The organism is Flavobacterium sp. PL002, from assembly GCF_054165825.1.
Window position 1 is genome coordinate 1,879,385 of sequence record NZ_CM135110.1, and the last position, 57,671, is coordinate 1,937,055.

Here is a 57,671-nt window from a genome sequence, read left to right on the forward strand (position 1 = left end):
AAACTATTTTCATTATAAAATGGATCAAAAAATGCTGAACTTCTACGCGTATAATTCAGCTAAGTATAAGGTCAAAAAAGACAAGTGGAACGATGTTGCTATCGAAATCTACTATCAGGAAGGGCATGAATATAATTTAGATCGAATGATTGCTGGAGTTAAAAAATCATTGGCATATTATACCGCAAATTTTAGTCCGTATCAGCACAAACAGGTTCGAATAATCGAATATCCTAAAACTGGTGGAGAATTTGCGCAATCTTTTGCAAACACGATTCCGTTTTCAGAAGCGATAGGTTTCATAGCATCTGTAGATGACGAAGATCAAGAAGCGGTAGATTATCCTTTTGCGATAACATCACATGAAGTTGCTCATCAATGGTGGGCACATCAAGTAATAGGGGCAAATGTACAGGGAGCCACAATGTTATCTGAAAGCTTATCAGAATATAGTTCGCTTAAAGTTTTAGAGCATCAATACGGTAAATCTCAAATGCGTAAATTCCTTAAGGTCGCCCTTGATAAGTACTTACAAGGAAGAACAAGAGAACGCAAAAAAGAGCAACCACTTATGTATAATGAAAACCAGCAATACATACATTATAACAAAGGTTCGCTAGTTTTTTATGCGCTAAGCGACTTTATTGGAGAGAAAAACTTAAACAATGTTTTAAAGGATTACATAAAGAAAGTTGGTTTTCAGGACGCTCCCTATACCAATAGTATCGAGCTAGTGACTATGTTAAAAGCAGCTACTCCAGATTCTTTACAATATACGATCAAGGATATGTTTGAAACTATCACTTTGTATGATAACAATATTACTAATGTTACGAGTAAAAAATTGAAAAATGGGAAGTACCAAGTAGATATTCAGTTTAATGTGGCTAAATACCGTTCAAATGATCAAGGAACTCGAATCTATAAAGATGCTAATGGTAAGACTATATCGTACAAGAAAAAAGGTGACGAGATAGGTCTTAGTTCATTGCCTCTAAATGATTTTATCGAAATAGGAATCTTTAAACAAGAGGAGGTTAAAGATAAAAAGGTGGAAAAACAGCTGCACCTCAAAAAATATAGAATCAATAAAATTGACAACAAACTTTCTATTATTGTTGATGAAAAACCTACAGAGGTTGGAGTGGATCCCTTTAATAAATTGATTGACACCAATTCTGATGATAATCGTAGAAAACTTTAATTTGTTTTAATTTTAAAAGGCGAAGGGATATTCTCTTCGCCTTTTTTATTTTTAAAAGCCTTTTATTAATTTTGAAAATAGGTGGCGTAACATTAAATTTATAACATGAAACATTATAAAATTACAACTGTAACAGTAAATCCGGCTTTAGATAAAAGCACGCATTTGCGCGGCTTAGTGCCAGAACAAAAGATAAGATGCGATGCCCCACGTTATGATGCAGGTGGCGGAGGAATAAATGTTTCTAAAGCGATTGCGCGTTTAAACGGGGAGTCTCTTGCATTGTTTACAGCAGGAGGACCTACGGGCGAAATGATGAAAGAATTGCTTATTAAAGAAGCCATAAACATCGACCCAATCCCTGTGCAAAACTGGACACGTGAGAGTTTTGTAGCGGTAGATGATAATACGAATTCCCAATATCGTTTTGGTTTTCCGGGTGCTGCCTTAAGCGAAAGTGAAAAGGTAACGATACTCGAAAAAATAGCAGCCTTGTCTACAGATTTTTTAGTACTAAGTGGTAGTTTGAATGATGGGCTATCGACAGATTTTTACAAAGAAATTGCCGAGCACGCTAAGAATTCAAATATAAAAGTGATTGTAGATACCTCAGGGGAATCTTTGCAAAAGGTCTTGGAAACGAGCGTTTATTTAATAAAACCAAACGTAGGAGAACTAGCTAAATTAGTAGGTGTAGACCGCCTAGAAATGGAAGAGGTAAACCAAGCAGCCAAAAAGATTATTGCGCAAGGAAGCGCAGAAATTATAGTTGTTTCTCTTGGTCCACAAGGTGCTGCGCTAGTAACAAAAGATTCGTGTGATTATGTTCCAGCTCCTCATGTAGCTAAAAAAAGTACTGTGGGTGCAGGAGATAGTATGGTAGGCGGAATGGTGTGGGCGCTTTCGCAAAATAAAAGCTTGCAGGAAGTATTGCGTTGGGGAGTAGCCTGCGGATCAGCAGCAACAATGAATGAGGGAACGCAGTTATTTAAAATAGAAGATGCAAACCGATTGTTTGAATGGTTATCCCCCTAGCCGCCAAAGAGGGAAGTGTTACTTACTCTGCGATAGTATAAGTAGTAAATTTGTCATGCTTTGAATAATGTAAAAGATAGAACGATTTTGCATGTACTAAAAGCAAAGAACATTTCTTTAAAATTAAAAGGAAACCAACTTTCTATGTTTGTCAAATAATTTTTTCCTTTTTGAATGAACTGTAAAAATCCACTGCAGTCATCTTATTGAGCTTTCAAAAAAATAAACAAAAAAACCCTGACAAAATTCACATTGTCAGGGTTTTCAATATTGTAGTTCCCCCTTCGGGGGTTAGGGGGATTAGTCGTTCAGTTTTAGAACAGCCATAAACGCTTCTTGAGGAATCTCTACGTTACCTACAAGTCTCATACGCTTTTTACCTTTCTTTTGTTTTTCTAGTAACTTACGTTTTCTAGAAATATCTCCACCGTAACATTTGGCGGTAACATCTTTACGTAAGGCTTTGATTGTTTCACGCGAAATCACTTTCACACCAATCGCTGCCTGTACTGGAATATCAAACTGTTGACGCGGAATTAATTCCTTCAACTTCTCACACATTTTTTTACCTATAGAATACGCATTATCAACGTGCATCAAAGAAGATAAAGCATCTACGATGGTTGCATTCAATAAGATATCAACTTTTACCAAGTTTGAAGTACGCATTCCAATTGGCGTATAATCAAAAGAGGCATATCCTTTAGAAACTGTTTTCAAACGATCGTAAAAGTCAAATACAATTTCTGCAAGAGGCATGTCAAAAGTCAATTCTACTCTTTCAGTTGTCAAGTACGTTTGGTTGGTAATCAAACCACGTTTTTCAATACACAAACTCATTACGTTACCTACGTAATCTGCTTTTGTAATGATAGTCGCTTTGATAAACGGCTCTTCCACGTGGTCTAAACGTGAAGGCTCTGGTAAGTCAGATGGGTTGTTTACCACAAGAACTGTGTCAGGATCCTTCTTAGTAAATGCGTGATAAGAAACGTTAGGAACCGTAGTAATTACGGTCATGTTGAATTCGCGTTCTAAGCGCTCTTGGATAATTTCCATGTGTAACATTCCTAAGAATCCACATCGGAAACCAAATCCTAAAGCAGCCGAACTTTCTGGTAAAAACACCAGTGACGCATCGTTCAACTGTAGTTTTTCCATCGAGTTTCTTAACTCTTCATAATCCTCAGTGTCTACTGGATAGATTCCTGCAAAAACCATTGGTTTTACATCCTCAAAACCAGTAATTATATTAGTTGTAGGCGTTTTAGCATCAGTCAGTGTATCTCCAACTTTTACTTCTTTCGCTTCTTTGATCCCAGATATTAAATACCCAACATCTCCAGCTGAAATCACTTGTTTAGGAACTTGGTTTAATTTTAAGGTACCAATCTCGTCAGCAAAATATTCATTACCAGTAGCCATGAATTTGATTTTTTGCCCTTTCTTGATCTCTCCATTTACCACTCTAAAGATCACTTCAATACCTCTAAAAGGGTTGTAGTGAGAATCGAAAATTAAAGCCTGTAATGGTTCGTCTTTATTTCCTGATGGTGGTGGAATTTTTTCGATAATGGCAGCCAAAATATTTTCGACACCAAAACCTGTTTTTCCTGAAGCATGAATAATATCCTCTAGTTTACATCCTAGTAAATCAATTATATCATCACTAACTTCTTCAGGATTAGCTGATGGTAAATCTACTTTATTTAAAACCGGAATAATTTCCAGGTCATTTTCTAAAGCAAGATATAAATTTGAAATTGTTTGTGCTTGAATACTTTGAGCAGCATCTACAATCAATAACGCTCCTTCGCAGGCTGCAATTGATCTCGAAACCTCATACGAAAAATCCACGTGTCCCGGAGTATCAATCAAGTTCAGGATATATTCCTCTCCTTTATAAGTATATTCCATCTGGATCGCATGACTCTTAATCGTGATTCCACGTTCCCTTTCAAGGTCCATGTTATCTAGCAATTGCGCTTTTTCTTGACGTGCCGTTACGGTTTGTGTAGCACCAAGTAAACGGTCAGCAAGTGTGCTTTTACCGTGATCAATATGTGCAATAATGCAAAAATTACGTATTTTTTTCATTTTGTTTAAGTATCATTTTTTTTTGGCTTGCCTTGAATTTATTTCAGGGCGTGACCACAAGGGTCGGGCTATTCGTTACAAGTCCTCGTGAAGTTCCGCTACCGCTGCACTTTACTGTGGGCTTTCCTCTTCTATCCCTCACGCACTTTAGCAAATAGCGCATATTAATCTGCAAATATAATTCAAAGATAATCAGTGTCAAAGTAGTTATAAGATATAATCAATAATACCTCTTTTTTTAAACATAAATTATATACTTTTGGACTGTAAGTTTTTTTACACAAAACAATAAAAAACATATCTAAATGAAAAAATCACTATTACTATTACTACTCGTTTCAACGGTAATTACAGCTCAAAAAATGAAAGTTGTTAAAGGAGATTATGCTGCTTTAAAAGATCAAAAAGAATTCAATGTTGAGTTTACTTATGAAAACTTAAAATTGATGAAGGATAATTTAACAAATGATCAATACGTGTCAGAAAGAGTTGCGGATCTAAATGGAAAAAATAACGGAGTAGGTGATGCTTGGAAAACAAAATGGTATTCTAGTAGAGAATTATCATTTGAGCCTAAGTTTCTAGAATTAGTTAATATAGTTCTTTCTAAAAAAGGTAAAGAAATTGTTTTCAAGAAGGATTTAAACCAAGCTAAATACACATTAATTGTTGATGCAAAATGGATTTATCCAGGTTATAATGTTGTCATGGTAAAGAAAGGTGCTAAAGTTTCTACAATACTTAGATTTGTTGAAACAGCAAATAAAAGCAATGTTGTATTAGAAATTAGTAGTGATGAAGCTCCAGGAGATATTTTTGGTGGATCATTCAGTAACGAAGATCGTATAAGCGAAGGATATGCTAAAACAGGAAAATCACTAGCTGGTTTATTGTTAAAAAAAGCTTTTAAATAAGAGGCGCTTTTAAATAAAAAAGAGGCTGACCGTTAAGTCAGCCTCTTTTTTTATGCTTTTTTATTGTTATTAATTACATAAGCCATGTTTTTAATAACATTATCATGTTTTTTTACAAAAGGATTGGTCTCATCCCAAACATAACCCGCTAATACTGCGCATATTTTACTTTTTACATCGTGATTTTCAGCTGTATGAAAAAATAATGTTTGTAAGTTTCCAGTGTACCATTCTTTTACATAAGTGGTAAAAACACCAATTCCCCTTTTCATATACCCAGCATATTCTTCTTCCCAATCTACAGCAATACCTTGCGATTCTTTTATATAAAGTTTTGCAGCTAGTATTCCTGACTCGGTTGCAAATGCAACTCCAGATGAGAAAACAGGATCTAAAAACTCAGAGCTATTTCCAGTTAAAGCAAATCCATCTCCATACATTTTCTTTACAGAGCGAGAATAGTTCTCTAACTTTATAGGATTGAATAGGAAATCAACGCCACTAAATCGTTTCACATAATGGTCAGATAAAGCAATAGCGTTTTTTAAAGCTTCAGCATTGTCTTTGTTTTCCGAAAGAGAATTGATGAAATCAGTAGGTCCAACTACTCCAAGACTTGTATTTCCATTCGAAAAAGGAATTACCCATAACCAAACTTGAGTTTCTAAAATATCAAATGAAATTAAAGTTCCCTCTTCGCCTTCAGGTCTGTTTACATCTTTTACATGTGTAAATATCGATGAGTGAGGATCTAATTTTGACGGAGTGTCTAAGTCTAATAAACGAGGTAATACACGTCCATATCCACTAGAATCTATAATGAAATTAGCATGAATTTCTTTTAAAGTCCCCGTTTTGTCTTTTACAACAGTAATGGATTTTTTACCAATAAAGGATACAGAAACAACTTCGGATTCAAACTCTAAATCAATTCCTTTTTTTATTATTGCCTGAGCCATAGTATTGTCAAAATCAGCTCTAGGCACTTGCCAAGTCCAATCCCAACCTTTGGTAAATTTTTTACTAAAGTCAAACACACACACTTCTTCACCTCTTATGAATCGTGCTCCAGTTTTCTTCTCAAAACCCATTTTGTCAAGATCCTCTAGTAACCCAGCTTCTTCAAAATGATCCATTACCCTTGGAATAAGACTTTCGCCAACAACTATTCGAGGGAATACTGTTTTTTCAACAACTTTTATTTTTACTCCATTTTTATGAAGATAAGAAGCCGAGACACATCCTGATGGTCCAGCTCCTATTATTAAAACATCTACGAACTCTTGTAGCATTTATATTTAGTTTTGCTTAATTTTAAACAAACTTAAAAAATTTATTTAAACTTAAAATGATTTATATTGTAGTAATTTTAATTAATATAATTGAGGAATTATTTTTTCTTACACTTAATCAAAGTATGGCTCATACCTATGATTTCATGAATCTCATCTACCACAAATCCTGCTTTTTCAATTACATTTAAGATGTCTTGAGAGTGAAACATCTGACTGTTTCCATTTGCTACAGCTGTAAAATATAAAGAGGTAGCATGCAAACTATAAGTAGAAGCTTGAAATTTTTGTAAATCCCAGAAAGTTTCTAAAATATAAAAACTAGCATCATCAGTCATTGCGTCATAAGCTCTTCTAAAAAGACCGTAGATTTCTTCAAGAGAAAAACAATCAATAAATTGACTCATCCATATAATGTCATTCCCTTTTGGAAAAGGAATTGAATTGTCTAGTAAGTTAGTGTCAATTGCTTTAATTCTTTTTTCGAATCCTGCTTCAGTAATATTTTTACGTGCTACATTGGCTTGACCAGGTAAATCTAAAATAGTAATTTCTACATTAGTGTTATATTGAGCACATTGCATGGAGAATTTACCTGTATTTCCACCTACATCTAAAAATTTCTTTGGATTATTACCAAATAAAATAGGCATAATTTCTGGAAATGTATAATCTGAATAAAAGTGATCAAAGTCAAACCAGCTTTTTTTAATTTTTTCTGGAAGCTCAGATAATCCTATGTAAACAGTATCCCAATCTCCTAATTCTTTTAAGCCTTCTGGTTTTCCGTTTACGATAGACTCTTCAAGGTGGTTAATGGCTAAGTAATTTACATCTTGAGTGAAATCCATGTTTATATTGGTCATTTTGTCTCTCAATATAAAATATCCTGTTTTTGTCAAGATGAATTCGTTGTCTTTTAAATAAACCATCTCTAAGCTTAAACCTGCTTCTAAAAGTACTTTTACACCATAAATAGATAATTTTAATGCATTTGCAATTGTCTCAATATTCGCTTTGTTGTTGTCAAATAGATATTCTAATATTCCTAAATTTCTAAGAGACTTTGCTGCTTGAAACATAATTGGTGCAAAAGCAATTTTTTGTGCGTCTAGATTTGCTTGAACAACATTTTTTTTGTCAGATCCAAAATCCTTCATTTGTAGTTTTATATTTATAAATTGGTAATAATATTGTAGTTATTTTCGCAGGTTATGCTTGTAGGTAAATTACAGAGTAAAATATTTTTAAGTTTTTTTTTCTTAACTATATTATACTACATTTGCTGCGGTCAAATTAACCACATTAAATTCTAATTAAAAATTAATTTTTAATTTATTTAGTTAAAAAAGTAACAAAGAAGTTGAATGAATACAATAAATGAATATTTAAGTTTAAAAGAGTTTGAAGCTGTAATCTTTAATAACGATAAGATTGCTATAAGCGAACTAGTTTTAAAAAGAGTAAACGAAAGTTTTGACTTTTTGAAAGAATTTTCAGGAAATAAAATTATTTACGGGGTAAATACAGGTTTTGGACCCATGGCTCAATACCGTATTAAAGATGAAGATCGTATCCAGTTGCAATATAACTTGATTAGAAGTCATGCTTCTGGTACAGGGAAACCATTAAGCCCTGTTTTTGTAAAATCGGCTATTTTAGCAAGGTTAAATACGCTTTCTTTAGGTAATTCAGGTGTTCATCCTTCTTTAGTTAAATTAATGGTTGAGTTAATTAACAAAGACATTACACCACTTATTTTTGAGCACGGAGGTGTTGGAGCAAGTGGAGATTTAGTGCAATTAGCTCATTTAGCGTTGGTATTAATTGGCGAAGGAGAAGTGTTCTATAAAGGAGAAAGAAGAGCTACTAAAGAAGTTTTTGAGATAGAAAAATTAGTTCCTATTCAAGTTGAAATTAGAGAAGGTTTGGCGTTAATGAACGGGACTTCTGTAATGACAGGAATAGGTGTTGTAAATGTGCACCATGCTAATAAATTATTAGACTGGTCATTAAAGTTTTCCTGCGCTATTAATGAAATAGTTCAGACATACGATGATCATTTTTCGGCGGAATTAAACAATACTAAACGTCATAAAGGACAGCAAGAAGTGGCGTCTAGAATGAGACAAAACCTTGCTGATAGTTCACTTATTAGAAAAAGGGAAGATCATTTATACTCTGGTGAAAACACCGAAGATATTTTTAAAGAAAAAGTACAAGAGTACTATTCATTACGTTGTGTTCCTCAAATATTAGGGCCAATCTTAGAAACAATTGATAATGTAGCTTCAATTCTTGAAGATGAATTTAATTCAGCAAATGATAATCCTATTATTGATGTAAAAAACAAGCATGTTTATCATGGAGGTAATTTTCATGGTGATTACATTTCATTAGAAATGGATAAGCTTAAAATTGTAATTACTAAATTAACAATGCTAGCTGAAAGACAGTTGAATTATTTATTGAATTCTAAAATTAACGAAATCCTTCCTCCTTTTGTAAATTTAGGAACTTTAGGATTTAATTTTGGAATGCAAGGAGTGCAGTTTACGGCAACTTCTACTACTGCCGAAAGTCAAATGTTATCTAACCCAATGTATGTTCATAGTATTCCTAATAACAATGACAATCAAGACATTGTAAGTATGGGGACAAATGCAGCTGTAATAACTGCAAAAGTTATCGAGAATGCTTTTGAAGTTTTAGCAATCGAATTGATTACCATTGTTCAAGCAATAGATTATTTAGAGCAAAATGATAAAATTTCATCTGTAACTAGAAAAATTTACGATGATGTTCGCAAAATCATTCCTAAGTTTAAAGAGGATCAAGTGATGTATCCTTTTGTGCAAAAAGTAAAAGATTATCTTATTAATAATTAGTGTTTCAAAGTTAGTTTTAATTAAAATTATAGTGTTATGAAAAAAGTTATAGTGTTGTTATTGTTAGTGATGCAATTTTCGTATGCTCAAGAGCTAGCATTGGTTAGAAAGGATGGTGTTTTTAGTTATATTTCTAAAGACGGTGCATTTGCAATTCAGCCAAAATTTAAAACTGCTAAGAATTTTTCAGAAGGTTTAGCTGCTGCTGAAAATAATAAAAAATGGGGTTTCATTAATAAAAAAGGAGAGTGGGCTATTCCTGCAGATTATGATAATGTAAAATATTTTTCGAGCGGTGTATGTGTCGTTTTAAAAGATAAAAAATGGTTTTACATTAATAAAAAAGGAGAGGCTTTAGTGGCGCCAGCATCAGACAAGGTTTATGATTTTGAAAATGGTGTGGCTTTTATTAAACAAGGAAAAAAAGTAGGTTTAATCAATAATAAAATGGAGATTGTTCTACCAGCAAAATACGATGTTATCAAATCATTTGAAAACGGATATGCTAGGGTAAGAAATAATGACCGTTGGGGAATTATTGATAATGCAGGAAAAGTTGTTGTTGAAATAATTTATGATGAAGTAGGTAACTATTATAAAAATACTACTTGGGTTAAAAATGGTAGCGTTTTTGGATTAGTTACAAATAATAAATTTACCGTAATTGATGGTGTAGATAAAATTTGGGATTTTTTGGTTCAAGATGTTACCTATGCTAGGAAAAATGATAAAATAGGTTTTATTGATCTAAAAGGAAACTGGATTATTGAACCTAAATTTGATAAAGCGAAAGCATTTTCTAAAAACTTAGCTCCTGTTCTAATAGGTAAAAAATGGGGATACATCAATATGAAGGGAAGTCTTGTAATTGAATCTGTTTATAATGATGCCGAAGTCTTTGGCGCAGATGGATTAGCTCCAGTAAAAGAAGATAATTGGGGATTTATCAATGAAAAAGGAAAGTTAGTAATACCAACACAATATGGTATTTCTGCAGGCGGTATTTTTTCTTTGTTTAAAGATGATGAAAAAGGATTCATAAATGGTTTAGCAAGGGTTAAAAATGAAGATAAATGGGGTTTTTTAAAACTAGATGGTTCCGTTTTAGGAGGTCAATGGTTTGAAAATGCAGAGCCTTTTAATAATTAATTAAAGAATTCTTTTTTTTAAGACTGTACTGTATTAAGTAGCTGCGAGTCAATAAATTTTAGAACTGAAAATATAAAAGTTTAAGTATGAAATGTGTATTAGTAACTGGAGGATCAAGAGGGATAGGAAGTGCTATTTGTAAAAAATTAGCAATGGATTCTAACTATCACATCCTAATCAATTATCAATCAAATAAAGAAGCTGCCGAAAAAACACTTGATGAAGTGGTTCAAAACGGCGGTACTGGAGAAATTATCTCTTTTAATGTTGCTGATTTTGAAGAGGTAAAAACGGCTTTAACACAGTGGCAGGAAGCAAATCCAGAAGCAATTGTTGAGGCAATTGTTAATAATGCTGGAATTACAAAAGACGGCTTGTTTATGTGGATGAGTCCTGAGGATTGGTCTAACGTAGTAAATACAAGTTTGAACGGGTTTTTTAATGTGACTAATTTTTTTATACAAAAAATGTTGCGTAATAAATACGGACGTATTGTAAATATCGTTTCTTTATCAGGAGTAAAAGGTACAGCAGGCCAAACAAATTATTCTGCTGCAAAAGGAGCAGTTGTTGCCGCTACAAAAGCATTAGCTCAAGAAGTTGCAAAAAGAAACATTACTGTAAATGCTGTGGCTCCAGGTTTTATTAGAACTGATATGACGAGTCAACTAGATGAAAAAGAATTAGTGAAATTAATCCCAGTGAACCGTTTTGGAGAAGCAGAAGAAGTAGCTGATTTAGTAAGCTTCTTAGTTTCTAAAAAATCAAGTTATATTACAGGAGAGATTATTAATATAAACGGTGGTATCTATTCATAAACAATTACTTTAAAGAAGATGAATAAAAGAGTGGTAATAACAGGTATGGGAATTTATTCTTGTATAGGTACATCGTTAGATGAAGTTAAAGATTCTTTATATAATGGAAAGTCAGGTATTACAATTGATCCTGAAAGAAAGGAGTTTGGCTTTAGATCCGCTCTAACAGGAATGGTTCCTAAACCAGACTTGAAAAATTTACTTTCTAGAAGACAAAGAATAAGTCTTGGTGAAGAAACAGAGTATGCTTACATGGCAACAATTGAAGCATTGAAAAATGCGAATATTGACGATGCTTTTTTTGATACAAATGAAGTGGGTATCATGTATGGTAATGACAGTGTTTCTAAAGCAATTATTGAAGCTACAGATATTATTCGTGAAAAAAAAGATACCGCGTTAATTGGTTCAGGTGCTATTTTTAAATCTATGAATTCAACGGTAACGATGAATCTTTCTACGATTTTTAAATTACGAGGAATCAACCTTACCATTAGTGCCGCTTGTGCTAGTGGATCTCATTCTATTGGACTTGCTTATTTTCTTATTAAAAGTGGTTTTCAAGAAATGATTATTTGTGGAGGTGCTCAAGAAATCAACAAATACGCCATGAGCAGTTTTGACGGTTTAGGTGTTTTTTCTCCTAGAGAGAATGAGCCTACAAAAGCGTCAAGGCCTTTTGATGTTAATCGTGATGGATTAATTCCTAGTGGTGGTGGTGCAACGCTAATATTAGAATCGTATGAATCTGCTATTAAAAGAGGAGCTACAATTATTGCTGAGGTTACGGGTTATGGTTTTTCGTCTAATGGAGGACATATTTCTACGCCAAATGTTGAAGGGCCAACAATTGCAATGCAAAGAGCCTTAGATGAAGCGGGTATAAAACCTTCAGATATTGATTATATAAATGCACATGCTACTTCAACTCCAGTAGGAGATACGAATGAGGCTAAAGCTATTTTTGAAGTTTTTGGAAAAAGCAATCCTTATGTAAGTTCCACAAAATCAATGACTGGGCATGAATGTTGGATGGCTGGAGCTAGCGAGGTAATATATTCTATTTTAATGATGCAGAATGATTTTATCGCTCCAAATATTAATCTAGAAAACCCAGATGAGGATGCTGCAAAATTAAATTTAGTTAAATCGACAATAAACGAAAAAATTGATATATTTTTGTCGAATTCCTTCGGTTTTGGAGGTACGAATTCAGCATTAGTAGTAAAAAAGTATAAAAAAGAAGATGAATAAAGAAGAGATAATCGAAAAGATAAACGGATTTTTAGTTGATGAATTCGAAGTTGATGCAGATGCAATTGAACCTGAAGCTAATTTGAAAGATACTTTAGGATTAGACAGTTTAGATTATGTTGATTTAGTTGTTTCAATCGAATCAAATTTTGGAGTAAAATTAGTCGAAATTGACTTTGTAGGAATCGCTTCTTTTCAAAGTTTTTATGACTTAATTGAGAACAAGTTAAATGTTAAAGCATAATATATAATGAGTCAATGGGATGGCAAATCTAAGGGAACGGTTATAGGATATAAAATTTTCGTTTTCTTAATCAAGAAAGTGGGAATCAAGTCGGCCTATTTTATTCTTTATTTTGTGGCGTCCTATTACTTTCTTTTTCTTAAAAAAAGTAATGCTTCCATTTTTTATTATTTCCATAAAAGACTGGGTTATTCCTATTTTAAATCTAAAAAAATGGTTTTCAAAAGTTATTATACTTTTGGTCAAACCATTATTGACAAGATAGCCATTTCAGCTGGCATGAAAGATAAGTTTACCTACGAGCATGATGGAGGCGAAAAAATAATAAAACTGCTAAAAGAAAAAAAAGGGGGTGTTCTTATAAGTGCACATATTGGTAATTTTGAAATTGCTGAACACTTTTTTGGAGAAATTGATGTTGATCTTCAAATCAACCTCGTTACCACAGACTTAGAGCATTCCGAAATTAAAAATTACCTTGAAAGTATTGCTCAAAAACCTAAGATAAAATTCATTATAATAGGAGAAGACATGTCTCATGTTTTTGAGATAAATGCAGCTTTAGCCCGTAATGAATTAGTTTGTTTTACTGGTGATAGGTATTTTGAAGGAGTAAAATCTATGTCAGAAGAACTATTAGGAGAAAATGCTAATTTTCCTGCTGGGCCATTTCTTATTGCGTCCAGATTAAAAGTCCCTGTCGTTTTTGTATATGTAATGAAAGAGCCTAATTTGCACTATCATCTTTATACGCGAGAAGCAATAGTAAAACACCGCGATGAAAAAGGACTACTAAAAGCGTATACCGAAAGTGTAGAGTCTATGGTGAAAAAATATCCTTTGCAATGGTTTAATTATTTCGATTTTTGGAAACAAACTCACAATCAAAAATAAAAACAATACAATAATTCAATAGATAATTCCATTGATTTTGTATTTACAAAAAAAAACGTCAAAGTAAAGATGGAAGAATTTGATACTATAATTATTGGATCTGGTGTAGCTGGTTTAGCTACGGCTATTTGTTTAGCGCGTGCAGGTCAAAAGGTGTTGGTTTTAGAACAACATTATGTACCTGGAGGTTGGAGTCATAGTTTTACTTTAAATGGACAACGTTTTAGTCCAGGAGTTCATTATGTAGGATTGATTGATGAAAACCAATCGACTAATGAATTGTATCGAGGTTTAGGAATTGCTAATGACATGGTCTTTTTTAGGATGAATAAAAAAGGATATGAGCACGGTATTATAGGAGAAGAAACTTTTAGTTTTCCTGCCGGAATTGATAACCTAACTAAGGTGCTTGTTGACCGTTTTCCAAAAGAAGAAAAAAATATTATAGAATACCTAACTCTTGTTCAAAGAGTGAATAGAGAACTTCAATTAATACCAAAATTAAAAGGCTTTTGGCAAAATATTACGGTTCCTTTTAGGACCAAGCATTTTGGTAAGTTCTCCTTGTTTCCATTAAAAAGAGTTATAGGTTGGCATATAAAAGACCCTTTATTAAAGGCAGTCTTAAATGTGCAGTGTGGTGATCATGGGCTTTCGCCAAAAAGAGCTTGTTTTCCTGTACATTGTTCTGTTATGAACCATTATTTTGACGGTGGTTTTTATCCAATGGGTGGCGGTGGTGGTATTGTGAAAGCAATGACCAATGGCGTTAAAAAATTTGGAGGAGAGGTTCGCGTAAAGCAAAATGTGGAGAAAATCATTGTAGAAAATAATAAAGCAATTGGAATTCAGCTGGAAGGCGGGAAAACGATCTATGCTAAAAATATCGTTTCTAATGCTGATCCTTCAATTACATATTTAAAATTAATTGGAGAGAATCATTTAAGCAAAGGCTTGATCAAGAAACTTCAAAAAACAAAATACTCTGTTACCTCATTGATTTTATTTTTAACATTAGATATGGATGTCACTCAATTCGGAATTGATTCGGGTAATATCTGGATGATGAAAGACGAGAATGATGATGCTAATTTTGAGGATTTAATGAACAATGATATTACTGAGGGAGAGCTGTTTCCTGCAGTATTTATTAGCTGTACTACCATTAAGGATCCAGTAAGTTTCAATGGGAGATATCATAATTTTGAAGTGGTAACCTATGTTAATTATGATAATTTAAAAGATTTTAACGGTTTAGATGATTATCATAATGCTGAATATACGGCTTTTAAAGAAAAAGTGGTCAAGAAGCTCATGAACAATATAGAGAAAATTATTCCTGGAGCAAAACAAAATATTGTTCAGGCAGAATTAGGTACGCCAAAAACCAATGAATTTTATATTAATTCTACAAAAGGAAATGTTTATGGTACTGAAAAAACATTGAATCAAGTAGGACCTTTTTCATATAAAAATAAATCAGAGATAGACAATCTATTTCTTTGCGGTGCTAGTACACTTTCTCATGGAGTGGGAGGAGCAACGCATTCAGGACTAGCGGCTGCAGCCAAAATTTTAGGTTGTACATCCGAAGATTTGATTATTGAAGATGCAAACCAAAAATTACGTATTTATGATGCTGAAGATCAGGCTACATGGCCAGATTGGGTTCATGTAAAAAGATCAGATAAAAAGAGAACTTTTAAGGAAGTGAAAATCAATTAGTATAAATTGTAATTTTATGTTAAATTCGCATTTTATAAAGCAACCCCAAAAATGAAAAACGTCCTCATTATATATTATTCTCAATCGGGACAATTGAAATCTATAGCAAAAAATATTGCCAAACCGCTTTTGAACACGGAGGATATAAACGTTACATTTTACGAAATTGAATTAGAAAAACCCTTTCCTTTTCCTTGGAATAATGAGGCCTTTTTTGATGTTTTTCCAGAATCTTTTTTGCAAATGCCAGCTCAATTAAAACCAGTTCCATCTGAAATTTTGAAGCAAAAATTTGATTTAATTTTGTTACATTATCAAGTGTGGTATTTGTCACCATCTATTCCTATAAATTCATTTTTAAAAAGTGAACATGCTAAAATAATTTTGAAAGATACTCCAGTAGTAACCATCAGTGGCTCTAGGAATATGTGGATTATGGCTCAAGAAAAAATTAAAGTTTTATTAAAAAATAATAATGCACAATTAAAAGGGAATATTGCTCTAGTAGATAGAGTAGGAAATCTAATTAGTGTGATTACAATTGTAGAATGGATGTTTTCGGGAGTAAAAAAGAAATATTTAGGCTTTTTACCTTTACCAGGTGTTTCTGAAAAAGACATTGAGGAGTCATCAAAATTTGGAGATATACTACTTTCAAGTTTACAAGAAGATAAGTTGGAATTTTTACAAGATAAGTTAGTTGCTAATGATGCGGTGAGGATTAGTTCTTATTTAGTGACTGTGGATAAAACTGCTAATAAAATTTTTGATAAATGGTCTAATTTTATCTTTAAGAAAGAAAGAGAATCAAGAAAATTTTGGTTAAAATTATTTAAAGTTTATTTGTTGCTAGCAATTTGGTTAATCTCTCCAATAGTGTATATATTACATGTTCTTAGCTACCCATTTAAAATAAAAAAAATAAAAAAAGAAATCCAGTATTACCAAGGGATTAAATAAAATAAGATCATCATGTTTGAAGTATATATTACAAAGGCGGGAAAATATTTACCTAATAAAGCGGTTCTCAATGATGAGATGGAAGGCTTTTTAGGACTTATTAATCAAGCTACCTCAAAAGCAAGACGCATTATCTTGCGTAACAATAAAATCTCAAGTAGATATTACGCTGTGGATAGCGAAGGAAAAAGTACACATACTAATGCCGAGCTAACTAAGAATGCTATTCAAGAATTATTTGACGAAAACTTTACAGCAAATGATGTTGAAGTAATTTCTTGTGGTACTTCTACTCCAGACATATTTTTACCTTCTCATGCAGCAATGGTTCACGGATTATTAAGAAACAAAAGTGTTGAGCTTAATTCATCAACTGGTGTTTGTTGTGCAGGAATGAATTCGTTAAAGTTTGGTTTTCTTTCGATAAAATCTGGAAGTACTAAAAACGCAGTTTGTACAGGGTCCGAAAGAGTTTCTACCTGGATGATGGCAGAGAAATTTGAACAAGAAGCGGTGAATTTGAAAAACTTAGAAGAGCAACCTATAATTGCATTTAAGAAAGATTTTCTACGTTGGATGTTATCTGATGGAGCAGGAGCTTTTTTATTAGAAGACAAACCTAGAGGAGACATTTCTTTAAAGATTGAATGGATGGAAGCTTACTCCTACGCACACGAATTAGAAACGTGTATGTATGCAGGTGGTGAAAAGCAAGAAGATGGTTCAATTAAAGCATGGAGTGATTATAATCCTGATGAATGGTTGAAGCAATCGATATTTTCTATTAAGCAAGATGTGAAATTATTAGATGCACATATATTAGAGAAAGGTGCACAAAGTATGGCAGAAGCTTTAGCAAAAAATAATATTTTAGCAGATCAAATTGACTATTTTTTACCACATGTTTCTTCTCATTATTTTGTAGAGGGATTGCATAAATCCTTAGCAGAAAGAGGGATGGATATTCCTATGGATAAATGGTTTATGAATTTAGCACGTGTTGGAAATGTAGGTTCAGCGTCAATTTATTTAGCTGTTGAAGAACTGATGAATTCAGGGAAATTAAAAAAAGGAGATAAAGTACTTTTATCTGTTCCTGAGAGCGGTCGTTTTTCTTATGCTTATGCCTATTTAACTGTTTGTTAAAAAAAAGATATGGATACAAATAAAGCACTATTCGACAAAGATTTTGTAGAGAATTTACTTCCACAAAAATTTCCATTTGTAATGGTTGATAAAATGTTTTCTTTCACAGAAACATCGATAGTTTCTGGTTTTAAAATTCAAGAAAACGCTGTTTTTTTTAATAACGGATACTTTGTAGAATCAGGTTTGATAGAACACATGGCGCAATCGGTAGCTTTGCATACAGGTTACCAGTTTTTTTTGAAACAAGAACCAGCCCCAACAGGTTATATTGGGTCTATTAAAGATGTTGTGATAAAACAACTCCCAAAATTAAATGATGAAATTAAAACTACAGTTACTATTCTTCAAGAATTTGGAGGAATAACGTTAGTTGATGTCGTTACAGAATTGAATGGTGTTGAGATCGCAAAAGGACAAATGAAAACAGTTTTAGCAAAGTAATTCTAAATATTTTGACAGAGAAAAAAGTTAATTTAGTAGATATAAAAAGGTTTTTACCTCACCGTGCTCCAATGTTAATGGTTGATTTAATTATCGAAATGGATCATGAAAAAGTAGAGACTATTTTTGAAATTAAAGAAGATAATATTTTTATCAGTAATAATCTTTTTATAGAATCGGGTTTAATTGAAAACATGGCGCAAACTTGTTCTTCAATTATTGCTAAAGATTTTTTTATAGACGAAAATAATCAAGCTAAAGATGATGTTGATGTGGTAGGATTTATTAGTGCTATAAAAACATTAAAAATATACGCGCTTCCACAAGCAGGAAGCACAATCAATACAAAAGCGGTTTTGGTTTCAAAATTTATTACAGAGGCATATAGCTTATGTACCATGAGTTGCCAGACTTTTAACAATGGAGAATTACTTTTAGAAGGAGAAATTAATCTTTTTATTCAAGATAAAAATCCAAAGCATTAAGTGCATGAAAAAAGACGAAGTACCACAAGATAAAGGCAATCTTTCAAATATTAACATGAAAGAATTGGTTTATGCAACAGATGAAAAAGGCAATTACACGACTGCTTTGAGTACGGGTTGGGAACCTAAAACAATTGCGCTTTCTAATTCTATTGAAGAAATAAGTGAGCGTATTGCTATTGCAAAAGAGCTAGTAGATAAAAATGAAGCTAGTCCTATTTACTATTTAATGGAGGTAAATAGAATGGACATTGCCATTTTAGCTAGTTATGTAGGAATGTGGCAATGGCGTGTAAAAAGACATTTTAAACCCAGTAATTTTAATAAATTAAACGATAAAATTTTGCAAAAATATGCAGCTACTTTTAATGTAACTGTAAATGAATTAAAAAATTTTAAAACTCAGTAATGGAAACTAACTTTACACACCATCAATCTGCTCATTGTGAAAACGGAGTGGCTTCTAATTTATTAAAACATAACGGATTAAATATTAGTGAACCAATGGTTTTCGGAATTGGTTCTGGTTTGTTTTTTGTCTATCTACCTTTTATAAAAGTAAATTACGCACCTGCTATAAGCTATAGGCCTTTGCCGGGCTTAATATTTAATAGACTAGCAAAACGTTTAGGTATAAAAATTAAAAGACAAAAATTTTCAAACGAAGCCAGTGCTACTAAAGCATTGGATGAAAAACTAAAAAACAATATACCTTCAGGATTACAAGTTGGAGTTTATAATCTAACTTATTTTCCTGACGAATATAGATTTCATTTTAATGCACACAATTTAGTTGTGTATGGTAAAACAGACACTGATTATCTAATTAGTGACCCAGTAATGGAACATGTCACTACTTTAACACATCAAGAATTAAATAAAGTACGTTTTGCCAAGGGCGCTTTTGCTCCTAAAGGACAAATGTATTATCCTATTGAAATTCCTAAGAATGTCGATTTTAAAAGTGCTATTATCAAAGGGATTAAAACGACCTGTCGAGATATGCTTGCTCCAGTGCCTATTGTTGGTGTGAAGGGTATTCGTTTTGTTGCAAAGCAAATAAGAAAATGGCCTATAAAGAATGGTACTAAAAAAGCCAATCATTATTTAGCACAAATGGTGCGAATGCAAGAAGAAATAGGAACAGGCGGAGGTGGTTTTAGATTCATCTACGCTGCTTTTTTAGAAGAAGCTTCAGGGATTTTAGAAAATAACGAATTGAAAATCCTTTCGAAAGAAATGACCGTAATAGGTGATTTATGGCGCGATTTTGCTGTAGAAGCATCAAGAGTCTATAAAAACAGAAGTACAAAGGCGGATGTTTACAACACCATTGCTGACCAACTGTTGTATATTGCCGATCAAGAAGAAGCCTTTTTTAAGAAATTAAAAAAAGCAATAAGCTAAAGAATTATTTTGCAAGAAATTATACAAATATCACAACTTTCAAAAAAGTACAAAAATGCAGAAATGTATTCTTTGAACGATTTTACGCTTTCTATAAAGGAAGGCCAAATTTTTGGGTTACTAGGGCCAAATGGCGCTGGTAAAACCACTCTTATTTCTATGCTTTGCGGTTTAGTAAAACCTACTTCAGGAAGTTTTACAATTGCTAAAATGACCTATGCTGAAAACGCAAATGAAATTAAAAAAATTATAGGAGTTGTTCCACAAGAATACGCACTTTATCCTACTTTGACCGCTCGAGAAAATTTGATTTATTTTGGGAGTATGTATGGTTTAAAAGGGGATGACTTAAAAGAGAAAGTAATAGAAAGTCTTGATTTTCTAGGATTATTGAAGTTTGCTGATAAACGAATTGAAACCTTTTCGGGAGGAATGAAACGCCGAATAAATCTTATTGCAGGTATTTTACACAGTCCAAAAGTATTGTTCTTAGATGAGCCAACAGTAGGGGTTGATGTTCAATCAAAAAATGCCATTATTGACTATTTAAAAAAATTAAATCAAAACGGTACCACTATAATTTATACTTCGCATCACTTAGCCGAAGCACAAGATTTGTGTACAGACATTGCAATTTTAGATCAAGGAAAAATTTATGCTCAAGGCACACCTACTGATTTGATACATGCTACTGCAAATGCCAAAAACCTAGAGGATGTTTTTATTGCATTAACCGGAAATGAATTGAGAGATGATATATAAATTATACCAATCGGTTTGCAAAGAGTTTTTGCTTTTAAAACGAGATTTAGGTGGAGTAGTGATACTCTTCTTGATGCCACTTGTTTTAATTGTTATGGTAACATTAATTCAAGACAGTACCCTCAAAAAATTTAGCAATACAAAAATTCCTATCCTATTAGTCGATAATGATAAAGGAAATGTATCGCATACCGTATTTGAGAATTTACAAAAAAGTGATGTTTTTACTGTTGTTACGCAAATTGATTCTAAACCATTAACCGAAGCAGTAGCCAAAGAAGCTGTTTTTAAAGGAGATTATCAGTTGGCCATTATTATTCCGTCTCGTTTAAGTTTAGATTTACAAGCGAAGATTGATCAAAATGTTGAAAACATAGTAAGCAGTTTAGGCTTTGCAGATAGTACAGCAGTTGCAAAACCAAAAGCTATTGTAAATGAAAAAGAAGTAAAACTATATTTTGATCCCGCTACGCAGCTTAGTTTCAAGAACGCGGTCATGAGCTCGATCGATAAAATGATTTCTCAAATTGAGACCCATTCTATATACACTGCTTTTCAGGAGCAGTTAGGAGAGGGTAGCGCTAGTTTTGAACAGAAGAGTTTTATTACCTTCAAAGAAATTGTTCCAAGAGTCAATGACAAAGAGATTGTTCCAAATTCAGTACAACACAACGTTCCGGCTTGGACACTTTTTGCTATATTTTTCATCGTAATTCCGTTATCCATAAATATCGTTAAAGAAAAAACACAAGGTACTTTTATCCGTTTGCGAACCAATCCAGTTTCTAATGGTATTGTTTTGGCAGGAAAAACAATAACGTATCTGATTATTTGTATGATTCAATTTTACATGATGTTAGCCGTTGCTGTATTCTTGTTTCCTCATATTGGATTACCTTCACTTAATATTGAAGGGAATTTGTTTATGATGACCATCGTAGCTTTATTTTCTGGATTTGCGGCTATTGGTTTCGGAATTTTATTAGGAACTGTAGCCAAAACCCAAGAACAATCGGCTCCCTTTGGTGCTACAGCAACTATTATTTTAGCAGCAATTGGTGGGGTTTGGGTTCCTGTTTTTGCCATGCCAAAAGTGATGCAAATAGTAGCAAAATCCTCCCCTATGAATTGGGGATTGAATGCTTTTTATGATGTATTGTTGCGCAACGCAGATTTCATCGATATTTTACCAGAAATAAGTTTATTATTTTTGTTTTTCATAATAACTATAACCATAGCATTATTGTATGATAAAAAGAAAAGATCCGTATAACGAAGCCACAGCTTTAACGGTAAGTCACGATATTAGAGTCCGTTTTAACGAAACCGATCCACTCGGAATTGTTTGGCATGGCTATTATATCACTTATTTTGAAGATGGGCGTGAGGCATTTGGTCGCAAACATGGGATTTCATATCTCGATGTGTTTGATAGTGGGTACACTACACCTATAGTAAAATCAACTTGTGAGCACAAATTGTCGCTGCGTTATGGTGATGTAGGCCGAATAGAAACAACTATTGTAGACACTCCAGCAGCAAAAATGATTTACAGATACACTATTTTTGATGCCGAAAATAAAATTTCATGCGTAGGAGAAACGGTTCAGGTTTTTCTGGACAGTAAAGGAGAATTAATGTTGACTAATCCGCCATTTTATGAAGAATGGAAGCGAAAAGTAGGACTATTAAAATAAAAAAATGTTGAAAGAAGTATACATTACCGAAACGAATTGCATCACACCTATTGGGTTTGATGTGGCTACTAATATAAAAAATATTAGTGAAGGGATTTCTGGTATTCAGTTGCAGCAAGATTCTGAAATGATGAAAGCACCTTTTTATGCTTCAAAAATTAATGAGGATAAATTAAGTTTGGCTTTCGCCGAAATTTCAAAAGAGACGCATTTTTCGAGATTAGAAAAAATGATGATTTTAGCATTGGATCCCATTGTTAAAAACGCAAAAATAGATTTGAATAAAAAGCATGCTTTTATACTGTCTACGACAAAAGGGAATGTTACTGCTTTAAAAGATGCAAAAGAAGCAGGAATAAAAAACGCCTATTTACATCAGCTAGCTAAAAATATTGCAAATAATTTTGGATTTGTAACAGAGCCTATAGTGGTTTCAAATGCTTGTGTTTCAGGAATTTTAGCAGTTTCTATTGCGAAAAGATTGATTCAGAGTGAGCTATATGATGCTATATTTGTAGTTGCAGGTGATGAAATATCCGAATTTATTTTATCAGGATTCAATTCATTTCAAGCCATGAGTGATTTACCCTGTAAACCGTATTCTAATAATAGAACGGGAGTAACACTTGGCGAAGCTACAGCAGCAGTTTTAGTTACATCAGACAGTAAAAATGCAAAAGTAAAAATTATTGGTGACGGTTCTATCAATGATGCAAACCACATATCTGGACCTTCTAGAACAGGCGAAGGGCTTTTTAGAAGTATAGAAAGTGCTTTATTAGAAGCGAATATAAAAACCGAACAAATAGATTATATTTCGGCTCATGGTACCGCAACGCCGTTTAATGATGAAATGGAAGCCATTGCGTTGAATAGGTTAGGTTTAGAAAACACTCCTGTAAATAGTTTAAAGGGCTATTATGGACATACCTTGGGTGCTTCTGGATTATTGGAAACAGTGATCGGAATCCAATCTGTTTTAGAAAATAAATTATTTGCCACATTAGGATTTGATGCATTAGGAGTGAGTCAAGCAATTAATGTTATTACAGAAAATGAAACTAAAAATAGTCGTTATTTCTTAAAAACAGCTTCGGGTTTTGGAGGTTGTAATACGGCAGTTTTATTCGAAAAAGTGAACTAATGACAGAAAATAATACTTATATACAGTCTTTTTGTACTATTGAAAATAACCAAATCACTTTGAACGGTGAAGTTATTTTTCAAAAAGAGAAAAGCTCTTTTTCAGAATTTTCAAAAAGTGCTTACCAAAACTTAGAGATTGATTATTCAAAGTTTTTCAAAATGGATAGCTTGAGTAAACTTGCTTTTTTGGGGGCTGAATTGTTGTTGAAAAACCAAGAAAATAGTGAAGAGGAGAACGATACTGCTTTAGTTTTTGCTAATAAATCCTCGAGTTTAGATACGGATACAAAATATCAGAATTCAATTTCAGACAAGGATAGTTATTATCCAAGTCCAGCAGTTTTTGTTTATACGTTGCCTAATATTTGTTTAGGTGAAATTAGTATCAGACATCAATTAAAAAGCGAAAATTCTTTCTTTATATTTGCTGACTTTAATAGTGAATTCATGATGAATTATGCAAAAATTCTATTGGATACAAAAAAAGCAAAAAACGTACTTTGTGGCTGGGTCGAATGTTTTAACGAAGAGTACAAAGCGTTCCTATATTTAGTAGGAACAGAAGGAGATTACGAACATAATGAACAAACAATAAAAAAACTATATAATTAAATTACATGGAAGCATTAAAACAAGAATTAAAAAGTAAAATCATTGAAGTTTTAAATTTAGAAGATATTAACCTAGAGGACATTAATGATAACGATCCTTTATTTGGAGACGGATTAGGATTGGATTCTATTGATGCATTAGAGCTTATCGTAATGTTGGACAAAGATTATGGTATTAAATTAGTTGATCCAAAAGAAGGAAAAAACATTTTTCAATCTATTGAAACAATGGGAGCTTATATTACAGTTAATAGAACAAAGTAATTTTTTGCTGAATTAAAGTTTTAAAAACGGTGAATTTCGATTTTTAAAATTTTAGTAATTAAAAATCAATGAATAAAGGAGTTGCCATAACAGGAATGGGTATTGTTTCTTCAATCGGGAATTCGGTTGAGGATAACTTTGTTTCGTTATTGAATAACAAAGTAGCCATTACAACTATCGAAAATATTTCGACGGTGCATGCTGCAGTGATTAAAGTTGGAGAAATAAAAAAAACGAATCAGCAATTAGTAGAACAGCTTCAGTTGTCTGCTGATAATAATTTTTCGAGAACAGCTATGTTGGGTGCCATTGCGGCCAAACAAGCGGTTCAAGATGCTGGAATTACTTTAATTAATGAATACAAAACAGGTTTAATTTCGGCAACAAGCGTTGGCGGAATGGACATGACCGAAAGACATTATTATGATTATTTTGACAATGAAGAACTTGTAAAATACATCAAATGTCATGATGGTGGTGATGTATCTCAAAAAATCGCAGACGAACTAGGTTTGAAAGGAACAGTAACTACCATAAGTACGGCTTGTTCATCTGCAGCTAATGCAATTATGCTTGGTGCTCGAATGATAAAATCAGGAAAACTAGATCGTGTAATTGTAGGCGGGACTGATGCTTTGGCTAAATTTACTATTAATGGATTCAAAACTTTAATGATTTTGTCAGATGGTTATAATATGCCATTTGATAATGATCGAAAAGGGCTGAATCTAGGTGAAGCAGCAGCTTTTTTGGTTCTTGAGTCAGATGAAGTGGTGAAAAAGCAAAATAAAAAAGTATTAGCAAGAGTTTCTGGTTACGGCAATGCAAATGATGCCTTTCATCAAACCGCCTCTTCAGAGAACGGTGATGGTGCACTATTAGCAATGGAAAAAGCGTTTCAAGTAGCAGGTTTAAAACCCCAAGATATTGATTATATCAATGTACATGGAACTGCAACTCCCAATAATGATTTGTCTGAAGGCAGAGCAATCGTAAGGTTGTTTGGTGAGGATAAGGTGCCTGATTTTAGTTCAACAAAACCATTTACAGGGCATACTTTGGCAGCCGCCGCGGCAATTGAAGCGGTTTATAGTGTATTAGCAATTCAGAATAATGTAGTTTTTGCCAATTTGAATTTTAAAACTCCTATGAGTGAATTCAATTTGATTCCGCAAACTACATTGAAATATAAAAATGTGAATCATGTATTGTCTAATTCCTTTGGATTTGGAGGAAATTGCTCAACCCTTATATTTTCTAAAAACGAATGAAAAAAACATATATAAATGGAATAGGTTGTATCTCGGCTCAAAAAACGTTTGATACTGTTTTTTTAGAAGAAGCTGTATTAGAGGAGAACAGTATTGTATTACCTTTAAAAAAACCAGTTTACAAAGATTTTATTCCTCCAGTCGCTATTAGAAGGATGGCGAAAGGAGTTAAAAACAGCATGGTAGCCTCTGCACTAGCCTTAAGAGAAGCACAAGTAGAAAATATTGATGCCATCATTACCGGAACCGGTATGGGATGTATCGAAGATTCTGAGAAGTTTTTAACCGCAATTTTAAATAACAAAGAAGAATTTTTAACACCTACCTCTTTCATCCAATCTACCCACAATACTGTTGGAGGACAAGTGGCTTTAGGCTTACAATGCAAAGCTTACAATGTTACTTATGTAAATGGATCAGTTTCATTTGAGTCGGCTTTATTAGACGCAAAAATGAAAATTGATGAGGAAGAAGCAGTTGCAGTTTTGTTAGGAGGGATTGATGAAATTTCAGACTATACTACTTCATTATTCAAATTAGCAGGTTTTATAAAAAAAGAAAACGAAGGTCCTTATCCAGTGCTGAATTCAACTTCTAAAGGAGTTGTGTATGGTGAAGGAGCTACCTTTTTTGTGTTAGAAGATAAAAAAAGAGCGCAAACCTATGCTGAAGTCCTAGATGTTGAACTGTTTAATAAATTAGACATTGATGAAGTAGAGGATAAAATAATAGCTTTTTTGAAATCGAATGCATTAGAAATAGGGGATGTTGACGCAATAATTTTAGGGTATAACGGAGATGTTGAATATGATACATTTTATAAAAATCTATCTGAAAACACATTTGTAAATACACCACAAGTATATTATAAACAGCTAAGTGGCGAATACAATACAGCATCTGCCTTTGGATTATTTGTGGGGGCGAAGATTATCAAAAATCAAAACATTCCTAGTATTATTTCGGTAAATAAAATGGAGAAGTCAGCGTACAAAAACATTTTATTGTACAATCAATACAGAGGAATTGATCATAGTTTTACGTTAATTTCAAGATGTTAAAACACCAACTAACAGCTATTGTCTTTATATCGATTTTACTTTTACTAAAAATTATAAGTTTTTTTATAGTAATTGAAATTTCGTATTTTATACTTGTAGCTGCTCTTTGGTTAGCGGTAGTTTTGTGGGGATCCTCATTTATTTCGTCTAATTATCATGTCAAAAGTTATTGCAGTAACCCATTGGAAACAGAGAAAAAAATTGCAATTACATTTGATGATGGTCCTAATCCAAACACTTTATTAATTCTTGAAGTTTTAAAAAAGCACAATGTAAAAGCGGCTTTTTTTTGTATTGGAAAAAATATAGAAAAATACCCTGAAATTTTTGAACAAGTTATTTCCGAAAATCATATTGTTGCCAATCATTCTTATGGACACAGCTCTTTGTTTGATTTTTTTAGAAAAAGCCAAGTTATTGATGAGTTAAATAAAACGGATTCGATAATAGCAAAAGTATTGGGCAAGAAACCTTTGTTTTTTAGACCACCTTACGGAGTGACTACTCCATCGATACGTAGAGCACTTGAGGTAACGAAACATAAATTAATCGGTTGGAATGTGCGTTCTTTGGATGGAATTATAAAAAACGAGAAAATTATTTTTAATCGAATTATAAAAAGAGTAAAACCGGGAGCAATAATACTAATGCACGACACGACATTTGAGTCCGTTAGTGTTTTGGAACAGTTGTTGTTATTCTTGAAGAAAAACAATTACAAAGTGGTTGCAATTGATCAACTGTTGAATTTAAAAGCTTATGAAAATTAAAACTTATTTGATACTATTAACGGTCCTTTTCTTTAATGTTACTGCTTTTGCACAGGAACAAAAAATGAACGGAAGCGAAATAGCTGCCTTCAAACTATCGGTTAATGGAGTTTCTAAAAAAATAAAAACACTGAGTACCGATTTTGTGCAATACAAGCACATGGATTTTTTGGCTAAAGACATTGAAACCTCTGGGAAAATGTTTTTCAAAGATCCAGGATTATTATCTTGGCAATATAAAAAACCATACAATTATACTATTGTTTTTAAAAACGGAAAAATTTTAATCAATGACGAGGGAAAAAAAAGCAGTGTAGATATTGGTAATAGTAAGGTTTTTGGAAAAATCAATAAGCTTATTATAGGTAGTGTAAGTGGAGATATGTTTGATGACAAGGAATTTGTGATCTCTTATTTTAAAACTAGAGAAAATAATGTGACCAAGTTTATTCCTAAAGATAAGACATTGTTAAAATACATAAAGCAAATCGAATTAACGTTTAGTAGAGACGACGCCACAGTTGTTCAAGTGAAACTATTGGAATCAGCTGAAGATTATACTCGTATTGTGATGAAAAATAAAACAATAAATGCAAAAATCGACGACTCTTTTTTTATTAATTAGTTTTACGCTTCTAGTTCTTTTAAATTCTTGCGGATCTAATCCAGTAAGACAAATGAATGAAAAAGCGGTGGATACTAAAATTTATAATGCGCCTTATTTTTCAAACGCAGCCATAGATTATGTCTATAAAGCGAACATAGCTGTATATGGAAATGAATTGAGCGGAATATTTATTGTAAAAAAGTTAAATGAGACTACACACAGAGTTGTTTTTACAACCGAGTTTGGAAATAAATTAATGGATTTCGAAATTTCAGATTCTGATTTTAAAGTGAATTCCATTGTTGAAGAATTAGATCGTAAGATCCTTATAAATACATTAAAAAAAGATTTTAGAATACTATTAAAAAAGACTTACGTTGTCGAAAAACAGTTTGAAGACGATCACAATATAATTTATGAGTCAAAAATGGGGAGGAGTTATAATTACCTCTATTTGTCAAAAACCGGTGGCGGACTTTTAAAAATTGTTCATGCTTCTAAAAGAAAAGAAAAAATAATTGTCTATTGTACTTCTGAAAACAATATTTTTGCCGAAAAGATTGTTATTCAACACCAAAACATAAAATTAAGAATTGAATTGAATTATTTTAATAACCAATAAACCAAAACCATGAAAAATAGAATTTTATTTGCTTTTTTTGCTTTTTTCGTATTGCTACAGGTTCAAGCACAAGCTATTTTTAGACCAGGAGTAAAAGGAGGAGTTAATTTCTCGCACTTCACTCAAACAGATAATTCAAACGAAAAATTTTCAGCTAAGCAAGATTTTTATGTTGGGATATTTGGAGCTTTAAGAGCAACAAAAGTATATACATTGCAACCGGAACTAACCTATACCAGACAAGGTGCGAAACGCGAATATATAGATGGTTTTGATGGATTGAAAAAAAATGAAACTCTTGATGTTTCCTATTTATCTTTGGCTGTAGCCAATAAGTTTGTTTTTAACAAAGTGAATTTTCAATTAGGAACTACATTTGATGTTAAAATAAACGATGCTAAAAAATATATTGGAGATTCTAACTATAGAGACAACTCATTTAGCTCGATAGATTTAGGTTTTTTTGCTGGAATTGGGTTTGATATCACAAAGAATTTTGGAATTGAAGGAAGAGTTAAAAAAGGAATTATACCAGTAAGTGATTGGGATGATAGTTACACAAATGTGGTTTTTCAAGTAGGCGCTGCTTATACTTTTGATTTAAAATAAAAAAAAAGATGCTATTAAAAGATTTTTATAAAATAACTTCGTTAGAAAAAAAGGATGCGCAACAGTATTCTATTGTTATTTTGATTAATGAAAAACATGAGGTTTTCAAAGGACATTTTCCAGGAAATCCTATCATGCCAGGAGTGTGTATGATGCAAATAATTAAAGAATTAACAGAGCAAATTACTGAAAGTAGCTTGATTATGGAAAGCCTTTCTAATGTGAAATTTATGGCTCTTATTAATCCAGAGGTATCGCAAGAGTTGCATTTGGTACTGGATGTTATAACGATGGATGATGACAAAATTAAAGTAAAAAACACGACCTATTTTGGTGAAACAGTGGCTTTGAAATTAGTTAGTGTCTATAAAAAAATATAGTATGAAATTTATAATTCCACTATTTTGTTTGTTCTTTTTGGGTAGCCCGTCTATTTCAGAAGTTAGAAAAATGTATGCAACGGCTTCAAATTCTAAAACAGAATCAGCAGATTTATTGCTGAAACTGTCTGATGTTGAAATTGGTGATAGTAATAGTGTGTTAGTTGCTTATAAAGGTGGTACACTGGCTTTAAAAGGCAAGTTTTCTTCTAAAATAAAAGATAAAAAATCCAATCTTTTAGCAGGAGCAAAATATATTGAGGCTGCGGTTAAAACGAGTCCAAATAATGTAGAAATCAGATTCATTCGCTTAAGCGTTCAAGAAAACCTCCCTTCATTTATTAGTTATAGAAAGAACATTAAAGAAGATAAGGCTTTTATTATATCTAACTTTAAGACGTTAACAGGGGAATCGAAAGAATATATTAAAAACTTCATTCTACAATCTAAAAGTTTTTCTGATTCAGACCAACAATCAGTTAATAAATAATAAAAATTAGAATGGCAACTATTGCATCTGTGAGTGATACTACGTATCCATTGAATTTTTGCGTTATTATTCCAACCTACAATAATGACAAAACACTTAAGCGTGTAATTGATGCTGTTTTAGAGCATACATCACATGTGATAATTGTAAATGATGGTTCGACAGATAAAACCAAACAAATATTACAAGAGTACACTCATTTAATACAAATCCATCATGAGGCCAATTCTGGTAAAGGAATTGCACTGCGTAACGGTTTTAAGAAAGCTGTTGAACTTCACTATGTCCATGCTATTACAATAGATTCGGATGGGCAGCACTTTGCTTCGGATATTCCCAAATTCCTTTCAGTCATAGAAAAAGAAGGGGATGCGTTATTGATTGGGAGTAGAAACATGCTGCAAGAAGGTGTTCCAAAGAAGAGTAGTTTTGGGAATAATTTCTCAAATTTTTGGTTTCAATTTGAAACTGGAATAAAACTAGAGGATACTCAGTCTGGTTTTAGATTATACCCTTTACAGAAAATCCCAAAAAAATATTTCACCAATAAATTTGAGTTAGAAATCGAAATCATCGTTCGATCTGCATGGAATGGTGTTGTTGTTAAAAACATACCTATTCAGGTTTTATATGACCCAAAAGAACGTGTGTCTCACTTTAGACCCTTTCAGGATTTCACCAGAATTAGTATTTTGAATACGGTGTTAGTTATAATAGCATTGGCGTATATTAAACCTCGTGATTTTTTTAGAGGAGTAAAAAAAAAAGGGTTAAGTAAATTTTTCATTGATGATATTCTAGAAAATGATGACTCTAATCTAAAGAAAGCTAGCTCAATAGCTCTTGGAGTTTTTATAGGGATTGCTCCATTTTGGGGGTTTCAAACGGTTTTAGTATTGTTTTTGGCCGTGGTTTTGCGTTTAAACAAAGTTATTTCATTTGCGTTTTCGAATATTAGTTTTCCTCCTTTTATTCCACTGATTATTTATGGGTCGTTACAGCTTGGAGGTCTTTTTATAAACAATGCTGACCCTTTATTTTTAGATTATTCTATTACTTTTGAAAAAATAAAAAATAATATTTCACAATATATCGTCGGAAGCTTTATTTTAGCAACAATTTCAGCAATCGTTTTCGGACTAATAGGTTATTTAGTATTGACCTTTATCAGTACTTTTAAAAATAAAGAATAAATAATGCAGCAGTTTTTTTTTGAATTACATCAATTTGTTTTAAGAAGGAAATTTTTTTCTTTCTCATTAATTATTTCGGTGTTTTTATTTTTTATTTTTTTTGCATCCAAAGTTGCTTTCAGTGAGGATATCACTAGGTTGATTCCAACAAATGACGATTCGAATATTACTGCAAAAGTTTTAAATCAACTTAATTTTTCGGATAAAATTTCAATTATAATTTCCGTTGAAAAAGAGGGTTCGCCAGATGATTTGTCTGAATATGCCAATATATTTCTAGATAGTTTAAACGAAAAATCAAAACCTTATATTGGTAAAATACAAGGAAAAATTGACGAAGAAAACATTCAGGCTACTTTTGATTTTGTCTATGATAATTTGCCGCTTTTTTTAGATAAAAATGACTATAAGACCATTGCAAATAAAATACAAAACGATAGTGTAGCGGCCATTTTAGCTAATGATTATAAGTCGTTGATTTCTCCTACTGGAATTGTAACGAGAGATTTTATACTTAAAGATCCGCTTGGAGTTTCGTTTATAGCTTTAAAAAAATTACAACAACTTAGTGTAGGAGATGATTTTGAGTTGCACAATGGTTTTATAATTACTAAAGACAAGAAAAACTTACTTCTATTTGTAACGCCAAAATTGGCAGCCAATGAAACAGATAAGAATACCGTTTTTATCAATCAGTTAAGCAACATAAAAGACAATTTGAACGAGAAATTTAAAGGTAAGGTACGCATGAGTTATTTTGGCGCAACTCCTGTGGCTGTAGCTAATGCAACTCAAATAAAAGCAGATGTCAAGAATACTTCTATTTTTGCTGCCGTAACCTTGATTCTAATTCTTGTCTTCTTTTATAGAAGTTTATGGACGCCCATAATTATTTTTATACCTTCCCTATTTGGTGCTTTTTTTGCTTTAGGAGTACTGTATTTTACAAGAGGAACAATATCTGCAATTTCACTTGGAATCAGCTCTATTTTACTAGGGGAAACCACGGATTATTCTATTTACGTATTAACGCATCTTCGAAATAATAAAAATGTAAAATTATTATACAAAGACATTACTAAACCATTGCTATTGTGTGGGATCACAACAGCAGTTTCCTTTTTATGTTTGTTTTTTGTTAAGTCTGAAGCGTTAAAAGATTTAGGTCTTTTTGCTGCTTTAAGTGTTATTTCGACTTCAGTATTTTCATTGGTTCTGATTCCGTTATTGTATAAGGCTAAAAAAGAGGTTGGAACCCAAAAAGAAAATTTCATTGATAAATTAGGAAGGTATTCGTATCATAAAAATAAATTCTTACTAGGTTCTGTTTTTATCTTTCTTATTGCTTGTCTTTTCACGTATTCGAATGTGACTTTCAATAATGATCTTTCGGCACTTAATTACATGTCACAAGACTTAAAGCATGCCGAAGAGAAATTAGAAAATATCGCTGACATTTCTTCGAAATCAATTTACCTAGCTACTTATGGAGATAGTCAAGAAAAAGTTTTGGCGAATAATAAAGTGTTATTCGATTCTTTGTTAAAAGAAAAAAATACTTCTGGAATACTGAATTTTAGTTCTATTGGTGGTGTAGTTTTTTCTAAAGAAGAACAACAGAAAAAGATTAATGATTGGAATGTTTTCTGGGATAATTCTAAAAAAACAGTGTTAAAAGAACGCATAATTGCGAATGGAAATACAATTGGTTTTAGAGAAAATTCATTTGATGGATTTTACGAAATGCTAAATAAAGATTTTCAAGTAGTTTCGATTGCGGATTATGAAAGTGTCAAATCGTTATTTCTGGATGAATTTATAGGCGAAAAAGACGGTTTTCATACTATTTCTACACTAGTAAAAGTACCAGTAGAAAAGAGAGATGCTTTTGTAGCCAAAATTAAAAAGCAACCTAACCTGATTGTAATTGATAGGCAACAAACAAATGAAACATTCCTAGGTAATTTAAAGAAAAACTTTGAAAGTCTCGTGAATTACTCTTTTATCGCTATTTTTATTATATTATTTCTTTCCTTTAAAAGAATTGAGTTGGTCTTAGTTAGCATTATTCCAATACTTGCTAGTTGGTTAATTACTACAGGAATGATGGGGATGTTTGGACTACAGTTCAATATAATCAATATAATTGTATGTACTTTGATTTTTGGGATTGGTGTTGATTATAGTATTTTCATGACTTCGGCATTGCAAAAAGAACATACGTATGGCATAAAAGTATTGCCTACTTATAAAGCCTCAATTATTTTATCGGTGGCTACTACTATTTTGGGTATAGGCGTTTTAGTTTTTGCGAAGCACCCTGCCTTAAAATCGATTTCGATAATTTCAATCATTGGGATTTTCTCTGCATTGGTAATTACGTTTACATTACAGCCTTTAGTTTTTAATTTCATTGTTACAGATAGAGTTAAAAAAGGGCAAAGTCCTTACGAAATAAAAAGATTGTTACATTCCATATTGTCATTTATATACTATGGTTTAGGTGGGTTTGTATTGTCAATTATAGGTGTTGTTTTGATGAAGATTTTGCCTTTTAGTCGAAAGTCAAAACTAAGATCATTTCATTATGTAATGTCAAAATTCATGCAGTCAGTATTATTTTCTTATCCTGCTGTTCGAAGAAAAATCAGCAATATTTCTAACGAAAATTTTGATAAACCAGCAGTGATAATAGCAAACCACATGTCCTTTTTAGATATTTTAGCCGTAGGAATGTTAAGTCCAAAGATTATTTTTTTAGTTAGTGATTGGGTATATAATTCACCGTTTTTTGGAAAAGGGGTGAGGCTAGCAGGTTTTTATCCTGTTTCAAGCGGTATCGATAATGGTATCGAACATTTGAGAGAGAAAGTCGATCAAGGGTTTTCATTAATGGTCTTTCCAGAAGGGACGCGATCTACGGATAATTTAATAAAAAGGTTTCATAAAGGCGCTTTTTATTTGGCTGAGGAATTCAAATTAGATATTGTTCCAGTGGTTATTCATGGATATTCAGAAATTGCTCCCAAAGGAGACTTTATACTAAATGGTGGTCCAACAACCGTTAAAATTTTAGATAGAATAAAGGCTGATGATAAAACTTTTGGTAACGATTATGCCGAAAGAACTAAAAAAATAAGTACTTATTTTAAATCTCAATATACCGATTTGCGTCACGAATTAGAAGGCCCAAATTACTTTAAAAAACGAATAATTGACAGTTTTGATTACAAGGAGTTAAAGATTATTCAAGCTGTAAAGGAAGATTTTAGTCAGAATTTAGAAAGCTATTTTCAAATTAATTCTTACCTTGGTTCGAAAGCGAAAGTTTTGCACGTAGCAAATGATTACGGGCAGTTAGATGTATTATTGGTGTTGCAAGAACCATTAAGAAAATTGGAAACCTTTATTGCAGATCATGACAAAAGAAACGTTGCAAAAACGAATTATATAGTTCAAAAACGAATTATAAATTATTTGGATACTATCGATGAACTTGAAGGAAGATACTATGATACTGTTTTAATTTCTGAGGGAAATAGTACGGTACAACTTGAAAAATTAGTCAAATTGACTCAAAAGATAATTTTAATAAACAATTACCCTCTCAAAGAGACCTTACTGAATTTAGGATTTACGGTTACAGATGAAACAGAGAAAGTGATAGTTTTAAAGAGATAAAATACATTGAAAAAAGAATACGATGTTGTCATAATTGGTAGTGGACTAGGAGGTTTGGTCTCGGCTATTATTTTGGCAAAAGAAGGCTATAGCGTTTGTGTACTTGAAAAGAACAATCAGTTTGGAGGAAATCTACAAACCTTTGTGCGCGACAAGACTATTTTTGACACCGGAATCCATTATATTGGAGGTTTGAGTGAAGGGCAAAATCTGTACAGGTATTTTAAATACTTGGGGATTATGGACGATTTGAATCTAAAGAAAATGGATGAAGATGGTTTTGACATCATTTCGTTTGAAGATGATAAAGTTGAATATCCGCATGCACAAGGGTATGACAATTTCACCAATCAATTAGGGAAATATTTTCCAGATGAAATTGAGAATATTGAAAACTACTGTAAAAAAGTCATAGAAACCTGTGATACTTTTCCACTTTATAATCTAAAGTGTGAGGGAGAATACGATGGCAATATACTTTCTTTAAATGCCAAAAAAGAAATCGACGACGCTACTGATAATTCAAAACTAAGAGCGGTACTTGCGGGTACAAATTTTTTGTATGCCGGTATTGCTGAAAAATCACCTTTTTACGTACACGCATTATCCGTTAACTCCTATATTCAAAGCTCTTGGCGTTGTATCAATGGAGGGAGCCAAATCACTAAACAGTTGATTAAGCAACTCAAAATTAACGGAGGTGAAGTTTATAAGTATAAAGAAGCAATCAAGTTTGAAGTAGAAGACAACAAGGTGACATCGGTTAAAATGAAAGATGGAACTGAGGTTTTTGGTACTCATTTTATATCTAATGTTGACCCAAAAGCTACTTTAAAAATGGCAGGTATAGATAATTTTAGAAAGGCATATTTTAACCGTATTCAAAGTTTAGAAGGTGTGATTTCGGCCTTTAGTCTATACATCGTTTTTAAACCAGAATCGTTTAAGTATTTGAACCATAATTACTACCATTTTAAGGATAGTAATGAAGTATGGACAGCACATGATTATACTGAGGAAACATGGCCAAAAGCATTTATGGCTTCCATGAATGCTTCCAAAAAAATGGATCAATGGGCAGATGGAATGACTTTTATTACCTACATGAAGTTTGATGATTTAAAACCATGGGTAGAAACAGTAAATACCACAGCCGAAAAAGAAGATCGTGGAGAAAGTTACGAAGAGTTTAAAAACCGTAAGGCTGAGCGATTTCTACAAGAAATAGAATTAAAATTCCCAGGAATTAGAGATTGTATAAAATCAGTTCATACATCATCACCACTATCATACAGGGATTACATTGGTGGACATAATGGAAACATGTATGGGTATGAAAAAGATTCTAATAATCCGATGAAGACCTTTATAGCCTCAAAAACTAAGTTGGATAATTTGTACCTAACAGGACAAAGCATCAATATGCACGGAGTTCTAGGAGTTACTATTGGGGCAGTGGTAAGCTGTTCTGAAATTATTGGAAAAGAATATTTGGTTAACAAAATAAATGAAGCTACACTTTAAAAAAGCATTATGTATAAACCGTACGGACTTTTAATAACCATTAGTTTCTGTTTGTTGTTTCTATCTTGTGGAACTTACAAATCGATGCACCATCAGCCAGAAGTTAGTAGCTACAACAATACCGTTCCAGTCGTTACAAAATATGCTGACACGGTTTTTGCATCAGGAAATAATTTTTTTATAAAAAACAAACAAAACCTTTGGGAGCTTTATGTCGAAGGTGATCCATTACAAAGAGGATTAATGATTGGGGCATTATCGGATAGTTTATTGAAAAAACAAGAGACTGTTTTCTTTTCTAAAATTAAAGATTTACTACCATCAAAATTCAAACAGAAAGTACTTAGAAACTTTTTGAAGTGGTACAATAGAAAATTATATTTGAATGTTCCAGAAGAATACCAAACGGAGATCTATGGAATTTCAAAATACAGTTCTCCAGATTTTGATGCGATAGCACCACCGTATTTAAGGAGTTTGTACTTGCACGGTGCACATGATATTGGTCACGCTTTGCAAGATTTGGCTTTAGTGGGTTGTTCCTCTTTTGCCGCTTGGGGAGATAAATCAGCAAATGGTAATTTAATTTTAGGCCGGAATTTTGATTTCTACGCTGGAGATGATTTTGCTAAGAATAAAGTCATTGCTTTTATGAAACCAGACAAAGGGATTCCTTTTATGATGGTGACTTGGCCAGGCATGATTGGTGCGGTTTCCGGAATGAATAATGAGGGACTAACGGTCACTATAAATGCTGGAAAATCTAAAATTCCATTGATTGCCAAAACTCCCATTTCGATATTGACCAGAGAGATTTTGCAATATGCTAAAAACATAGAGGAAGCCATTGCGATTGCTAAGAAAAGAAAGGTTTTTGTATCTGAATCCATTATGATTGGGAGCGCTTTTGATAATAAAGCAGTCTTGATAGAGGTTTCACCTGATAATTTTGGAGTTTATGATGTCGGTAATAGTAATGAGTTAGTTTGTACCAATCATTTTCAGAGTGATGCTTTGAAGAATAATTCAGGAAATCAAAACCAGATTAAGGAAAGTCATTCTAAGTATAGGTACGATAGAATGGTCCAGTTATTAGATCAAAACGACAAAATAACTCCCGAAAAAGCAGTTGCCATTCTTCGTAATAAAGACGGATTGGATAATCTACCTCTGGGATATGGAAATGAAAAGGCGCTAAATCAATTGTTGGCGCATCACGGCATTGTTTTTAAACCACAACAGCTTTTGGTTTGGGTGTCTTCCAATCCGTATCAGCTTGGGGAATTTGTATGCTACGATTTGAATAAAATATTTAAAAACAGTGGTAAGAATGATTCAATTGTTTCATTGGAACAAGAGGATTTGAATTTTCCAAAAGATCCATTCTTGGAAACCAAAGAGTATAAGAACTACGAACTTTTCAGGAAAGAAGATAGAAAGGCGGATAGTTTATTAGAAGATAAGAAAGATTTTTCAATAGAATTCTCCAACAACTATCAAGCTTTAAACCCGGATTATTGGGGGGTATATTATAAAGTAGGATTGAATTTTTATCGAAAGAAAGAATACCAATTAGCCAAAGAACAATTTGAAATGGCTCTTACCAAAGAAATTACAACACTTCCTGAAAAAGAGAAAGTGACTCAATATTTAAAAAAATCAATAAAAAAATCAAAATGATTCCAAAAATCGAAACTGCTCCATTGGCAGAGATCAAAGCTTTTCAGGAACAAAAATTAAGTGAATTGCTAAACTATGTGAGTGAAAATTCCACTTTTTACAAGGCACTTTTTGAAAAAAATAATATTGATATTTCAACCATTAAGACATTAGAAGATTTGCAGACGTTACCTGTGATTTCTAAAGAAAGTTTGCAAAAACATAACGATGATTTTTTATGCGTTCCCGCAAATCAAATCATAGATTACGCTACAACATCAGGTACATTAGGTGATCCTGTTACTTTTGGGTTAACCGACAAAGATTTAGACAGATTAGCTTATAATGAAGCCATTTCTTTTGCATGTGCGGGAATAAAAGAAGGCGATATTGTGCAATTAATGACTACCATGGACAGGCGTTTCATGGCTGGATTAGCTTATTTTTTGGGACTTAGAAAGTTAAAAGCAGGTGTGATTAGAGTGGGGGCTGGTATTCCAGAATTACAATGGGATTCTATTTTAAAATACAAGCCTACTTACCTAATTACGGTTCCCTCGTTTTTATTAAAGCTAATAGAATATGCCGAAAAAAACAATATTGATTACAATAATTCAGGTATAAAGGGTGCAGTTTGTATTGGAGAATCACTTCGCAATCAGGATTTTTCGATGAATACTTTATCAACAAAAATTACAGATAAATGGGATATTAAGTTGTATTCAACCTATGCGTCAACCGAAATGAGTACCGCTTTTACAGAGTGCGAACATGCTAATGGAGGACACCATCATCCTGAATTGATTATTGTTGAGGTTTTAGACGAAAATAATAAATCAGTTGGTGATGGCGAATCGGGTGAGTTGACTTTTACTACTTTAGGAATCGAGGCTATGCCATTAATCCGATTTAAAACGGGTGATATTGTAAAACTACACCATGAACCCTGCAAATGTGGTAGAAATACGTTGCGTGTTGGGCCAGTTATTGGTAGAAAGCAACAAATGATCAAGTACAAAGGAACAACTTTGTATCCGCCAGCGATGAACGATGTTTTGAATGATTTTCCATTAATCGAAAGTTATATTATCGAAATTTCAACTAATGACTTAGGTACTGACGAAATTGTGATTAAAATTGCAGTTAAGGAACAATCGGATGCTTTTTTGCAGCAGCTAAAAGATCACTTTAGAGCCAAACTACGCGTGAGTCCAAAAATTGAATTTACTACTAAAGAAATTTTGAATCCATTGATTTATAATCCGATGAGTAGGAAACCAATTCACTTTTTTGACACCAGAAAAAGTACCTTTTAAACAGCAAAATTATTTTCAATCTACTACCGATAGCATCTTTTGAGTTAAATGTTGTAATTTTGCACCAAAATTCAGAAGATGATCAAGATTGGCAACATAGAATTACCAGATTTCCCTTTACTTCTCGCACCTATGGAAGATGTGAGCGATCCACCTTACCGTAGATTGTGTAAAATGCATGGTGCTGATATGATGTACTCTGAATTTATTTCATCTGAAGGACTAATTCGTGACGCCATCAAAAGCCGAATGAAATTGGATATTTTCGATTATGAACGCCCTGTCGGAATCCAGATTTTTGGTGGAGACGAAGAGGCAATGGCACTTTCGTCCAAAATTGTTTCAACTGTAAATCCCGATATTATCGATATCAATTATGGCTGTCCAGTCAAAAAAGTAGTTTGCAAAGGAGCAGGAGCAGGAGTATTGAAAGATGTAGATTTGATGGTACGCTTAACAAAAGCCGTTATCGATAGTACGCATTTACCAGTTACTGTAAAAACCCGTTTGGGTTGGGATGATAATTCGATTAATATAGATGAGGTTGCAGAGCGCTTACAAGACATAGGTGTTGCTGCTTTGAGCATACACGCGAGAACACGCGCCCAAATGTACAAAGGTCATTCGGACTGGTCGCACATTGCACGTGTCAAAAACAACCCTCGAATCACCATGCCTATTTTTGGCAATGGAGATATCGACAGCCCCGAGAAAGCATTACAATATAAAAACGAATACGGTATCGACGGAATCATGATTGGTCGTGCAGCAATTGGTTATCCTTGGATTTTTAACGAAATAAAACATTATTTCAAAACAGGCGAGCATTTGGCCAAACCTACTGTCGCAGATAGGGTAGAAGCCGTACGCAACCACTTAACATGGGCAATGGAATGGAAAGGAGAACGATTAGGAATTGTAGAAACTCGTCCGCATTATACCAATTATTTCAAAGGGATTCATTCCTTCAAACCTTATAAACAAAAATTAGTTACTGAAGATAATCCTTTGGAACTGTTTTCTATTTTAAACGAAATTGAACAAGCCTACGCTGGTTATGAAGCAGTTTAAGTAGTTTGTAAGCAAGGTTTGACAGAAATTCCACTGATTTCACGATTCAATTTGTGTAAGTTAGTGGAATTTCTGTTTAAGCTACTTTTCATAATTAATAGTCAAAATAGCATAAAGTAGTCCATCCTATATGTTTGTCACATCGAGCGGAGTCGAGATGCAAAAGTAGTTCTGGTTCTCGACTCCGCTCGAACAGACAATTGTACTATTTTATTAATGCTTAAAAATGAATTAGAATTTGGTCTGGGAGTATGTTTATTACTCTAATAATTTTTTACTCACGCGGCTACTTGCAATCAACGAAGCGATAAATCCGAGAGTAACAATGGTACCCATAACGATCAATACATTTTCAATAGAAAAAACCACAGGATAAGCCAGAGTAGGAGTAATCATAATCAGTTCATAATGTTGTTGCAATAACACAATGATTATTCCGAGAAACAAACCTATAAGTCCACCAAAAACACTTAATAAGGTGCCTTGAAGTAAAAATATCTTACGTAAATCTTTGATTTCAGTTCCTAGATTAAACAGTGTTTTTAGATTCCCTTTTTTGTCTAGAATCATCATGATCAAAGCGCCAATCAAGTTAAAAAGCGCCACTACAATCACTAAAGTAAAAATTAAATACACAGCGATATTCTCTGTATTCAACATTTTGTAAAGCGACTCATTGAGTTGTGCTCTATTTTTAATGGTGATTTTGTTTTTAAAAATGGCATTCAGTTTGGCGATAATCGCATTTTCATTGGCGCCAGCCTTCTCTTTTATCTCAATTCCCGAAATCTGATTGGCTTTATATGCTAATAATTCTTGCGCCAAACCTAAGTCGGCAAAAACGTATTTCGAATCCAAATCTTCACTTATCGCATAAATCCCCACAGGATAAACCACGCTTTTATTAAAAGCTTGTTCGGCATTTTCAATAGTTCCTTTTCCAGGTTTTGGAACCATTACTTCGAGCTGATTATTAAAGTCCAATAATCCCATCGAAAATTTTTGTGCAATACCATAACCTACAACTACCTGGTAGGTGTCTTTTTCAAGCCACTGCCCATTGTAGAGTGTTTTTTTTATGTCATTGACGGTGTTAAAGTTGGTGTCAACACCTTTTAAATAGGTGACTACTTGCTTGTCATTAAAAACAAACAAAACGCGTTCTTCTATAATTTTTGAATAAGAAGCTAAACCATCAATTTTCTTGATTTCGGCCTCTTGATCTGGCGAAATAAAGAATGATTTCCCCAGCGTGCTGCTTATTTTAATGTCGGGATCGATATCATTAGTAAACGAAAGACTAAAAACTTTCAAGCCACTAAAAACCGACAAAACCACAAACAAAGCCATCGCGCCAACAATGATTCCCATGCTCGCAATGCGATTAATAATGTTTATGGCACTGTTTTTACTGTTACTTCTTATGTAACGTTTGGCTATGTAAAGAGGGAAATTCAAATTATATCAACTTGCGTTTTTCTAATAGGTCTCTGTTTTCAATAGGATTATCTCTATTAGACAAAGCAGTATTTATTTTTTCAATATAATCTAAAGAGTCATCAATAAAGAAAACCAAATTAGGTACTTTTCTTAATTGCAAACGCACTCTTTGTGATAAATCATGCTTAATTGTTTTAGCATTCGACTTCACAGCTTCCAAAATTTCAGCAGCTTTGTCTTGAGGAAATACACTTAAATACACCGTCGCCACAGACAAATCTGTAGTCACACTAACTTTAGATACCGAAATAATTAAATTAGATACGCCATTTTTTCTCACTTCACCTTGCAGGATATCAACCAAATCTTTTTGGATCACCCCACCTATTTTTTTCTGTCTATTTGTTTCCATAGTGCAAAAATACTACTTTTAAACATTAAACAAACAATTTTTAAAAGCAACCTATTCTTTAAGCTGTTTTTTAGGAGCTTTTTCCTGCTGTACACTCTATCTTTCCTGCCGAAACCCGGCAGCAAAGGATGCCGTTTCCATCAGGGCTAGGATCCACAGCCATCGATAACCGGAAGTGCAATTAAAGAAAAATTGTAAAAATTAGAGAAGCATTTTTGCACAAAAAAAGCTATTCAGACATAAAACCACCATGGAAAATATCAGCAATTCAGAAGACAATATAAATCCGGTCCCGACTCCCTCCCCTTTGGGTAGTCCTAAAAAGTCGGGAGGGGTGGGGAGACCTTCTTTCTCCATATACGATGCCTCAGCGGGTTCTGGAAAAACCTACGCGCTGGTCAAAGAATATTTAAAAATTATTCTAACCGCTCATAAAAATGATGCGTATAGAAATATTCTTGCTATTACGTTTACCAATAAAGCGGTACACGAAATGAAAAGCCGCATCGTAGGGAGTTTGTCTGAATTTGCTAAGGACGAACCTTCTCAAAAGGCAGCTGAGTTAATGCAGGATTTATCCATAGATACGGGACTTTCGATAATAGAAATAAAAGTGAAGTCGCAGCAAATCATCAAGCACATCATTCACAATTATGCGGCTTTTGATATTTCGACTATTGATAAATTTACGCATAAAGTAATTCGTGCTTTTGCGCATGACTTGAATTTACCTATGACTTTTGAAGTCACATTAGATACCGAAAATTTATTAATCGAGGCTGTTGATGCCATTATCGCACAAGCAGGGGAAGATGAAACACTCACCAAATTACTGATTGATTTCACAATGGAAAAAACCGATGATGATAAATCTTGGGATATTTCGCGTGAAATTCTAGATACAGGACGGCTGGTTTTAAACGAAAACCACCGATCTGAAATTACGCATTTTCAGGATAAATCCATTGCTGATTTTGTCGAAATTAAGAAGAAATTAATAGCAAGTTGTAAAGTCTTAGAAAAAGACAACGCCGAATTTGCGCAAGCTGCTTTGACGCTAATTGAAAATAACGGCATCGATTTAAAATCGTTTTCTAGAGGTACGTTTCCCAATCACTTGATTAGCATTCGAGACGAAAAATTCAATCCAAAAAATAAAACCTTTCACGAGTTTGAGGACATTGCCATTAACAAAACGGCAAAAGACCGCGCGCTAATTGAGAATCTAATCCCAGAATTAATCCAAATCCTAGCTACAATTTATAAAAATTTCGAGAAAAGAGATTTTTATAAAGCCTTTCTTAAAAACATTACGCCACTTTCTTTATTGAATACGGTGAGTAATGAATTGGCTAAAATTCAGGAAGAACAAAATGTGCTTTCGATAACCGAATTCAATTCACTAATTCATCGCGAAATTCAAAATCAGCCCGCTCCTTTTATATATGAGCGATTAGGGGAGCGTTACCGCCATTTTTTTATTGACGAATTTCAAGATACTTCAGAGATGCAGTGGCAGAATTTAATTCCGTTGATTGATAATGCGCTTTCGGGTCAGGATGACTTTGGCGAAAAAGGCACGTTGATGATTGTAGGAGATCCTAAACAATCAATTTATCGTTGGCGTGGAGGAAAAGCAGAGCAGTTTATTGCGTTGAGTAAAGACAATAATCCGTTCAATAATCCAGATAAAAGACTCGAGCATTTAGATAAAAACTACCGTTCGTATTCGCAAGTGATCGATTTTAATAACGAGTTTTTCAAAATGCTTTCGGGCGAGTTTGAGCATCCCGATTACAAAGATTTATATGAAAATCACAGCCACCAAAAAACGAATAGTAAAACCGGTGGCTATGTAAATATATCTTTTATTCCAGAAGTAGAAGCTACTGATGACGATGACGAAGCGCTGGATAAAACAGCGTTATTTGTTTTGGCGACTTTAAATACGATTCAGAAAGTCCTTCGAGAAGGTTTTGAATACAAAGACATTGTTGTTTTAACCCGCAAACGCAGTCAAGGTGTTGCGATTGCCAATTATTTAACCGAGCAAAATATCCCGCTTTTATCATCAGAAACATTGATGATCCAGAATGCAACCGAGGTACGCCTAATTATTCACTTATTAAAATACCTAAAAAATAATGCCGACCTAGAGGCGAAAGCTTATTTTTTGCATTATATCGCAGAGCACGTTCAGGACAAATTAGAAGTTCACGACTTCATTGCTCAGGGAATGGAGCATATAAACGAATTAGAGTTTGAGAACTGGCTTACTAGTTTTGATATTAGGCTTTCGTTTCAAAATATTCGAAAGAAATCATTGTATGAAGCGGTGGAGGTAGTTATTTCAAAATTTTTATCGCCAGAGCTCGCCAAAGGCGGCGGAGCGTATGTGCAATATTTCCTCGACATCGTTCTTGAACGCGACGTTCGCAACCAAGCTGGAATTGCCGATTTCTTGAACTTCTGGGATAAAAATGCAGAGAAATTCAGTATTCCGTCACCAGAGGGGAATAATGCCGTGCGTATTATGACCATTCATAAGTCAAAAGGTTTGGAATTCCCGGTGGTTATTATGCCGTTTGCCGAGGAAGATTACAGTAGAAAACCAAAAGATAAATTGTGGTTAGATACTGAGGAAGCCGATTTTGATTTGCCAAAAGTGCTTATTGATAATAGTAGCGCTGTTGAGGGTTTTGGCGAAAAAGCCAAAGCAGTATTTGATTTAAAGAAGCAAGAGGAACTATTGGATAATATCAATGTTTTATATGTGGCGTTGACACGTGCAGAGGAACAATTGTATGTTATTTCGAATATGAATTTAACAAGCAAGGGTGTGGTAAAGCCAAATAATATGTCGACTTTCTTTATCAATTACTTGGACAGTAAAGATGGTTTTGATCCAGAGAAATCTGAGTATGCATTTGGTAGTCCGGTAAAATTATCCGCAGCATCAAAGCATGTCGATACTTCAAAAAAGATTGAAGTTGTTGCGGAAACTTTAAATCCAAAAAACATAAAAATCGCCCAGCGCGAAGCATTGATGTGGGGAACCCACCAGCAGGAGTCTATTGAGTATGGGAATCTGGTTCACGAGATTCTATCTTTGGTAAAAACCAAAGAAGATGTAACATTAGCTGTTGATAAAGCAATCGAAAACGGTCTAATCAATTTTGGGCAAAAAGAACTGGTTCATCAAACGATTGTAGATATTGTAAACCATCCGGAATTAGCAGTATGTTTTGCATCTGGAAATACAGTTTTAAATGAACAAACGATCATTCAAAAAGAAGGGAACACCATCAAGCCAGATCGAATGGTCATAAACCAAGCTAAGGAAGTGTATCTTTTAGATTATAAAACGGGAGCTCATAATGCTAAATATCAAAAGCAATTAGAGAATTATCAACATGCAATTGAACTAATGGGTTACAAAGTCGTAAAAAAAGCACTGATTTACATCGGAAAAGGAATCGATGTAGTAAATTTGTAACGTATAAATGAATTATTCGTAAAAGTGGGTTCAAGTTATTGTTGGTCTACTCTAAGGTCGAATAGAAATTATACTGCAGTTATTATTATGATAATAACGTTAAACAAATAAAACTTTAAATAAAATACACCATAAATTATGTACGGAAAAATAAAAGAACATTTGCAAAACGAATTGCAAACAATAGAAGACAACGGGATATTCAAGAAAGAAAGAATCATCACTTCACCTCAAGATGCTGAAATTACAATTTCTACAGGAGAAACAGTTTTGAATTTTTGTGCTAACAACTACTTAGGGTTGTCATCACATCCAGAGGTAATTCAGGCTGCTAAAGATGCTATGGATACGCACGGTTTCGGTATGTCTTCTGTGCGATTTATTTGCGGGACGCAGGATATTCATAAAACATTAGAAAGAAAAATTTCTGAATTCTACGGAACAGAAGATACTATCCTTTATGCAGCAGCTTTTGATGCAAACGGTGGCGTATTCGAACCATTATTAGGTGAAGGAGACGCAATAATTTCAGATAGTTTGAACCATGCCTCTATTATTGACGGGGTGCGTTTGTGTAAAGCGTCGCGTTATCGTTATGAAAATAGTAATATGGAAGACTTAGAGCAACAATTGATCAAAGCAAATGAAGCAGGAAGTCGTTTCAAGATTATTGTAACTGATGGTGTTTTCTCTATGGATGGTGTAGTAGCACCTCTTGATGAAATTTGTGATCTAGCAGATAAATATGACGCTATGGTGATGGTTGATGAATGTCACGCAGCTGGTTTTATTGGAGCAACAGGAAAAGGAACGCTTGAAGCAAAAGGAGTAATGGGGAGAGTAGATATAATTACTGGAACCTTAGGAAAAGCTTTAGGTGGTGCCATGGGAGGGTATACTACAGCCAAAAAAGAAATAATCGAATTGTTGCGTCAACGTTCAAGACCGTATTTATTCTCCAATTCATTAGCGCCAGCAATTGTGGGTGCGTCAATAAAGGTGTTTGAGTTATTAGAGAAAGATACGACATTAAGAGATCAATTAGAGTGGAATACAAACTATTTCAAGGCTGGTATGAAAAAAGCTGGTTTTGATATTGTTGATGGAGATTCGGCTATTGTTCCTGTTATGTTGTACGATGCTAAGTTATCACAAACTATGGCAGATGAGTTATTGAAAAAAGGAATCTATGTAATTGGGTTTTTCTTTCCAGTGGTACCTAAAGATAAGGCTAGAATTAGAGTTCAATTATCAGCTGCTCACACAAAGGAGCATTTAGATAAAGCCATTTCAGCATTTATTGAAGTAGGTAAAGCGCTAAATGTTGTAAAATTATAGTTCAAAGTTATAGGATTTCCATTTTAACGCTAATAAATTATTTTTTTTTAACATAAGATTTTGTAATTAATAATTAAGGCGTTACTTTTGTTGTTAATTAACTAAAATTGTAATTAAAAATAATAAGTATGAAACATCTTAACAAAATTTTAGTTGCTGCTATGATGGTTATGGGATTAAGTTCTCAAGCACAAGACAGTAACAACCCATGGGCTATCTCTTTTGGAGCTAACGCTGTAGACACTAAGACTAGTGCGGGTGGTGGTAATGGATGGTTAGATCGTCATTTCTCTCAACCATTTGCTACAAAAGATAACTGGAACGTTTTACCTTCAGTGTCTTATATTAGCGTATCTAAGTACCTTGGAGATAATTTCTCTTTTGGATTACAAGGATCTGTTAATAAAATTGATAAATATGTTAAATTTGATCCTACAGCTGTAGGTCATGATTCTCGTGGATATGTGACTTCTAACCCAGGTGATTTAATGTACTACGGTATTGACGCAAGCGTTAAATACAGTTTTATGACTTTAATTAACTCTAAAGTTATTGATCCTTCACTACATGTTGGTGGTGGTTATACTTTCTTCGGTGATAGTAGCTACGGAACACTTAACCCAGGTGCTGGATTAACTTTTTGGTTTACTGAAAATGTAGGTTTAGCTCTTGAGACTTCTTACAAAAAATCTTTTGGTGATAGAGACGATGTTTCTGGAACTCCAGATGCTCCATCTCATTTCCAACACACTGCTGGTATTATCTTCAAATTTGGAGGAAAAGATACTGATGGAGACGGAATCTACGATAAGGATGATGCTTGTCCAGACGTTGCAGGTTTAAAAGAATTTAATGGATGTCCTGATACTGACGGAGATGGAATTGCTGATAAAGATGATTCTTGTCCAGAAGTTGCTGGTCCTAAAGAATTCAATGGTTGTCCTGATACTGATGGAGACGGAATTGCTGATAAAGATGATGCTTGTCCAGAAGTTGCTGGTCCTAAAGCATTAAACGGATGTCCTGATACAGATGGAGATGGTGTAGCTGATAAAAATGATAAATGTCCTAACGTTGCAGGTCCTAAAGAAAATGGTGGATGTCCATGGCCAGATACTGATGGAGATGGAGTTTTAGACAAAGATGATAAATGTCCTACTATTAAAGGAACTGTTGCTAATTCTGGTTGTCCAGAAGTTACTGCTGAAGTGATCAAACAATTAAATGAGTACGGTAAAACGATCTTGTTTGATTCAGGTAAAGCTTCTTTTAAAGAACAAACTTTTGCAGTATTACAATCAATCACTGATATTTTAAAAGAGTATCCAAATTCAAACTTTATGATTGAAGGACACACTGATAGTGATGGAAGTAATGAATTAAACCAAACTTTATCTGAAAATAGAGCTGCTGCAGTAAGAAACTACTTAGTAGAAAAAGGAATTAACACAGACAGATTGAAATCAACTGGTTATGGTGAAACTAAACCAATCGCTTCTAATAAAACAGCTAAAGGAAAAGCTGAAAATAGAAGAGTAGAAGTTTCTTTGATCAAAGAATAATTTCTTCAAAATATTTATAGAAAACGCCTCGATTTATCGGGGCGTTTTTTTTATTTTTATAAAATGATAAATTCTTCTTTTTTAGATAAAATTGCACAAGTTTTAATTCAAGATTACTCTGGTAAATTATCGGATACTATTGTAGTCTTACCCAATAAGAGAGCTAAGATATTCTTAATCGAAGCCTTAAAAAAACAAGTGAGTGCTAATATACTTTCTCCTGAAATTATTAGTATTGAGGATTTTATTCAAGATATTGCAGCTATACGCACCGTTGATCCTATTGAATTGTTATTCGAGTTTTATGAAGTATATTTGTCAGTCACTGAAAAATCCAGTCAACAATCGTTTGAGTTATTTGCCAATTGGGCCAAAATGCTTTTGCAAGATTTTAATGAGATTGATCGCTATTTATTAGATCCCACTCATGTTTTGTCTTACCTAAAAGACATTGAAGATATCAAAAAATGGGGAATAGAAGTGGAGAATAAAACACAACTACTCGAAAACTACATTGATTTCTGGAAATTACTACCTAATTACTATCAAGCACTTTATGCGCACCTTCTTAAAAAGGGGATTGGATACCAAGGACTAATTTACCGTCAGGCAGTTGACAATCTCATTCCTTTTTCCAAAACAATTACAGATAAAAAATATGTATTTGCAGGCTTTAATGCCTTAAATGCTTCCGAAGAAAAAATAATTCAACATCTTATTGCTTCGAACCAAGCCAAAATATACTGGGATGCAGATCAAACCTTTTTAAATGATCCGTATCATGACGCAGGGCTTTTTTTAAGACGATTTAAAGCGAACTGGAAACATTATAAATCCAACCCTTTTGAATGGATTGTAAATGATTTTGCTGAAACAAAAAACATTCAAGTTATTGGTACACCCAAAACCATTGGGCAAGCCAAAATTGCGGGAACTATCATAGAAAAAATCATCAACGAAAACCCAACAGCTTCATTGGATAAAGTGGCGGTTGTTCTAGGTGAGGAGAATGTGTTGGTACCGCTATTGTATTCATTGCCATCAACCGTAGGCGCTTTAAATATTACGATGGGTTATTCGAGCAAGAACAATCCTGCACAAATATTGATTGCCAAACTATTCAAAATGCATACTAACGCTTTGTCTCGAAATGCAAAAAGTTATGTGTTGTATTATAAAGATGTATTGGATATTTTGACGCATCCATTAGTAGAACCCTACGCCAAAACTACTGGATTGGTCAATACAATCAATCAAAATAATTATACTTTTATTACGCATCAAAAGGTAATGGAGCTGAATCCAGAACCAACAGAATTATTCTCGTTGTTATTTACCAAATGGGACAATGGCTCCATGACAGTTTTACAAATGCTTTCTGTTTTATTATTGACGATCAAGAATAATTTGAGTAATGATAATGAGGAAGAGAAAATAACTAAAGCATTTGTTTTTGCTATTTTTAAAGTCATCAATAAGCTGATTAATTATTATTCGCAACACACGCATATTGATAAAATTGACACACTACACGCCATATACAAACAAGTGATTGACCTGGCCGAAGTTTCTTTTGAAGGAGAACCACTTAATGGTTTGCAAATAATGGGTGTTTTAGAAAGTCGTGTTCTTGATTTTGATACGGTTATCGTAACCTCGATGAATGAGGGGAAGTTTCCAGCAGGTAAATCCCAGAATTCTTTTATTCCTTATGACGTGAAACGCGAGTTAGGTTTGCCCACTTTTAAAGAAAAAGATGCGATTTATACTTATCACTTTTACCATTTATTGCAGCGTGCCAAAAATATTTATTTGTTATATAATACTGAGAGTGACGGACTAGATGCTGGAGAGAAAAGCAGGTTTATCACGCAACTTGAAGTAGAAAAACAACCCAATCACACTTTATCCCATGAGATTTATAATGCCGTATTACCCGAAACGGCTTATAAACCGATGATTATTCAAAAATCAGATAGTGTGATGGTGCGTTTGAAAGAGATTGCCGCAGCTGGTTTTTCGCCTTCGGCATTGACAAGTTATATTCGGAATCCAATACAGTTTTATTTTCAAAAGATACTGCGCATTCGCGAAGTCGAAGAAGTCGAAGAAAATATTGCTTTGAATACCTTGGGAACCATTATTCACGAAACTTTAAAAGTATTGTACGAACCTTTTATTGGGAAATTTATTTCAGAGGCTGATATTGAAAACTGCTTTAAATTAATAGATGCTGAGGTACTTAAGCAGTTTAAGGTGGTTTATAAAGAAGGAGAAATTAAAAAAGGAAGAAATCTACTTGCTTTTGAGGTGGCTAAACGTAATGTTTTTAATTTCTTAAAAGTAGAATTAGAAAGTATAAAAAGTGGCGATGCAATCAAGATTATTGCTTTAGAACAAACTTTTCAAAGAACGTTAACGCATCCTAATTTACCATTTCCAGTGCTGATTAAAGGTAATGTGGATCGAATTGAAGAGCGCAACGGCAATATTAGAATTGTAGATTACAAAACAGGAAAGGTAGAAAAAGCGAGTGTAATACTTAAAACTTGGAAAGGACTGACGGAGGATATTAAAAACGATAAAATTATTCAGGTTCTAGCGTATGCTTTTATGTATGAGAACGAAGCAAAAGGAAAACCCATTGAAGCGGGAATCATTTCATTCAAAAATTTAAAATCTGGATTTTTACCTTTTATTTTTAAAGAAGAAAAAGAAAGCGAATTCATTGTAAACGAAACGATAATGAGTAATTACCTAGAGCAAATTGTTTTGTTGCTACAAGAGATTTTAGATAAAAACATTCCGTTTGAGGAAAAAGTAGTTTAGTTTTTAACTGCTAATTGCGTAAAAGTAGTTTGACAGCTGTGCAAGGTTTTAATTAACATGGTTTTAGTATTTTAATTGTGAGAATTTATTTTCTTTACATAAAATAATCAACATCAAAAAAGCGCTTAACATATTCGAATTCTTTAAAAGCACCTTAGTTATTAATTTAGCTTTTTGCGTGTTACCTGTTCTTTTTTTAGGTTTTTTTGCTTTTAAGTACACGTTCTTAACGGTGGGTTTTGGTATAAGTTTATTAACCAAAGAAATTAAGGCTAAAAACGAATATTTATTTTACTACAATAACAGCATTTCTAAAATTGAGTTGTGGTTGTATGCTTGGTGTTTCAATTTTGTGGCACTTGTTTTTATAAGCCTTCTCTTTAATTTCATCAGCAAACTATTTTGAAAAAACACATACTAGAAATCGATAGTGTACAGAAAAGTTTTGATAATAAATCGATTCTTTCAGATGTGTATCTAAAGTGTGAAACAAATGATATAATAGGTTTGTTGGGTCGCAATGGTTCTGGGAAATCGACTTTGTTGAAAATTATTTTCGGAATTGAAGCTGCTGACTTCAAATTTGTACGAATTGATAATGTCGTAAAAAGTAAAACCAGTGAATTGTTTCAAGAAATAAGTTATTTGTCTCAGGATAATTTTATCCCAAATCACTTATCGGTTGCTAAAGCTATTTCGTTGTCATTAGGCAATAATAAAATCGAAGCGTTTTATGAAGATGAAGCAATCCAAGCTATACGAACAAAAAAAATCAGTCACTTATCAGGAGGAGAATTGCGGTATCTCGAAATCAAGTTGGTTTTATGTAACGCTTCTAAATTTGTGCTTTTAGACGAGCCTTACAATGGACTTTCTCCAATAGCTGTTGAGAAAGTCAATCTATTATTGCAACAGCATGCAAAACAAAAAGGAATTATAATTACTGATCATAACTATGAAAACGTAATTGCGATTGCAACTAAGTTAATACTAATGAAAGAAGGCAAAGCGCACCATTTGACCACTAAAAAGGAATTGATTGAAATGGGCTATTTGAGAGAAGGCGCTCTTTAAATTTTCTTAAAAAAGTCTAATAAAACGGTAGTTAGTGCCTCTTGATTTTCGATATGTGACATGTGTCCGTCAGGGAAAGTAACCAATTCAACATTTGTATTTATAATTTGTTTTTTTGTTTCTTGATAATTTAAAACAGGATCTTTTTCGCCAAGAATAAGCATTTTTGGATACGTTGTCTGGTGAAGTAAAACTTCGCGGTCCACTCTTATTTTCATTCCTTCCAAAGAAGCAACAATGGCTTGTAGTGGTGTTTTTAAAGCTGCAGTTTTTACATTTTCAATTTCGATACGCAATCTTTCTCGGTTGTTTTCACTGAATAAATTACCAATAGCCAAGCTTACAAAACCAACATAGCTTTGCTTAACTGCTTTGATCGCGCGATCTCGATTGATTTTGCGTTCTTCACTATCTGCGTTTGCGGTAGAATTTAATAAAACAAGACCTTTTATAAAATCAGGATACAACTCCGCGAAAGCTAGCGCTACATAACCGCCCATAGAATGTCCAACAAAAATAGCTTTCCGAATGCGTAATTCAGATAAAACCGCATGAACAGCATCTGCATTGTCCTCCATACTGTGCACATATCCCAAACATTCGGTTGCACCATGCCCTAATAAATCAATAGTAATCACTCGATTTTTTTTTGAAAAAGGAGCGATATAATGTTCCCACATTACTTGATTTTCAAGAAAACCATGTAGTAGCACAATTGCCGTTCCTTTGCCGGTATCAGTGTAGGCAATACTAGTATTTTTAAATTGCGTAGTTTTCAAATCTAAATTTTAGAGTACAAAAGTAGGACTATTTATTTTTTTAGGAGCACAGGCCCTCCGTATTTTTCATGATTTGTCCCGCTTTCCGCTGTATCTTTTATCCCGATAAGTATCGGGATAAAAGGATGCCGCTACAATCGGGGCTCATATCTTTGTTATAGTTACAAAATGATAAAATACTTATCTTTAAAATAGTAATAATTGATAAACAAAATGAAGTTGCAAAATTCTATCGGGGCCAGATACGTTTAGTACGATATTGTAAGTTAGGTTAATCAACTTCATTTTAATTACATTTCAAGTCGCAATAGTACTTAAGCACTAGGTTTTTAATTTAGATGCAGTATAACTAATGAGCCAAGACCCATGTAGTTTTTTGTTTGTCTTAAACAGCCAATGTTATGACTTTAAAGTATTCTGTAGGATTAGATGTTTCTAGTAAAAAAATAGACGGATCTATTTGTGTGATCGACCAAAATCAGCAAGTTCAGTTTATGTCTAAAATTACATTTAACAACACTGTCTGTGGTTTTAAAAATTTAGACTCCTGGATAACAAAATGGCATAAAGCTACGGAGTTACCTTTGGTTGTTTGCATGGAAGCCACAGGTGTCTATCATGAAAATTGTGCCTTATATTTATTTGAAAAAGGATACCAACTATCTATTGTTTTACCCAATAAGGCAAAGAAATATTTAGAATGCTTAGGTTTAAAATCAAAAAATGATAGTATTGACGCTAGAGGGTTAGCACAAATGGGAGCTGAACAATGCTTAGGACTTTGGCAACCGCTAGGTCGGTATTATTATGAATTACGCAATTACACTAGGCAACATCAAAATATACAAGAGTTAAAAACAGTTATAAGTAACCAAATTCATGCATTAAAGCACGGTATGTATCCTTGTGAAATGACAATTGAACAACTTAAAACCACTTTAGCCCTTTTTGATTCTCAGTTGAAAGAGTTAAGTAAAAAGATGAAATTACATTTAAAATCAGATGATGTGGTTTATAGAAAATGCTTAAATATTCTAGCAATGAAAGGCTTAGGTTATTTAACAATTGCAACTTTAATAGCAGAAACTAATGGTTTTGAACTATTCGAAAATTATAAGCAATTGGTATCTTATGCTGGTTATGATGTTGTAGAAGCCCAATCTGGAACAAGAGTAGGAAAGACTAAAATATCAAAAAAAGGTAATTCAAGAATAAGAAGAGCACTTCATATGCCGTCTTTAGTGGTTATAACGTGTAAAGAAAAACCGTTTTTAGATTTATATAATAGGACATTTGAAAAACATGCTATAAAAATGAAAAGTTATGTAGCGGTACAAAAAAAATTATTAGTGATGGTCTATCATTTGTGGAAGAAAAATGAGCGATACGATTCTGATTATCAAATAAATATTCAAGAAAAGGAGCAGGAGCTTTCTTCTCTGCTTGCCTTTGAAAAAGGCACAAACGCAAAAACGGATTAAAAAATTAGCCCCAAACAAGTTGAGGCTAAACAAGGTAAACATTCAACGAAAAATCGCAGTACGTTTCCTCTCTGCTAATCCAAATATATTGAAAATAAATTAAAACAAATTAGGTTTTAAAGATAGTACCTAAGGATTTTCTCTATTTCTTCTATTTACGCTTTCCAACTTGTTGATAAAAAATCTTTTTACATAACGTTTGTAATTCTTATTTGTACTAAAAGTCAGTATATTTGAGAAAAGGATTTTTATATGAAGCCAAGAAGTATTTTAAAGTTAGAGGAAGAATTAGGTATTGAAATTAGCTTGTCGACAGTTAATGATTTTTTTGATTCTGAAAATAAAAATACTTTCAAAGTAAATGATAACGGAGAAATTATTTCGTTGAATCTATTTGAAAACAAAATAACTAATATTTCTTTCATAAAAGAGTTTGAAAATTTAAAAGAATTAGATTTAAGAAATAATCCAATTAAAGATTTTAGACCTTTAGAAAATCTAAAAAAATTAATTCTTTTTGGTTATAATAACCATACAATAAATAGCCAATCTTACATTGATAATTTTTTAAAAAAAGACATATTTGATATCAGTAGACATTCTTCCAAGATAGCTGCAATTTATATTCACAATCATGAATTTTTATTTGATAAACCTCAAATAATCAATTTAGGCGGTAAGAATAATTATTACATAGAATCTTATGATGATAAATCAGTTGCATTAAGTTGTAAGCCTAATATAAATTATATTGAACACTTTTTCGGCGAAGATATCGCATTAGTTTCGGCTATTGTTGGAGAAAATGGAACTGGTAAAACCAGTTTATTAACAAAATTATTTAATCAATTAATTCCGGTAAGAACTGGCGATGAAAGATGTGTTTTTTTCGTTATTGAAGAAACTGATAGAATTAAATATTATTCATTTTTTAATTTAGAAAATGATTTTAAAGTTGTTTCTAAAAACTTTGATGCTAAAAATGAAAAATCTCCGTTTTATGGTTTCCCTATCTATTTTTCAAATTATTTAAGTGACAGTAGAATTCATCAGGAAAAACATAACTCTATTGATTTATCATTAAAGAATCAAATATTAAACGATTTAAATCCTAAGTTATCATCTAAAGCTAATTTTTCCTTTTATAAAAATTCTCAATTAAAGAGATGGATGAAAATACTTTCTAACAAAGAAATTACAACTATTCTGGATGAATTTACATTACCTGTTTTTGATACTATTAAAATAGAGATTAAAAGAATCGAGGCAGATTACAATTATCTTAAATCAATAAAAAATCTTAACTCACCAGGCGGTAAAACACTAAAAGAACAAGTAATTGAGACGTATAAGATTTTTAATTCTATTAATATTTATTTAGAAGATTTAAATTCAACTAATACTTTTACTGAGAAAAACACAAAAAATGAAATTGTGAAATTTTTGATGAAATATTTTATGACATTTATTTCTAACACCATTTTTAATCAAGAAGAAACAAATAGAATTTATCCAAAAATAAAAAACAACAAAGTTTTCGATGATCTAACCTTACTAACTAGCTCAAAGGATTTATTAAAATTACTGATTGATAATTTTTACTTTGTTGATATTAATGATAAAAACTCTGAATTTACTTTTCCGTTCCAATCTTTTTGTGATTTTATTTTAAAAATTGAAACCTTTTTTGACAATGGTGAGATTAAATTAAACCGAAGCAATGAGTTTAATTTAAATTTTATTTCAGCTAGTGAATTTTTGTTTTTACACGACAATATCATTTCAAAGTTAAATGATTTTAAAATTGACAATTATCAATTTTTAAAATTTCATCCTGATAAAATAATTAGCTCAGGCGAAGAAATGGTTTTTAATCTTATTTCACTATTGCATGAAAACAAAGAAGTAAATACAAATGTTAATTTACCCAAGATTTTATTTTTAGATGAGGCTGATTTAGGACTTCATCCTAAGTGGAAAAAAATGTTTGTCAACACTTTAGTAAAAATTTTGCCAAAGATTTTTATTGGAATGAGAATACAAATCATATTCACAACTCACGATCCTTTAACATTATCAGACATTCCAAATAGCAATATTGTTTATTTAAAAAAAGAGAATGGTAAAATGGTTATTCTTAATGATGAAAGTAAACCCAAAAAATCTTTTGGAGCAAATATTACCGATTTATTAGCAGATAGTTTTTTTGTCGATAACGGTTTAATGGGGGATTTTGCAAAAGCTAAAATTGAAAATACTATAGAATGGATAAATTTAGAAAACTATAAAAAAGACAACAAGCCTGGCGAACCCTTTAATGCGAATGAATACAATCATCACAAACAAATTATTGAACTAATTGACGAACCCATTTTAAAAATGAAATTAGCAGAAATGATTGATGAATTAAAGGGAGGTAAAGATTTTCAAAAAGAATTAGCCAGAAAAGAAATTGATTTTTTAAAATCTAAATTTGGTATAGAATGATTAAAATAAATCCAACAGATGAAGCCGTTAAGTTTCATCACGAAAAAGTTTTAGAAACTTTTGAAAATCTAATTTCCAACGGT

At 32.9% G+C, this 57,671-nt stretch carries 50 protein-coding genes (2 of these 50 running past the window's edge); 44 read left to right on the forward strand and 6 right to left on the reverse strand.

Annotated features, from left to right (window positions below; genetic code table 11):
• Together ACVEGE_RS08170 and ACVEGE_RS08175 are read left to right on the forward strand one after the other, a co-directional pair.
• Positions 1 to 1,204: the final stretch of an ABC transporter permease/M1 family aminopeptidase gene (locus tag ACVEGE_RS08170; protein ID WP_192499941.1), read on the forward strand. The gene continues 2,447 nt to the left of window position 1, outside the view; only the last 1,204 of its 3,651 coding nucleotides appear in the window; its start codon lies off the left edge, out of view; the stop codon is at positions 1,202 to 1,204.
• Between the two features lie 105 nt (positions 1,205 to 1,309).
• A complete protein-coding gene (locus tag ACVEGE_RS08175) occupies positions 1,310 to 2,239 on the forward strand; it encodes a 1-phosphofructokinase family hexose kinase (RefSeq protein WP_192499942.1) in 930 nt (309 codons plus the stop codon).
• Positions 2,240 to 2,539: 300 nt separating this feature from the next.
• Here the strand turns inward: ACVEGE_RS08175 and lepA are convergent, their stop codons facing one another.
• The gene (gene lepA / locus ACVEGE_RS08180; RefSeq protein WP_066333197.1) at positions 2,540 to 4,336 is read right to left on the reverse strand and encodes a translation elongation factor 4; all 1,797 of its coding nucleotides are present in this window, start codon (positions 4,334 to 4,336) and stop codon (positions 2,540 to 2,542) included.
• 305 nt (positions 4,337 to 4,641) lie between these two features.
• Between lepA and ACVEGE_RS08185 the strand changes: the two genes are divergently transcribed.
• Entirely contained in the window at positions 4,642 to 5,250 is a 609-nt protein-coding gene (locus tag ACVEGE_RS08185) for a hypothetical protein (RefSeq protein WP_173851151.1), read from the forward strand.
• Between the two features lie 50 nt (positions 5,251 to 5,300).
• Here the strand turns inward: ACVEGE_RS08185 and ACVEGE_RS08190 are convergent, their stop codons facing one another.
• Together ACVEGE_RS08190 and ACVEGE_RS08195 are read right to left on the reverse strand one after the other, a co-directional pair.
• The gene (locus ACVEGE_RS08190) at positions 5,301 to 6,542 is read right to left on the reverse strand and encodes an NAD(P)/FAD-dependent oxidoreductase (RefSeq protein WP_173851149.1); all 1,242 of its coding nucleotides are present in this window, start codon (positions 6,540 to 6,542) and stop codon (positions 5,301 to 5,303) included.
• A gap of 98 nt (positions 6,543 to 6,640) precedes the next feature.
• Positions 6,641 to 7,702 (reverse strand): class I SAM-dependent methyltransferase, encoded by a 1,062-nt coding sequence (locus ACVEGE_RS08195; RefSeq protein ID WP_192499943.1) that lies wholly within the window; start codon positions 7,700 to 7,702, stop codon positions 6,641 to 6,643.
• A 207-nt stretch (positions 7,703 to 7,909) separates the two neighbouring features.
• Between ACVEGE_RS08195 and ACVEGE_RS08200 the strand changes: the two genes are divergently transcribed.
• The 33 genes from ACVEGE_RS08200 (at position 7,910) to dusB (ending at position 40,690) form a co-directional block, all read left to right on the forward strand.
• A complete protein-coding gene (locus tag ACVEGE_RS08200; protein ID WP_173851145.1) occupies positions 7,910 to 9,430 on the forward strand; it encodes an HAL/PAL/TAL family ammonia-lyase in 1,521 nt (506 codons plus the stop codon).
• Between the two features lie 36 nt (positions 9,431 to 9,466).
• Positions 9,467 to 10,579, forward strand: coding sequence for a WG repeat-containing protein (locus tag ACVEGE_RS08205; protein ID WP_192499944.1), 1,113 nt, complete (start codon positions 9,467 to 9,469; stop codon positions 10,577 to 10,579).
• 86 nt (positions 10,580 to 10,665) lie between these two features.
• Positions 10,666 to 11,397, forward strand: a complete 732-nt coding sequence (fabG, locus tag ACVEGE_RS08210; protein ID WP_173851141.1) for a 3-oxoacyl-ACP reductase FabG — start codon at positions 10,666 to 10,668, stop codon at positions 11,395 to 11,397.
• An 18-nt stretch (positions 11,398 to 11,415) separates the two neighbouring features.
• On the forward strand, positions 11,416 to 12,651 hold the full coding sequence (locus tag ACVEGE_RS08215) for a beta-ketoacyl-[acyl-carrier-protein] synthase family protein (protein WP_192499945.1): 1,236 nt from the start codon (positions 11,416 to 11,418) through the stop codon (positions 12,649 to 12,651).
• Positions 12,644 to 12,895, forward strand: a complete 252-nt coding sequence (locus ACVEGE_RS08220) for an acyl carrier protein (protein WP_173851137.1) — start codon at positions 12,644 to 12,646, stop codon at positions 12,893 to 12,895. Before ACVEGE_RS08215 ends, ACVEGE_RS08220 begins: the two co-directional genes overlap by 8 nt.
• A 6-nt stretch (positions 12,896 to 12,901) precedes the next feature.
• Complete coding sequence (locus ACVEGE_RS08225) at positions 12,902 to 13,789, forward strand: LpxL/LpxP family acyltransferase (RefSeq protein WP_192499946.1); 888 nt, start codon at positions 12,902 to 12,904, stop codon at positions 13,787 to 13,789.
• 69 nt (positions 13,790 to 13,858) lie between these two features.
• Entirely contained in the window at positions 13,859 to 15,514 is a 1,656-nt protein-coding gene (locus ACVEGE_RS08230) for a phytoene desaturase family protein (protein WP_192499947.1), read from the forward strand.
• A gap of 51 nt (positions 15,515 to 15,565) precedes the next feature.
• On the forward strand, positions 15,566 to 16,474 hold the full coding sequence (locus tag ACVEGE_RS08235) for an NADPH-dependent FMN reductase family protein (protein ID WP_192499948.1): 909 nt from the start codon (positions 15,566 to 15,568) through the stop codon (positions 16,472 to 16,474).
• Positions 16,475 to 16,486: 12 nt separating this feature from the next.
• A complete protein-coding gene (locus tag ACVEGE_RS08240) occupies positions 16,487 to 17,620 on the forward strand; it encodes a beta-ketoacyl-ACP synthase III (RefSeq protein WP_192499949.1) in 1,134 nt (377 codons plus the stop codon).
• Positions 17,621 to 17,629: 9 nt separating this feature from the next.
• The gene (locus ACVEGE_RS08245; protein ID WP_173851127.1) at positions 17,630 to 18,064 is read left to right on the forward strand and encodes a hypothetical protein; all 435 of its coding nucleotides are present in this window, start codon (positions 17,630 to 17,632) and stop codon (positions 18,062 to 18,064) included.
• Between the two features lie 11 nt (positions 18,065 to 18,075).
• Positions 18,076 to 18,549, forward strand: a complete 474-nt coding sequence (locus ACVEGE_RS08250; RefSeq protein ID WP_225738053.1) for an ABC transporter permease — start codon at positions 18,076 to 18,078, stop codon at positions 18,547 to 18,549.
• Between the two features lie 4 nt (positions 18,550 to 18,553).
• Positions 18,554 to 18,958 carry a hypothetical protein gene (locus ACVEGE_RS08255; RefSeq protein ID WP_173855927.1) on the forward strand — a complete coding sequence of 135 codons (405 nt, stop codon included), beginning with the start codon at positions 18,554 to 18,556 and terminating at the stop codon, positions 18,956 to 18,958.
• Positions 18,958 to 19,956 (forward strand): BtrH N-terminal domain-containing protein, encoded by a 999-nt coding sequence (locus tag ACVEGE_RS08260; protein ID WP_192499950.1) that lies wholly within the window; start codon positions 18,958 to 18,960, stop codon positions 19,954 to 19,956. The genes ACVEGE_RS08255 and ACVEGE_RS08260 overlap by 1 nt, the downstream gene beginning before the upstream one ends.
• Before the next feature lie 63 nt (positions 19,957 to 20,019).
• Entirely contained in the window at positions 20,020 to 20,718 is a 699-nt protein-coding gene (locus ACVEGE_RS08265) for an ABC transporter ATP-binding protein (protein WP_192499976.1), read from the forward strand.
• Positions 20,708 to 21,991 (forward strand): ABC transporter permease, encoded by a 1,284-nt coding sequence (locus ACVEGE_RS08270; protein ID WP_173855924.1) that lies wholly within the window; start codon positions 20,708 to 20,710, stop codon positions 21,989 to 21,991. The genes ACVEGE_RS08265 and ACVEGE_RS08270 overlap by 11 nt, the downstream gene beginning before the upstream one ends.
• On the forward strand, positions 21,966 to 22,415 hold the full coding sequence (locus ACVEGE_RS08275) for an acyl-CoA thioesterase (RefSeq protein WP_173855923.1): 450 nt from the start codon (positions 21,966 to 21,968) through the stop codon (positions 22,413 to 22,415). Before ACVEGE_RS08270 ends, ACVEGE_RS08275 begins: the two co-directional genes overlap by 26 nt.
• 4 nt (positions 22,416 to 22,419) lie before the next feature.
• Positions 22,420 to 23,559, forward strand: coding sequence for a beta-ketoacyl synthase N-terminal-like domain-containing protein (locus tag ACVEGE_RS08280; protein ID WP_192499951.1), 1,140 nt, complete (start codon positions 22,420 to 22,422; stop codon positions 23,557 to 23,559).
• Positions 23,559 to 24,173, forward strand: a complete 615-nt coding sequence (locus ACVEGE_RS08285) for a 3-oxoacyl-ACP synthase (RefSeq protein ID WP_192499952.1) — start codon at positions 23,559 to 23,561, stop codon at positions 24,171 to 24,173. Before ACVEGE_RS08280 ends, ACVEGE_RS08285 begins: the two co-directional genes overlap by 1 nt.
• A 5-nt stretch (positions 24,174 to 24,178) precedes the next feature.
• A complete protein-coding gene (locus ACVEGE_RS08290) occupies positions 24,179 to 24,436 on the forward strand; it encodes a phosphopantetheine-binding protein (protein ID WP_192499953.1) in 258 nt (85 codons plus the stop codon).
• Positions 24,437 to 24,504: 68 nt separating this feature from the next.
• Positions 24,505 to 25,707 (forward strand): beta-ketoacyl-[acyl-carrier-protein] synthase family protein, encoded by a 1,203-nt coding sequence (locus ACVEGE_RS08295; RefSeq protein WP_192499954.1) that lies wholly within the window; start codon positions 24,505 to 24,507, stop codon positions 25,705 to 25,707.
• Positions 25,704 to 26,768 (forward strand): beta-ketoacyl synthase chain length factor, encoded by a 1,065-nt coding sequence (locus ACVEGE_RS08300; RefSeq protein WP_192499955.1) that lies wholly within the window; start codon positions 25,704 to 25,706, stop codon positions 26,766 to 26,768. The genes ACVEGE_RS08295 and ACVEGE_RS08300 overlap by 4 nt, the downstream gene beginning before the upstream one ends.
• 182 nt (positions 26,769 to 26,950) lie before the next feature.
• On the forward strand, positions 26,951 to 27,538 hold the full coding sequence (locus ACVEGE_RS08305; protein ID WP_225738054.1) for a polysaccharide deacetylase family protein: 588 nt from the start codon (positions 26,951 to 26,953) through the stop codon (positions 27,536 to 27,538).
• Positions 27,534 to 28,163, forward strand: a complete 630-nt coding sequence (locus tag ACVEGE_RS08310; RefSeq protein WP_370566936.1) for an outer membrane lipoprotein carrier protein LolA — start codon at positions 27,534 to 27,536, stop codon at positions 28,161 to 28,163. Before ACVEGE_RS08305 ends, ACVEGE_RS08310 begins: the two co-directional genes overlap by 5 nt.
• Positions 28,129 to 28,767: a hypothetical protein gene (locus tag ACVEGE_RS08315; RefSeq protein WP_192499958.1), complete on the forward strand. Its 639-nt coding sequence runs from the start codon at positions 28,129 to 28,131 to the stop codon at positions 28,765 to 28,767. The genes ACVEGE_RS08310 and ACVEGE_RS08315 overlap by 35 nt, the downstream gene beginning before the upstream one ends.
• Before the next feature lie 9 nt (positions 28,768 to 28,776).
• Positions 28,777 to 29,376 (forward strand): porin family protein, encoded by a 600-nt coding sequence (locus tag ACVEGE_RS08320; RefSeq protein ID WP_192499959.1) that lies wholly within the window; start codon positions 28,777 to 28,779, stop codon positions 29,374 to 29,376.
• 8 nt (positions 29,377 to 29,384) lie between these two features.
• On the forward strand, positions 29,385 to 29,756 hold the full coding sequence (locus ACVEGE_RS08325; protein WP_173855916.1) for a 3-hydroxyacyl-ACP dehydratase: 372 nt from the start codon (positions 29,385 to 29,387) through the stop codon (positions 29,754 to 29,756).
• A 1-nt stretch (position 29,757) separates the two neighbouring features.
• Entirely contained in the window at positions 29,758 to 30,246 is a 489-nt protein-coding gene (locus tag ACVEGE_RS08330; protein ID WP_173851094.1) for a hypothetical protein, read from the forward strand.
• Positions 30,247 to 30,257: 11 nt separating this feature from the next.
• Entirely contained in the window at positions 30,258 to 31,439 is a 1,182-nt protein-coding gene (locus ACVEGE_RS08335) for a DUF2062 domain-containing protein (protein ID WP_225738055.1), read from the forward strand.
• Between the two features lie 3 nt (positions 31,440 to 31,442).
• Positions 31,443 to 35,120 (forward strand): MMPL family transporter, encoded by a 3,678-nt coding sequence (locus ACVEGE_RS08340; protein ID WP_192499960.1) that lies wholly within the window; start codon positions 31,443 to 31,445, stop codon positions 35,118 to 35,120.
• A gap of 6 nt (positions 35,121 to 35,126) precedes the next feature.
• Positions 35,127 to 36,644, forward strand: a complete 1,518-nt coding sequence (locus ACVEGE_RS08345; RefSeq protein ID WP_192499961.1) for a phytoene desaturase family protein — start codon at positions 35,127 to 35,129, stop codon at positions 36,642 to 36,644.
• 9 nt (positions 36,645 to 36,653) lie between these two features.
• Positions 36,654 to 38,324 carry a C45 family autoproteolytic acyltransferase/hydolase gene (locus ACVEGE_RS08350; protein WP_192499962.1) on the forward strand — a complete coding sequence of 557 codons (1,671 nt, stop codon included), beginning with the start codon at positions 36,654 to 36,656 and terminating at the stop codon, positions 38,322 to 38,324.
• Positions 38,321 to 39,619, forward strand: coding sequence for a phenylacetate--CoA ligase family protein (locus ACVEGE_RS08355; protein WP_192499963.1), 1,299 nt, complete (start codon positions 38,321 to 38,323; stop codon positions 39,617 to 39,619). The genes ACVEGE_RS08350 and ACVEGE_RS08355 overlap by 4 nt, the downstream gene beginning before the upstream one ends.
• A 78-nt stretch (positions 39,620 to 39,697) precedes the next feature.
• Positions 39,698 to 40,690 (forward strand): tRNA dihydrouridine synthase DusB, encoded by a 993-nt coding sequence (gene dusB, locus ACVEGE_RS08360; protein ID WP_192499964.1) that lies wholly within the window; start codon positions 39,698 to 39,700, stop codon positions 40,688 to 40,690.
• Positions 40,691 to 40,948: 258 nt separating this feature from the next.
• Here the strand turns inward: dusB and ACVEGE_RS08365 are convergent, their stop codons facing one another.
• A complete protein-coding gene (locus ACVEGE_RS08365; protein WP_192499965.1) occupies positions 40,949 to 42,148 on the reverse strand; it encodes an ABC transporter permease in 1,200 nt (399 codons plus the stop codon).
• 1 nt (position 42,149) lies between these two features.
• On the reverse strand, positions 42,150 to 42,542 hold the full coding sequence (gene rbfA / locus ACVEGE_RS08370; protein ID WP_173838021.1) for a 30S ribosome-binding factor RbfA: 393 nt from the start codon (positions 42,540 to 42,542) through the stop codon (positions 42,150 to 42,152).
• Positions 42,543 to 42,876: 334 nt separating this feature from the next.
• Here rbfA and ACVEGE_RS08375 point away from each other — a divergent pair, with 334 nt between their 5' ends.
• The 5 genes from ACVEGE_RS08375 to ACVEGE_RS08395 all read left to right on the forward strand — a co-directional run bounded on the left by ACVEGE_RS08375 (position 42,877) and on the right by ACVEGE_RS08395 (position 52,841).
• On the forward strand, positions 42,877 to 46,038 hold the full coding sequence (locus ACVEGE_RS08375) for a UvrD-helicase domain-containing protein (protein WP_192499978.1): 3,162 nt from the start codon (positions 42,877 to 42,879) through the stop codon (positions 46,036 to 46,038).
• Positions 46,039 to 46,176: 138 nt separating this feature from the next.
• Positions 46,177 to 47,376: a glycine C-acetyltransferase gene (gene kbl / locus ACVEGE_RS08380; RefSeq protein WP_192499966.1), complete on the forward strand. Its 1,200-nt coding sequence runs from the start codon at positions 46,177 to 46,179 to the stop codon at positions 47,374 to 47,376.
• A gap of 128 nt (positions 47,377 to 47,504) precedes the next feature.
• On the forward strand, positions 47,505 to 48,938 hold the full coding sequence (locus tag ACVEGE_RS08385; RefSeq protein WP_192499967.1) for an OmpA family protein: 1,434 nt from the start codon (positions 47,505 to 47,507) through the stop codon (positions 48,936 to 48,938).
• Positions 48,939 to 49,001: 63 nt separating this feature from the next.
• Positions 49,002 to 51,767, forward strand: a complete 2,766-nt coding sequence (locus ACVEGE_RS08390; RefSeq protein ID WP_192499968.1) for a PD-(D/E)XK nuclease family protein — start codon at positions 49,002 to 49,004, stop codon at positions 51,765 to 51,767.
• A 402-nt stretch (positions 51,768 to 52,169) separates the two neighbouring features.
• Positions 52,170 to 52,841, forward strand: a complete 672-nt coding sequence (locus ACVEGE_RS08395) for an ATP-binding cassette domain-containing protein (RefSeq protein WP_192499969.1) — start codon at positions 52,170 to 52,172, stop codon at positions 52,839 to 52,841.
• On the opposite strand, the gene ACVEGE_RS08400 is transcribed toward ACVEGE_RS08395, so the two are convergent.
• The gene (locus tag ACVEGE_RS08400; RefSeq protein WP_192499970.1) at positions 52,838 to 53,620 is read right to left on the reverse strand and encodes an alpha/beta fold hydrolase; all 783 of its coding nucleotides are present in this window, start codon (positions 53,618 to 53,620) and stop codon (positions 52,838 to 52,840) included. The genes ACVEGE_RS08395 and ACVEGE_RS08400 overlap by 4 nt on opposite strands.
• Before the next feature lie 401 nt (positions 53,621 to 54,021).
• Between ACVEGE_RS08400 and ACVEGE_RS08405 the strand changes: the two genes are divergently transcribed.
• From ACVEGE_RS08405 to ACVEGE_RS08415, 3 genes are all read left to right on the forward strand, one after another.
• Positions 54,022 to 55,101 (forward strand): IS110 family RNA-guided transposase, encoded by a 1,080-nt coding sequence (locus ACVEGE_RS08405; protein ID WP_458008546.1) that lies wholly within the window; start codon positions 54,022 to 54,024, stop codon positions 55,099 to 55,101.
• 252 nt (positions 55,102 to 55,353) lie between these two features.
• Positions 55,354 to 57,588: an AAA family ATPase gene (locus ACVEGE_RS08410; protein ID WP_192501817.1), complete on the forward strand. Its 2,235-nt coding sequence runs from the start codon at positions 55,354 to 55,356 to the stop codon at positions 57,586 to 57,588.
• Positions 57,585 to 57,671, forward strand: the start of a protein-coding gene (locus ACVEGE_RS08415) for an HNH endonuclease (protein ID WP_192501818.1). The gene runs 801 nt beyond the window's last position; only the first 87 of its 888 coding nucleotides appear in the window; it begins with the start codon at positions 57,585 to 57,587; its stop codon lies beyond the right edge, outside the window. Before ACVEGE_RS08410 ends, ACVEGE_RS08415 begins: the two co-directional genes overlap by 4 nt.

Bases quoted from the DNA above. Each gene is read 5' to 3' on its own strand.
- ACVEGE_RS08285 (WP_192499952.1), top strand. From the start codon at position 23,559: ATGACAGAAAATAATACTTATATACAGTCTTTTTGTACTATTGAAAAT.
- ACVEGE_RS08295 (WP_192499954.1), top strand. From the start codon at position 24,505: ATGAATAAAGGAGTTGCCATAACAGGAATGGGTATTGTTTCTTCAATC.
- ACVEGE_RS08405 (WP_458008546.1), top strand. From the start codon at position 54,022: ATGACTTTAAAGTATTCTGTAGGATTAGATGTTTCTAGTAAAAAAATA.
- ACVEGE_RS08190 (WP_173851149.1), bottom strand. From the start codon at position 6,542: ATGCTACAAGAGTTCGTAGATGTTTTAATAATAGGAGCTGGACCATCA.
- ACVEGE_RS08390 (WP_192499968.1), top strand. From the start codon at position 49,002: ATGATAAATTCTTCTTTTTTAGATAAAATTGCACAAGTTTTAATTCAA.
- ACVEGE_RS08185 (WP_173851151.1), top strand. From the start codon at position 4,642: ATGAAAAAATCACTATTACTATTACTACTCGTTTCAACGGTAATTACA.
- dusB (WP_192499964.1), top strand. From the start codon at position 39,698: ATGATCAAGATTGGCAACATAGAATTACCAGATTTCCCTTTACTTCTC.
- ACVEGE_RS08245 (WP_173851127.1), top strand. From the start codon at position 17,630: ATGGATACAAATAAAGCACTATTCGACAAAGATTTTGTAGAGAATTTA.
- ACVEGE_RS08220 (WP_173851137.1), top strand. From the start codon at position 12,644: ATGAATAAAGAAGAGATAATCGAAAAGATAAACGGATTTTTAGTTGAT.
- ACVEGE_RS08265 (WP_192499976.1), top strand. From the start codon at position 20,020: ATGTATTCTTTGAACGATTTTACGCTTTCTATAAAGGAAGGCCAAATT.
- ACVEGE_RS08325 (WP_173855916.1), top strand. From the start codon at position 29,385: ATGCTATTAAAAGATTTTTATAAAATAACTTCGTTAGAAAAAAAGGAT.
- ACVEGE_RS08255 (WP_173855927.1), top strand. From the start codon at position 18,554: ATGAAAAAAGACGAAGTACCACAAGATAAAGGCAATCTTTCAAATATT.
- ACVEGE_RS08315 (WP_192499958.1), top strand. From the start codon at position 28,129: ATGCAAAAATCGACGACTCTTTTTTTATTAATTAGTTTTACGCTTCTA.
- ACVEGE_RS08280 (WP_192499951.1), top strand. From the start codon at position 22,420: ATGTTGAAAGAAGTATACATTACCGAAACGAATTGCATCACACCTATT.
- ACVEGE_RS08275 (WP_173855923.1), top strand. From the start codon at position 21,966: ATGATAAAAAGAAAAGATCCGTATAACGAAGCCACAGCTTTAACGGTA.
- ACVEGE_RS08205 (WP_192499944.1), top strand. From the start codon at position 9,467: ATGAAAAAAGTTATAGTGTTGTTATTGTTAGTGATGCAATTTTCGTAT.
- rbfA (WP_173838021.1), bottom strand. From the start codon at position 42,542: ATGGAAACAAATAGACAGAAAAAAATAGGTGGGGTGATCCAAAAAGAT.
- ACVEGE_RS08225 (WP_192499946.1), top strand. From the start codon at position 12,902: ATGAGTCAATGGGATGGCAAATCTAAGGGAACGGTTATAGGATATAAA.
- ACVEGE_RS08260 (WP_192499950.1), top strand. From the start codon at position 18,958: ATGGAAACTAACTTTACACACCATCAATCTGCTCATTGTGAAAACGGA.
- ACVEGE_RS08355 (WP_192499963.1), top strand. From the start codon at position 38,321: ATGATTCCAAAAATCGAAACTGCTCCATTGGCAGAGATCAAAGCTTTT.
- fabG (WP_173851141.1), top strand. From the start codon at position 10,666: ATGAAATGTGTATTAGTAACTGGAGGATCAAGAGGGATAGGAAGTGCT.
- lepA (WP_066333197.1), bottom strand. From the start codon at position 4,336: ATGAAAAAAATACGTAATTTTTGCATTATTGCACATATTGATCACGGT.
- ACVEGE_RS08230 (WP_192499947.1), top strand. From the start codon at position 13,859: ATGGAAGAATTTGATACTATAATTATTGGATCTGGTGTAGCTGGTTTA.
- ACVEGE_RS08300 (WP_192499955.1), top strand. From the start codon at position 25,704: ATGAAAAAAACATATATAAATGGAATAGGTTGTATCTCGGCTCAAAAA.
- ACVEGE_RS08340 (WP_192499960.1), top strand. From the start codon at position 31,443: ATGCAGCAGTTTTTTTTTGAATTACATCAATTTGTTTTAAGAAGGAAA.
- ACVEGE_RS08215 (WP_192499945.1), top strand. From the start codon at position 11,416: ATGAATAAAAGAGTGGTAATAACAGGTATGGGAATTTATTCTTGTATA.
- ACVEGE_RS08330 (WP_173851094.1), top strand. From the start codon at position 29,758: ATGAAATTTATAATTCCACTATTTTGTTTGTTCTTTTTGGGTAGCCCG.
- ACVEGE_RS08335 (WP_225738055.1), top strand. From the start codon at position 30,258: ATGGCAACTATTGCATCTGTGAGTGATACTACGTATCCATTGAATTTT.
- ACVEGE_RS08240 (WP_192499949.1), top strand. From the start codon at position 16,487: ATGTTTGAAGTATATATTACAAAGGCGGGAAAATATTTACCTAATAAA.
- ACVEGE_RS08350 (WP_192499962.1), top strand. From the start codon at position 36,654: ATGTATAAACCGTACGGACTTTTAATAACCATTAGTTTCTGTTTGTTG.
- ACVEGE_RS08235 (WP_192499948.1), top strand. From the start codon at position 15,566: ATGAAAAACGTCCTCATTATATATTATTCTCAATCGGGACAATTGAAA.
- ACVEGE_RS08410 (WP_192501817.1), top strand. From the start codon at position 55,354: ATGAAGCCAAGAAGTATTTTAAAGTTAGAGGAAGAATTAGGTATTGAA.
- ACVEGE_RS08195 (WP_192499943.1), bottom strand. From the start codon at position 7,702: ATGAAGGATTTTGGATCTGACAAAAAAAATGTTGTTCAAGCAAATCTA.
- ACVEGE_RS08200 (WP_173851145.1), top strand. From the start codon at position 7,910: ATGAATACAATAAATGAATATTTAAGTTTAAAAGAGTTTGAAGCTGTA.
- ACVEGE_RS08385 (WP_192499967.1), top strand. From the start codon at position 47,505: ATGAAACATCTTAACAAAATTTTAGTTGCTGCTATGATGGTTATGGGA.
- ACVEGE_RS08320 (WP_192499959.1), top strand. From the start codon at position 28,777: ATGAAAAATAGAATTTTATTTGCTTTTTTTGCTTTTTTCGTATTGCTA.
- ACVEGE_RS08175 (WP_192499942.1), top strand. From the start codon at position 1,310: ATGAAACATTATAAAATTACAACTGTAACAGTAAATCCGGCTTTAGAT.
- ACVEGE_RS08290 (WP_192499953.1), top strand. From the start codon at position 24,179: ATGGAAGCATTAAAACAAGAATTAAAAAGTAAAATCATTGAAGTTTTA.
- ACVEGE_RS08270 (WP_173855924.1), top strand. From the start codon at position 20,708: ATGATATATAAATTATACCAATCGGTTTGCAAAGAGTTTTTGCTTTTA.
- kbl (WP_192499966.1), top strand. From the start codon at position 46,177: ATGTACGGAAAAATAAAAGAACATTTGCAAAACGAATTGCAAACAATA.